61 protein-coding genes (2 of these 61 only partly in view) are annotated in these 53,997 nt (G+C 68.5%); 29 read left to right on the top strand and 32 right to left on the bottom strand.

What is annotated here, in order from left to right; genetic code table 11:
- The 3 genes from ASG72_RS10240 to ASG72_RS10230 all read left to right on the top strand — a co-directional run.
- A protein-coding gene (locus tag ASG72_RS10240) for a mitochondrial fission ELM1 family protein (RefSeq protein WP_056711720.1) crosses the window boundary here: on the top strand, positions 1-378 show its final stretch. Its footprint begins 612 nt before the window's first position; 378 of the gene's 990 nt are visible here — the last part of the coding sequence; its start codon lies beyond the left edge, outside the window; the stop codon is at positions 376-378.
- Positions 379-466: 88 nt separating this feature from the next.
- Positions 467-1,432: a thioredoxin-disulfide reductase gene (gene trxB / locus ASG72_RS10235; RefSeq protein ID WP_056711718.1), complete on the top strand. Its 966-nt coding sequence runs from the start codon at positions 467-469 to the stop codon at positions 1,430-1,432.
- Between the two features lie 153 nt (positions 1,433-1,585).
- Positions 1,586-2,476, top strand: a complete 891-nt coding sequence (locus ASG72_RS10230; protein WP_056711714.1) for a LysR family transcriptional regulator — start codon at positions 1,586-1,588, stop codon at positions 2,474-2,476.
- 335 nt (positions 2,477-2,811) lie between these two features.
- Here ASG72_RS10230 and ASG72_RS10225 read toward each other — a convergent pair whose 3' ends face one another.
- The 5 genes from ASG72_RS10225 to ASG72_RS10205 form a co-directional block, all read right to left on the bottom strand.
- Positions 2,812-3,381: a methylated-DNA--[protein]-cysteine S-methyltransferase gene (locus tag ASG72_RS10225; protein ID WP_056711712.1), complete on the bottom strand. Its 570-nt coding sequence runs from the start codon at positions 3,379-3,381 to the stop codon at positions 2,812-2,814.
- Positions 3,382-3,418: 37 nt separating this feature from the next.
- Entirely contained in the window at positions 3,419-4,375 is a 957-nt protein-coding gene (gene msrP / locus ASG72_RS10220; RefSeq protein ID WP_056711710.1) for a protein-methionine-sulfoxide reductase catalytic subunit MsrP, read from the bottom strand.
- A gap of 114 nt (positions 4,376-4,489) precedes the next feature.
- A complete protein-coding gene (gene leuB / locus ASG72_RS10215; protein WP_056711708.1) occupies positions 4,490-5,596 on the bottom strand; it encodes a 3-isopropylmalate dehydrogenase in 1,107 nt (368 codons plus the stop codon).
- An 83-nt stretch (positions 5,597-5,679) separates the two neighbouring features.
- Positions 5,680-6,069, bottom strand: a complete 390-nt coding sequence (locus ASG72_RS10210; RefSeq protein ID WP_056711705.1) for a RidA family protein — start codon at positions 6,067-6,069, stop codon at positions 5,680-5,682.
- A gap of 109 nt (positions 6,070-6,178) precedes the next feature.
- The gene (locus ASG72_RS10205) at positions 6,179-7,369 is read right to left on the bottom strand and encodes a lytic murein transglycosylase (protein ID WP_056711703.1); all 1,191 of its coding nucleotides are present in this window, start codon (positions 7,367-7,369) and stop codon (positions 6,179-6,181) included.
- Positions 7,370-7,651: 282 nt separating this feature from the next.
- Here ASG72_RS10205 and ASG72_RS21410 point away from each other — a divergent pair, with 282 nt between their 5' ends.
- Together ASG72_RS21410 and ASG72_RS10200 are read left to right on the top strand one after the other, a co-directional pair.
- Positions 7,652-7,786 (top strand): hypothetical protein, encoded by a 135-nt coding sequence (locus tag ASG72_RS21410; RefSeq protein ID WP_280137746.1) that lies wholly within the window; start codon positions 7,652-7,654, stop codon positions 7,784-7,786.
- Positions 7,783-8,019: a hypothetical protein gene (locus ASG72_RS10200; protein WP_056711701.1), complete on the top strand. Its 237-nt coding sequence runs from the start codon at positions 7,783-7,785 to the stop codon at positions 8,017-8,019. Before ASG72_RS21410 ends, ASG72_RS10200 begins: the two co-directional genes overlap by 4 nt.
- 42 nt (positions 8,020-8,061) lie before the next feature.
- Here the strand turns inward: ASG72_RS10200 and ASG72_RS10195 are convergent, their stop codons facing one another.
- Positions 8,062-8,877 carry a transglutaminase family protein gene (locus tag ASG72_RS10195; protein ID WP_056711700.1) on the bottom strand — a complete coding sequence of 272 codons (816 nt, stop codon included), beginning with the start codon at positions 8,875-8,877 and terminating at the stop codon, positions 8,062-8,064.
- A gap of 236 nt (positions 8,878-9,113) precedes the next feature.
- On the opposite strand from ASG72_RS10195, the gene ASG72_RS10190 reads away from it, so the two are divergent.
- Together ASG72_RS10190 and ASG72_RS10185 are read left to right on the top strand one after the other, a co-directional pair.
- Positions 9,114-10,316, top strand: a complete 1,203-nt coding sequence (locus ASG72_RS10190) for a pyridoxal phosphate-dependent aminotransferase (protein WP_056711698.1) — start codon at positions 9,114-9,116, stop codon at positions 10,314-10,316.
- Positions 10,317-10,324: 8 nt separating this feature from the next.
- Positions 10,325-10,729 (top strand): rhodanese-like domain-containing protein, encoded by a 405-nt coding sequence (locus tag ASG72_RS10185; protein WP_056711696.1) that lies wholly within the window; start codon positions 10,325-10,327, stop codon positions 10,727-10,729.
- A gap of 39 nt (positions 10,730-10,768) precedes the next feature.
- Here ASG72_RS10185 and ASG72_RS10180 read toward each other — a convergent pair whose 3' ends face one another.
- Genes ASG72_RS10180 through ASG72_RS10170 form a run of 3 tightly spaced genes read right to left on the bottom strand, consistent with a single transcriptional unit; the run spans position 10,769 to position 12,210 of the window.
- On the bottom strand, positions 10,769-11,530 hold the full coding sequence (locus ASG72_RS10180; protein ID WP_056711694.1) for a class I SAM-dependent methyltransferase: 762 nt from the start codon (positions 11,528-11,530) through the stop codon (positions 10,769-10,771).
- Between the two features lie 2 nt (positions 11,531-11,532).
- Positions 11,533-11,889, bottom strand: coding sequence for a DMT family protein (locus ASG72_RS10175; RefSeq protein ID WP_056711692.1), 357 nt, complete (start codon positions 11,887-11,889; stop codon positions 11,533-11,535).
- A gap of 60 nt (positions 11,890-11,949) precedes the next feature.
- A complete protein-coding gene (locus ASG72_RS10170) occupies positions 11,950-12,210 on the bottom strand; it encodes a SemiSWEET transporter (protein WP_056711690.1) in 261 nt (86 codons plus the stop codon).
- Positions 12,211-12,314: 104 nt separating this feature from the next.
- On the opposite strand from ASG72_RS10170, the gene ASG72_RS10165 reads away from it, so the two are divergent.
- The gene (locus ASG72_RS10165) at positions 12,315-12,785 is read left to right on the top strand and encodes a YaiI/YqxD family protein (protein WP_056711688.1); all 471 of its coding nucleotides are present in this window, start codon (positions 12,315-12,317) and stop codon (positions 12,783-12,785) included.
- Between the two features lie 3 nt (positions 12,786-12,788).
- Here ASG72_RS10165 and ASG72_RS10160 read toward each other — a convergent pair whose 3' ends face one another.
- The gene (locus ASG72_RS10160) at positions 12,789-13,601 is read right to left on the bottom strand and encodes a crotonase/enoyl-CoA hydratase family protein (RefSeq protein WP_056711686.1); all 813 of its coding nucleotides are present in this window, start codon (positions 13,599-13,601) and stop codon (positions 12,789-12,791) included.
- A gap of 148 nt (positions 13,602-13,749) precedes the next feature.
- Between ASG72_RS10160 and ASG72_RS10155 the strand changes: the two genes are divergently transcribed.
- The 3 genes from ASG72_RS10155 (at position 13,750) to ASG72_RS10145 (ending at position 16,561) form a co-directional block, all read left to right on the top strand.
- A complete protein-coding gene (locus ASG72_RS10155; protein ID WP_162246227.1) occupies positions 13,750-14,724 on the top strand; it encodes a tripartite tricarboxylate transporter substrate binding protein in 975 nt (324 codons plus the stop codon).
- A gap of 31 nt (positions 14,725-14,755) precedes the next feature.
- Positions 14,756-15,325, top strand: a complete 570-nt coding sequence (locus ASG72_RS10150) for a histidine phosphatase family protein (protein WP_056711682.1) — start codon at positions 14,756-14,758, stop codon at positions 15,323-15,325.
- 96 nt (positions 15,326-15,421) lie between these two features.
- Positions 15,422-16,561: a PQQ-dependent sugar dehydrogenase gene (locus ASG72_RS10145; RefSeq protein WP_156395889.1), complete on the top strand. Its 1,140-nt coding sequence runs from the start codon at positions 15,422-15,424 to the stop codon at positions 16,559-16,561.
- 1,186 nt (positions 16,562-17,747) lie between these two features.
- On the opposite strand, the gene trmD is transcribed toward ASG72_RS10145, so the two are convergent.
- The 6 genes from trmD to ffh all read right to left on the bottom strand — a co-directional run bounded on the left by trmD (position 17,748) and on the right by ffh (position 22,018).
- On the bottom strand, positions 17,748-18,440 hold the full coding sequence (trmD, locus tag ASG72_RS10140; protein WP_200939923.1) for a tRNA (guanosine(37)-N1)-methyltransferase TrmD: 693 nt from the start codon (positions 18,438-18,440) through the stop codon (positions 17,748-17,750).
- Positions 18,441-18,443: 3 nt separating this feature from the next.
- Positions 18,444-19,106 (bottom strand): HAD-IA family hydrolase, encoded by a 663-nt coding sequence (locus tag ASG72_RS10135; protein ID WP_056711680.1) that lies wholly within the window; start codon positions 19,104-19,106, stop codon positions 18,444-18,446.
- A complete protein-coding gene (gene rimM / locus ASG72_RS10130; protein WP_244488763.1) occupies positions 19,099-19,629 on the bottom strand; it encodes a ribosome maturation factor RimM in 531 nt (176 codons plus the stop codon). The genes ASG72_RS10135 and rimM overlap by 8 nt, the downstream gene beginning before the upstream one ends.
- Before the next feature lie 128 nt (positions 19,630-19,757).
- Positions 19,758-20,117: a 30S ribosomal protein S16 gene (gene rpsP / locus ASG72_RS10125; RefSeq protein WP_056711678.1), complete on the bottom strand. Its 360-nt coding sequence runs from the start codon at positions 20,115-20,117 to the stop codon at positions 19,758-19,760.
- A 60-nt stretch (positions 20,118-20,177) separates the two neighbouring features.
- Entirely contained in the window at positions 20,178-20,441 is a 264-nt protein-coding gene (locus tag ASG72_RS10120; RefSeq protein WP_156395888.1) for a hypothetical protein, read from the bottom strand.
- Positions 20,438-22,018 (bottom strand): signal recognition particle protein, encoded by a 1,581-nt coding sequence (ffh, locus tag ASG72_RS10115; RefSeq protein WP_056711674.1) that lies wholly within the window; start codon positions 22,016-22,018, stop codon positions 20,438-20,440. The genes ASG72_RS10120 and ffh overlap by 4 nt, the downstream gene beginning before the upstream one ends.
- 368 nt (positions 22,019-22,386) lie before the next feature.
- On the opposite strand from ffh, the gene ASG72_RS10110 reads away from it, so the two are divergent.
- From ASG72_RS10110 to ASG72_RS10100, 3 genes are all read left to right on the top strand, one after another.
- Positions 22,387-22,890: a CAP domain-containing protein gene (locus ASG72_RS10110; protein ID WP_162246226.1), complete on the top strand. Its 504-nt coding sequence runs from the start codon at positions 22,387-22,389 to the stop codon at positions 22,888-22,890.
- Between the two features lie 168 nt (positions 22,891-23,058).
- Complete coding sequence (locus ASG72_RS10105; protein ID WP_056711673.1) at positions 23,059-23,643, top strand: nitroreductase family protein; 585 nt, start codon at positions 23,059-23,061, stop codon at positions 23,641-23,643.
- Between the two features lie 22 nt (positions 23,644-23,665).
- Entirely contained in the window at positions 23,666-24,289 is a 624-nt protein-coding gene (locus ASG72_RS10100) for a LysE family translocator (RefSeq protein WP_056711671.1), read from the top strand.
- Positions 24,290-24,304: 15 nt separating this feature from the next.
- Here the strand turns inward: ASG72_RS10100 and ASG72_RS10095 are convergent, their stop codons facing one another.
- Positions 24,305-25,171, bottom strand: coding sequence for a dienelactone hydrolase family protein (locus ASG72_RS10095; RefSeq protein WP_200939922.1), 867 nt, complete (start codon positions 25,169-25,171; stop codon positions 24,305-24,307).
- 47 nt (positions 25,172-25,218) lie between these two features.
- On the opposite strand from ASG72_RS10095, the gene ASG72_RS10090 reads away from it, so the two are divergent.
- Positions 25,219-26,277 (top strand): MBL fold metallo-hydrolase, encoded by a 1,059-nt coding sequence (locus ASG72_RS10090; RefSeq protein ID WP_056711669.1) that lies wholly within the window; start codon positions 25,219-25,221, stop codon positions 26,275-26,277.
- Between the two features lie 12 nt (positions 26,278-26,289).
- Here the strand turns inward: ASG72_RS10090 and ASG72_RS10085 are convergent, their stop codons facing one another.
- A complete protein-coding gene (locus ASG72_RS10085) occupies positions 26,290-27,183 on the bottom strand; it encodes a GyrI-like domain-containing protein (RefSeq protein WP_056711667.1) in 894 nt (297 codons plus the stop codon).
- Between the two features lie 142 nt (positions 27,184-27,325).
- Between ASG72_RS10085 and dapF the strand changes: the two genes are divergently transcribed.
- Together dapF and mtaB are read left to right on the top strand one after the other, a co-directional pair.
- On the top strand, positions 27,326-28,210 hold the full coding sequence (dapF, locus tag ASG72_RS10080) for a diaminopimelate epimerase (protein WP_056711665.1): 885 nt from the start codon (positions 27,326-27,328) through the stop codon (positions 28,208-28,210).
- Positions 28,207-29,502 (top strand): tRNA (N(6)-L-threonylcarbamoyladenosine(37)-C(2))-methylthiotransferase MtaB, encoded by a 1,296-nt coding sequence (gene mtaB / locus ASG72_RS10075; protein WP_056711663.1) that lies wholly within the window; start codon positions 28,207-28,209, stop codon positions 29,500-29,502. The genes dapF and mtaB overlap by 4 nt, the downstream gene beginning before the upstream one ends.
- Positions 29,503-29,511: 9 nt before the next feature.
- Here mtaB and ASG72_RS10070 read toward each other — a convergent pair whose 3' ends face one another.
- The 3 genes from ASG72_RS10070 to ASG72_RS10060 all read right to left on the bottom strand — a co-directional run bounded on the left by ASG72_RS10070 (position 29,512) and on the right by ASG72_RS10060 (position 34,691).
- Entirely contained in the window at positions 29,512-30,621 is a 1,110-nt protein-coding gene (locus ASG72_RS10070) for a sulfite oxidase (RefSeq protein ID WP_056711662.1), read from the bottom strand.
- 97 nt (positions 30,622-30,718) lie between these two features.
- A complete protein-coding gene (locus ASG72_RS10065) occupies positions 30,719-32,443 on the bottom strand; it encodes an AMP-binding protein (protein ID WP_156395887.1) in 1,725 nt (574 codons plus the stop codon).
- Positions 32,444-32,615: 172 nt separating this feature from the next.
- Positions 32,616-34,691 carry an elongation factor G gene (locus tag ASG72_RS10060; RefSeq protein WP_056712556.1) on the bottom strand — a complete coding sequence of 692 codons (2,076 nt, stop codon included), beginning with the start codon at positions 34,689-34,691 and terminating at the stop codon, positions 32,616-32,618.
- A gap of 487 nt (positions 34,692-35,178) precedes the next feature.
- Between ASG72_RS10060 and ASG72_RS10055 the strand changes: the two genes are divergently transcribed.
- The gene (locus ASG72_RS10055) at positions 35,179-35,391 is read left to right on the top strand and encodes a hypothetical protein (RefSeq protein ID WP_056711657.1); all 213 of its coding nucleotides are present in this window, start codon (positions 35,179-35,181) and stop codon (positions 35,389-35,391) included.
- Between the two features lie 4 nt (positions 35,392-35,395).
- Positions 35,396-35,572: a hypothetical protein gene (locus ASG72_RS20695; RefSeq protein ID WP_156395886.1), complete on the top strand. Its 177-nt coding sequence runs from the start codon at positions 35,396-35,398 to the stop codon at positions 35,570-35,572.
- Between the two features lie 36 nt (positions 35,573-35,608).
- Here ASG72_RS20695 and ASG72_RS10045 read toward each other — a convergent pair whose 3' ends face one another.
- Positions 35,609-36,394 carry an SDR family oxidoreductase gene (locus tag ASG72_RS10045; protein ID WP_056711655.1) on the bottom strand — a complete coding sequence of 262 codons (786 nt, stop codon included), beginning with the start codon at positions 36,392-36,394 and terminating at the stop codon, positions 35,609-35,611.
- 190 nt (positions 36,395-36,584) lie between these two features.
- Between ASG72_RS10045 and rplS the strand changes: the two genes are divergently transcribed.
- The gene (rplS, locus tag ASG72_RS10040; RefSeq protein ID WP_056711653.1) at positions 36,585-36,980 is read left to right on the top strand and encodes a 50S ribosomal protein L19; all 396 of its coding nucleotides are present in this window, start codon (positions 36,585-36,587) and stop codon (positions 36,978-36,980) included.
- Positions 36,981-37,079: 99 nt separating this feature from the next.
- Here rplS and ASG72_RS10035 read toward each other — a convergent pair whose 3' ends face one another.
- Entirely contained in the window at positions 37,080-37,478 is a 399-nt protein-coding gene (locus ASG72_RS10035) for a hypothetical protein (RefSeq protein ID WP_056711651.1), read from the bottom strand.
- A 115-nt stretch (positions 37,479-37,593) separates the two neighbouring features.
- On the opposite strand from ASG72_RS10035, the gene ASG72_RS20690 reads away from it, so the two are divergent.
- The 7 genes from ASG72_RS20690 to leuD all read left to right on the top strand — a co-directional run bounded on the left by ASG72_RS20690 (position 37,594) and on the right by leuD (position 41,724).
- Complete coding sequence (locus ASG72_RS20690) at positions 37,594-37,770, top strand: hypothetical protein (RefSeq protein WP_156395885.1); 177 nt, start codon at positions 37,594-37,596, stop codon at positions 37,768-37,770.
- Between the two features lie 99 nt (positions 37,771-37,869).
- Entirely contained in the window at positions 37,870-39,288 is a 1,419-nt protein-coding gene (gene leuC / locus ASG72_RS10030; protein ID WP_056711649.1) for a 3-isopropylmalate dehydratase large subunit, read from the top strand.
- A 149-nt stretch (positions 39,289-39,437) separates the two neighbouring features.
- Positions 39,438-39,683, top strand: a complete 246-nt coding sequence (locus ASG72_RS10025) for a hypothetical protein (protein ID WP_056711648.1) — start codon at positions 39,438-39,440, stop codon at positions 39,681-39,683.
- Positions 39,683-40,141, top strand: a complete 459-nt coding sequence (locus tag ASG72_RS10020) for a metallopeptidase family protein (protein WP_056711645.1) — start codon at positions 39,683-39,685, stop codon at positions 40,139-40,141. The genes ASG72_RS10025 and ASG72_RS10020 overlap by 1 nt, the downstream gene beginning before the upstream one ends.
- Positions 40,142-40,214: 73 nt before the next feature.
- Positions 40,215-40,574 (top strand): DUF6152 family protein, encoded by a 360-nt coding sequence (locus tag ASG72_RS10015; RefSeq protein WP_056711644.1) that lies wholly within the window; start codon positions 40,215-40,217, stop codon positions 40,572-40,574.
- A gap of 4 nt (positions 40,575-40,578) precedes the next feature.
- On the top strand, positions 40,579-41,055 hold the full coding sequence (locus ASG72_RS10010) for a DUF6644 family protein (RefSeq protein ID WP_056711641.1): 477 nt from the start codon (positions 40,579-40,581) through the stop codon (positions 41,053-41,055).
- 66 nt (positions 41,056-41,121) lie between these two features.
- The gene (leuD, locus tag ASG72_RS10005; protein WP_056711640.1) at positions 41,122-41,724 is read left to right on the top strand and encodes a 3-isopropylmalate dehydratase small subunit; all 603 of its coding nucleotides are present in this window, start codon (positions 41,122-41,124) and stop codon (positions 41,722-41,724) included.
- A gap of 148 nt (positions 41,725-41,872) precedes the next feature.
- Here leuD and ASG72_RS10000 read toward each other — a convergent pair whose 3' ends face one another.
- The gene (locus ASG72_RS10000) at positions 41,873-42,667 is read right to left on the bottom strand and encodes a DUF4394 domain-containing protein (protein ID WP_082540247.1); all 795 of its coding nucleotides are present in this window, start codon (positions 42,665-42,667) and stop codon (positions 41,873-41,875) included.
- A gap of 192 nt (positions 42,668-42,859) precedes the next feature.
- Here ASG72_RS10000 and ASG72_RS09995 point away from each other — a divergent pair, with 192 nt between their 5' ends.
- Positions 42,860-43,423 carry a sigma-70 family RNA polymerase sigma factor gene (locus tag ASG72_RS09995; RefSeq protein ID WP_056711638.1) on the top strand — a complete coding sequence of 188 codons (564 nt, stop codon included), beginning with the start codon at positions 42,860-42,862 and terminating at the stop codon, positions 43,421-43,423.
- A complete protein-coding gene (locus ASG72_RS09990) occupies positions 43,420-44,166 on the top strand; it encodes an anti-sigma factor (protein ID WP_056711636.1) in 747 nt (248 codons plus the stop codon). Before ASG72_RS09995 ends, ASG72_RS09990 begins: the two co-directional genes overlap by 4 nt.
- 19 nt (positions 44,167-44,185) lie before the next feature.
- Here ASG72_RS09990 and ASG72_RS09985 read toward each other — a convergent pair whose 3' ends face one another.
- From ASG72_RS09985 to ASG72_RS09950, 8 genes are all read right to left on the bottom strand, one after another.
- Positions 44,186-45,277: an AAA family ATPase gene (locus ASG72_RS09985; protein WP_056711634.1), complete on the bottom strand. Its 1,092-nt coding sequence runs from the start codon at positions 45,275-45,277 to the stop codon at positions 44,186-44,188.
- A 115-nt stretch (positions 45,278-45,392) separates the two neighbouring features.
- Positions 45,393-47,069 carry a methyl-accepting chemotaxis protein gene (locus tag ASG72_RS09980; protein WP_156395884.1) on the bottom strand — a complete coding sequence of 559 codons (1,677 nt, stop codon included), beginning with the start codon at positions 47,067-47,069 and terminating at the stop codon, positions 45,393-45,395.
- Between the two features lie 258 nt (positions 47,070-47,327).
- Positions 47,328-48,131 carry a 4-hydroxy-tetrahydrodipicolinate reductase gene (gene dapB / locus ASG72_RS09975; protein WP_056711630.1) on the bottom strand — a complete coding sequence of 268 codons (804 nt, stop codon included), beginning with the start codon at positions 48,129-48,131 and terminating at the stop codon, positions 47,328-47,330.
- Positions 48,132-48,192: 61 nt separating this feature from the next.
- The gene (locus ASG72_RS09970) at positions 48,193-48,888 is read right to left on the bottom strand and encodes an SDR family oxidoreductase (RefSeq protein ID WP_056711628.1); all 696 of its coding nucleotides are present in this window, start codon (positions 48,886-48,888) and stop codon (positions 48,193-48,195) included.
- A gap of 98 nt (positions 48,889-48,986) precedes the next feature.
- The gene (locus ASG72_RS09965) at positions 48,987-49,808 is read right to left on the bottom strand and encodes a carbohydrate ABC transporter permease (RefSeq protein WP_056711626.1); all 822 of its coding nucleotides are present in this window, start codon (positions 49,806-49,808) and stop codon (positions 48,987-48,989) included.
- The gene (locus ASG72_RS09960) at positions 49,808-50,740 is read right to left on the bottom strand and encodes a sugar ABC transporter permease (protein WP_056711624.1); all 933 of its coding nucleotides are present in this window, start codon (positions 50,738-50,740) and stop codon (positions 49,808-49,810) included. The genes ASG72_RS09965 and ASG72_RS09960 overlap by 1 nt, the downstream gene beginning before the upstream one ends.
- A 119-nt stretch (positions 50,741-50,859) precedes the next feature.
- Positions 50,860-52,209, bottom strand: coding sequence for a sugar ABC transporter substrate-binding protein (locus tag ASG72_RS09955; RefSeq protein ID WP_056711622.1), 1,350 nt, complete (start codon positions 52,207-52,209; stop codon positions 50,860-50,862).
- A gap of 180 nt (positions 52,210-52,389) precedes the next feature.
- On the bottom strand, positions 52,390-53,997 hold the 3' portion of the coding sequence (locus ASG72_RS09950; protein ID WP_056711620.1) for a hydantoinase B/oxoprolinase family protein. It continues 2,028 nt past the right edge of the window; the window shows 1,608 of its 3,636 coding nt (coding positions 2,029-3,636); its start codon lies beyond the right edge, outside the window — the gene reads right to left on this strand; it ends in the stop codon at positions 52,390-52,392.

The following is a 53,997-nucleotide window of genomic DNA, read 5'->3' as shown; positions in this document are numbered from 1 at the left end:
ACGCCGCCGGCGCTGGATGCGGCGCTGAAGGCGGTCTTCGCCCGGCATGGCGGCTGGTGGTGGGACGGCATGGGCGAGAACCCCTATGTCGCTCTTCTCGCCAATGCCGACAGCATCGTCACCACCGCCGATTCCACCAATATGATCGGCGAGGCCACCGCCGCCGGCGTGCCGATCCTGGTGTTCGAGCCGCATGGCGGCCACGGCAAACTCGCGAAATTTCTGGAATCGCTGAAGCGGCAGGGCATGGTCCATCATTTCGAAGGCCGGCTCGCGGGCGAGCGTTACCCCCCTGTCGACGCGACGCAGGAGATCGCCGCCTTCGTGCGCGAGGGCTGGCTTATGCACAGGCAGCAGCTCGGCCTCGCCGGATCTTGAGCGATCCGCGGCTTGCATCCGCGGGCGGCCATCGTATGTCACGGTCAGGGGCGGGTTCAGGCCCGCCCCCAGCAACAGGAACAGCACCATGGCCCACACCCATGCCCGCGTGATGATCGTCGGCTCAGGCCCTGCCGGCTATACCGCCGCGATCTATGCCGCCCGCGCCATGCTCGAGCCCGTGATGATCTCCGGCATGCAGGCCGGCGGCCAATTGATGATCACCACCGATGTCGAGAACTATCCCGGCTTCGCCGATGTGGTGCAGGGCCCCTGGCTGATGGAGCAGATGCGGGCCCAGGCCGAGCATATGGGCACGCGGATGGTCTCCGACCACATCGCCCGGGTCGATCTTTCGCAGCGCCCCTTCCGGCTCTGGGGCGATGGCGGCGAGACCTATTCCTGCGACGCGCTGATCATCGCCACCGGTGCGCAGGCGAGATGGCTCGGCCTGCCCTCGGAACAGGCCTTCCAGGGCTTCGGCGTGTCGGCCTGCGCCACCTGCGACGGCTTCTTCTTCCGCAACAAGGAGGTCGCGGTGGTCGGCGGCGGCAATACCGCGGTCGAGGAGGCGCTCTACCTCGCCAATCTCGCCAGCAAGGTCACGCTGGTCCATCGCCGCGATTCGCTGCGGGCCGAGAAGGTGATGCAGGACCGGCTGTTCAAGCATCCCAAGGTCGAGATCGTCTGGGACAGTGAAGTCGCCGAGATCTGCGGCGGCACCCAGCCGCCCAACGTCACCCATCTGCGGCTGCGCAACCTCAAGACCGGGGCCGAGAGCGAGCTGAAGGCGGATGGCGTCTTCATCGCGATCGGCCACAAGCCGGCGACGGAGCTGTTCGTCGGCCAGCTCGCCATGCGCGACTCCGGCTATCTCCATGTCGAGCCGGGCACCGCCCGCACCAATATCCCCGGGGTCTTCGCCGCGGGCGACGTCACCGACGAGCATTACCGCCAGGCCGTGACCGCGGCCGGGCTGGGCTGCATGGCCGCGCTCGACGCCGAGCGCTGGCTCGCCGCCTCCGCGACGGAGCAATTGCAGGCGGCGGAGTGACCGCCCCTGCCGCCTGACGCTGCATCCATCACCGAACTTGATGGAGATCGTCACCAGATTCAGTGTGAAAAAGCGTACTGCCCGTTACGCAGACATTGACGCGACAGGATTTTATACCCCAACATGCGCCCAACGCATAACAGGGGGAACGCGGTGGATTGGGACCGCATCAGAATATTTTATACCGTCGCTGAATCTGGCAGCTTTACCAAGGCGGGAGACGTTCTCGGGCTCAGTCAATCGGCGGTCAGCCGGCAGATTGGCGCGCTGGAGCGCGAATTGCGGGCGCCGCTGTTCCACAGGCATACACGCGGCTTGATCCTCACCGAGCAGGGCGAGTTGCTCTGGCGTGCGGCTCGCGAGATGACGCAGCGCCTCGAGCGGACCCGCGCCCAGCTCTCCGAGACGCGCGAGCATCCCTCCGGCGAGCTGAAGGTCACCGCGACGCGTGGCCTCGGCGGCCATTGGCTGACGCCGCGGCTGGCGGAGTTCCTGGACCTCTACCCCGACATCAAGGTCGACCTCATCCTCACCGACGAGGAGCTCGACCTGTCGATGCGAGAGGCCGACATCGCCATCCGCCTGCGCCAGCCGCAGCAGCCGGACCTGATCCAGCGCAAGCTGTTCACCGTGCATTTCCACGTCTATGGCTCGCCCGCCTATGTGAAGCGCTTCGGCGAGCCGAAGACCTATGAGGATCTGGACAATCACCGGATCCTCTCCTTCGGCGGCACCTCGCCCTCCTATCTCACGGCCGTGCATTGGCTCGGCACGCTGGGGCGCGACCAGCGCAACCCGCGGCCGATCCATCTCACCGTCAACAACATCACCGCGATGAAGCGCGCCGTCGATTCCGGCGCCGGCATCGCTGTGCTGCCGGATTATCTGATCGAGACCGGGTCGCCCCTGGTGCAATTGATGCGCGAGACCGAAATGCCTCAGCTCGAGAGCTATCTGGTCTATCCCGAAGAGATGAAATCCGTGGCGCGGGTCCAGGTCTTCCGGGATTTCCTGATCCAGAAGGCCCAGCGCTGGACCTATTGAGCAAATAACGCGCAGGCCGCCTGTTCGGTGACCAACAGGCGGCGGACCGCGCCTCACGCATATTCCTCAATGACTTATGATGGATTCGGGCGGGATTGTGCCTCGCGCATGCGCCCGGCGCATGTCTGACCCAAGCAATGCTGCATTGCAAAAAGGCATGTGCTGCCCGATATGACAAACACGGTTGTTCGGAACGGGCTCCGCTACCTCCTCCCGGCGTTGAGTTCGTTCCAGCCGTTCCCCTCTGAGATGTTTGGCGCTCGCGCCGGATGTTTCAAACTTCAAAGGCCGGCCCTCACGGGTCGGCCTTTTTTTCTAACTCGATCGGTCGATCCTCAGCGCGGACGCGCGGCGAGCGGCAGCGCCTCGAACAGGCTCGGCTGGCTGCCGATGCGCGCCTGCTCGATCGTCAGCAGGCGCAGTTTCGTCTCGATGCCGCCTTCGGCCGAGAAGCCGCCGGTCCGGCCGCCCGCCGCCAGGATGCGATGGCAGGGCACGATGATCGGGAACGGGTTCTGCCCCAGCGCCACCCCGACGGCGCGCGCCGCCCCGGGCTCGCCGAGCCGCGCCGCCACCGCGCCATAGGTCAGGGTCTCGCCCGGAGGGATCGACAGCGCCACCTCATAGACCCGGCGGTGGAAGGGCGGCACGCGGTCGAGCGCGATGGGGAGATGCGAGAGGCTCGTCGGCCGCCCCTCCAGCAGCGCCCGGATCTCGGCGATGGCGGAGCCGATGAAGGCCGGCGGGTCGGCCTCGGCGGCCTGCGGAAACCGCTTCGCCAGCCGCTCGCGCGCCGTCGCCTCGTCCTGCTCCGGCAATTGCGCGCCGATGATCGCCGCTCCGCGCCAGACCAGCGCGCAGCGCCCGACCGCGCTATCGAACAGGGTGAAGCCTGTGCCGTCCATCGGACCTCCCGGGGAGCGCCCGCATGTTGCGCGCCGCCTAGACGTAGAGGCGCTCGCCCTCCAGCCCCTTGTACATCTCCGCCACCTGCTCGGCATAGCCGTTGAACAGCAGGGTCGGCCGGCGCTCGCGGGTGCCCAGCACCTGCTCGCTCGCCTGCGTCCAGCGCGGATGCGGCACGGCCGGGTTCACATTGGCCCAGAACCCGTATTCCGCCGGCTGCAGCCCTTCCCAGAAGGTTTTCGGCCGCTCGGCGACGAAGCTGATCTTGGTGATCGATTTCACCGATTTGAACCCGTACTTCCACGGCGTGATCAGCCGGATCGGCGCGCCGAACTGGTTGGCGAGCGGCTTGCCGTAGACGCCCGTCACCAGCAGCGTCAGATCATTGCCGGCCTCCGCCATGGTCAGCCCTTCCGTATAGGGCCAGGGATACCAGCGTTGCGCCTGCCCCGGCGCCACCTTCGGATTCATGAAGGTCTGCATCTGCACGTATTTGGCGCCAGACAGCGGCTTCGCCAGCGCGACCAGCGCCTTCAGCGGGAAGCCGGTCCAGGGCACGGCCATCGACCAGGATTCGACGCAGCGGAACCGGTACAGCCGCTCTTCCAGCGGCATCTTGCGGATCAGCTCGTCGACGCCGATCTCGAACGGCTTCTCGACGAGCCCGTCGATCGCGACGGTCCAGGGCCGGGTCGGCATGCGGCTGGCGGCGGCGACGACGTCCTTCGACGTGCCGAATTCGTAGAAGTTATTGTAGTTGGCGGCGAGGTCCTCGTCGGTGACGGGCCGGTCGAGGGTGAAGGCCTCGTTGCGCCTGGCGGGGTAGAGATCGGCCGTCGGATCCTTGGCCTGCGCGCTGGCGATGCGGGGCAGAGCCGCGCTGGCGATCAGCCCTGCGCCGGCGCCCAGCAGGGATCGCCGGTTCAGGAAAACGGATTCGGGCGTCGCCTCGCTCTCGCGGATCGCCCAGCCGGGACGGGTCTTGATCAGCATCGGCAACTCCTCTTGCTGCGCGAGCTTAGCGCATGGCTGGAGAGCGCGCGCAATTCACGAGAGGGAGAGGGGGCGAAGGCGCATGGCCTTGCGCCCCGCAGCCTCGTCGGCCGGTCAGCGGGCTTCCAGCGCCTTGACGATCGCCTGGCCCATCTCGCTGGTCGAGACGGCGTTGGCGCCCGGCGCCGCGATGTCCTTGGTGCGCGTGCCGGAGCCCAGCACAGCGGCGATCGCGCCTTCCAGCCGGTCCGCGGCCTCGATCGCGCCGAAGGAATAGCGCAGCGCCATGGCGAAGGAGCCGATCATCGCGATCGGATTGGCGAGGCCCTTGCCCGCGATATCGGGCGCCGAACCATGCACGGGCTCGTACAGCGCCTTGCGCTTGCCGGTCGCCGGATCCTCCGCGCCGAGCGAGGCCGAAGGCAGCATGCCGAGCGACCCCGTCAGCATCGCCGCCACATCCGAGAGGATGTCGCCGAAGAGATTATCGGTGACGATCACGTCATATTGCTTCGGCCAGCGCACCAGCTGCATCGCGCAATTATCGGCCAGCACATGCTCGAGCTCGACATCGGCATAGTCCTTGGCGTGCAGCGCCGTCACGGTCTGCTTCCAGAGCACGCCGGTCTTCATCACATTGTGCTTCTCGGCCGAGGAGACCTTGTTGCGCCGCGTCCGCGCCAGTTCGAAGGCGACGCGGCTGATCCGCTCGATCTCGGGCGTGGTGTAGAGCTGCGTGTCGACACCGCGCCGCGAGCCGTCCTCCAGCGTCACGATCTCCTTGGGCTCGCCGAAATAGACGCCGCCGGTGAGTTCGCGCACGATCAGGATGTCGAGCCCCTCGACCACCTCCGGCTTCAGCGAGGAGGCCGATGCCAGTGCGGGGTAGCAGATCGCCGGGCGCAGATTGGCGAACAGGCCGAGATCCTTGCGCAGCCGCAGCAACCCGGCCTCGGGCCGGTGCTCATAGGGGACATCGGCCCATTTCGGCCCGCCGACCGCGCCGAACAGCACCGCATCGGCCTGCTGCGCCAGCTTCATGTCGCCGTCGGAGATCGCCTGCCCATGCGCGTCATAGGCGGAGCCGCCGACCAGCCCCTTCTCGATCTCGAAGGCGCCGAGCCCCTGCCGGCCGAACCAGGAGACGATCGTCTCCACCTGCGCCATCACCTCGGGGCCGATCCCGTCGCCGGGGAGCATCAGGAGCTTATGGGTCGCCATCGGTCGTCGCCTCGCGCTTGTGTCGTTGCCGTGGCGGCTGATTAGGCCCCGCGCCGCAGCGGCGCAAGCGCAAGCGACCGGGATCAGCCCTGCGACAGCCGCGCCGTCACCTCGATCTCGACCTTCATCTCCGGCTTCAGCATGCCGGAGACGACATAGATCGCGGCTGCGGGCCTGATCGTGCCGAAGACCTCGCCGCAGACCTGCAGAACCGGCTCGCAATAGGCGCGGTCGGTGACGAAATACTGCGCCCGTGCCACCTGCTCCAGCGAGGAGCCGGCCTCGGCCAGCACGGATGCGATGGTCCGGAAGATGTTGCGCGCCTGTTCCGCCGGGTCCTCCGGCAGCGTCATCGTGGCGTAGTCATAGCCGGTGGTGCCGGAGACGAAGACGAGATCGCCGTCGACGACGGCGCGGGAATAGCCGAAGGCGGTCTCGAAGGGCGAGCCGGTGGTGATCAGGCGGCGGGTCATGCGTCACGGTCCTGCTTGGCGCTGCGAAGGCCGCAAGGGCTGGCAAAGAATGCGCGGCCGCGCCACCCGTTTTCTGCGCCGCTGTCTGGAGGCCTCATGGGAGCGGAGCCTAGACGCGCCCGCTCTTCAGGGCGCGCAACACCTTCTCGCCCGGCCGCCCGGTCTGCGGCAGGCCGAGCTTCGCCTCGATCTGCTTGATCGCCGCCCGGGTCAGCGAGCCCACGGCGCCATCGGGCTCGCCGACATCGAAGCCGCGGGCGATCAGCAGCCGCTGCAATTCCCGCCGCTGCTCGCGCGACAGCGGCAGATCGTCGGTCGGCCAGGCCGCCTGCACCCCGGGCCGCCCGCGCAGCCGGTCGGAGAGCAGCGAGATCGCCAGCGCATAGGAATCCGCACCATTATAGCTGTAGGCCGCGTCGTAATTCTTGAAGACCAGGAAGGCCGGACCGTTGCGCCCGGCCGGCATCAGCAGGCCCGCGGCGCCGCCGCCCGAAAGGGGCGAGCCGTCGATGCGGGTGATGCCGCGCGCCGCCCAGCTCGAGACAGGCTGCTTCGGATTGCGGCCGGTCGGGCCGGAATATCCGTCGGGGACCCGCACCTCGTAGCCCCAGCTCGCGCCGGTGACCCAGCCGGCCTTGTCCATGAAATTCGCGGTGGAATGCAGCGCGTCGGGGATGGAATCCACCAGGTCGCGGCGCCCGTCCCCGTCGCCGTCGACGGCGAGCCGCAGATAGGTCGAGGGGATGAACTGCGTATGGCCGAAGGCGCCGGCCCAGGACCCCATCAGCCGCTCCGGCCGGACGTCGCCGCGCTGGATGATCTGCAGCGTCGCGATCAGCTCGCCCTTGAAGAAGGCGTTGCGCCGCGGCGCCAGGCAGGCGCCGGTCGAGAGCGCCTGCACCAGCGGCATCCGGCCGCGCGCCTTGCCGAAATCGCTCTCCACGCCCCAGACCGCGACGATGGTGTGCCGGTCGACGCCGAAGCGCTGCTCCGCGGCGGCCAGAGTCGCAGCGTGCTGGCGCAGCATCGCGCGGCCCTCCGCGACCTTTTCGTCATCGACCAGCGTGCCGAGATAATCCCAGATCGGCGTCTTGAATTCGGGCTGATTGTTCATCAGCTCGATCACCTTCATGTCCGGCTCGATCCCCGCCATCGCGCGGTCGAAGGTCGCGGTCGACACGCCCTTGGCCGCGGCGGCCGAGCGCAGCCCCGCGAGGCAGGACTGGAAATCGGCGCGGGCGGGCAGCGACGCCAGCGAGGCGACGAGGGCGAGTGGCAGGGCCAGGTGTGACGCGCGCATGAGGTCCTCCGAATCGCGTGAAAGGGCAAAACTAGAGGCGAGCCGTTAAGGGAGGTTAACGCGCGGCTGCGGCCAAAGAAACCAGGTGCGCCGGCGCCGCGCCTGGCCTAGGCTGCGTCACTGCTTCGACACCGAGGGCCGCTGGCCCCGCCGCGGCAGGCGAAAGCCGCCGATGAAGCCCGACCCTCTGCATGACGATCGACCGGCCGGCGGCGCCTGAACCGCCGGCGTTTCCCCCCGAGGGCCGCATTCCGCGGGCCTCGCGCCCCAAGGAGCGAGATCATGGCCAAGGAACAACGCGGCAATCGCGAAGCCAAGAAGCCGAAGAAGGTGAAGCCCAAGGAGGCGGCGGCAGCCCCGTCGACATTCGCCGCCGTCGTCGCCAAGGCGGCCGCCGGGCAGCCGCGCAAGAAATGATCCGCTTCCGCACGATCGACCCGGCCGAGACGGAGAAGGCCGCGGCACCCGCCCCGCAGCCGCGGCCGGCACCGCCCGCCGCGACGCCGGAGCAGAATGTCGCTGAGGCCGCGCCCGAGGGCACCGCCCAGGCTTCGGCCGAGGAGCCGGTCAAGGCGCCCGCCAAGGGCCTGACGCGCAAGACGCCGCTGCGCGCCAGGAAGCCGGAGGCTCCCAAGCTCTTCGAAAGCTGATCGCAGCGTCCGTCGGCCAGGGCCGCGCGTTCGGCGCGGCCCTTACGCCTCGCCACGAATCTCGTCCGTCCAGACCTTGAAGCCGGTCAGCGTATTCGGGCCGAAGGTGGTGGCGATCGCCACATCCGCAGCGTCGCGCCCGCGCGCGATCAGCACCCGCCCGATCCGCGGGCTGTTGTTGCGCGGATCGAAGATCTGCCAGCCGCCTTCCAGATAGGCTTCGAAGGAGGCGGCGAAATCCCCCGGCGGATAGGGTTCGGGCGTGCCGATATCGCTGAGATAGCAGGTGCAGTAGCGCGCCGGGATGTTCATCGCCCGGCAGAAGGCGACGGCGAGATGGGCATAGTCGCGGCAGACCCCGCGCCCTTCGCGATAGGCGTCCGAGGCGGTGCGGCCGACGCTGGCATCGTTGTAGTTGAAGGCGATGCGCTGATGCACGAAGTCGCATATGGCCTGGACGCGCGCCCCGCCGGGCGGCGTATGGCCGAACAGCTGCCAGGCCAGATCGAGCAGCTGGTCGCTGTCGCAGAAGCGGCTGGGCAACAGGAAGACGATGCATTCCTCCGGCAGATTTTCCACCGCCACCTGGCCGACCGAGCGGTCGAACGCCTCGGGGAGGCCGCTATCTTCGATCACCGCATCGGCGGTGATGCGCATCCGGCCCTGCGGCGCCAGCAGCCTGGTGCACCAATTGCCGAAGCCGTCGCGATAGGCGCTGACCGGCACGGCCGGCGTGATGCGCATCTGGTCCGGCGCCGCCAGATCCGACACGCGGCTGAAATGCACGTGCAGCATCAGGATGACCGGGGTCGGCTGCGGAAAATCATAGTCCAGTTCGTAGCCGATCCTGAGTTTCACGCGGGATGCTTTCCGCACGCCCCTGGCGCGCTGTCGGTGGCCTCGCGGCCGGAGCCGCCACCATGCACCTTTTCAGCCGGCTTCACGACACATCTTCGGCGGGCCGCCGACCTCGTATCATTCCGTCCGCTACTGGCCGCGATCACGCAGTCGCGCTTGCGGTAGCCGGCTCCGGGCCCTAAACCACGCGCGCGCCTCGTCCTCGCGCATCATCGACCCGCCCGGAGAACAGTCCCATGGCCTTCCTTGCCGACGCCCTGAAGCGCGTGAAGCCGTCTGCGACCATCACCATCACGCAGAAGGCGCGGGATCTGAAGGCCCAGGGCAAGGATGTGATCTCGCTCTCCGTCGGCGAGCCGGATTTCGACACGCCGGACAATATCAAGGAAGCGGCGATCGCCGCCATCCGCCGCGGCGAGACGAAATACACCCCGGTCTCGGGCATCCCGCAGCTGCGCGAGGCGATCACCCGCAAGCTCAAGCGCGAGAACGGCCTCGACTACAAGCCGAGCCAGACCATCGTCTCCACCGGCGGCAAGCACGTCATCTACAACGCGCTGCTCGCCACGCTGAACCCGGGCGACGAGGTGATCTGCGTCTCGCCCTATTGGGTCAGCTATCCCGAGATGGTCGCGCTCTGCGGGGGCACCGCGACCTTCGCCGAGACGACGATCGAGAACGAGTTCAAGCTGCAGCCGGAGGAGCTGGAGCGCGCGATCACGCCGAAGACGAAATGGGTGATCCTGAATTCGCCTTCCAACCCGTCCGGTGCGGCCTACAGCCATGCCGAGATGAAGAAGCTCACCGACGTGCTGATGCGCCACCCCCATGTCTGGGTGCTGACGGACGACATGTACGAGCATCTCGTCTATGGCGATTTCCAGTTCGTCACGCCGGCGCAGGTCGAGCCCGGCCTGTATGAGCGCACGCTGACCATGAACGGCGTCTCGAAATCCTACGCCATGACCGGCTGGCGCATCGGCTACGCCGCCGGGCCGCAGCATCTGATGAACGCGATGGATCTGGTGCAGGGGCAGCAGACCTCCGGCACCTCGGCGATCTCGCAATGGGCGGCGGTCGAGGCGCTGGACGGTCCGCAGGACCACCTCCCCGTCTTCAAGAAGGCGTTCGAGCGCCGGCGCGATCTCGTCGTCTCCATGCTGAACCAGACCCGCGGCCTGGTCTGCCCCAAGCCGGAAGGCGCCTTCTACGTCTATCCCGACTGCTCGGCCCTGATCGGCAAGACCATGCCGAACGGCAAGACGATCGAGACCGACGAGGATCTGGTCATGGGCATTCTCGAGACCGAGGCCGTGGCCGCCGTGCATGGCTCGTCCTTCGGCCTCGGCCCGAATTTCCGCATCTCCTACGCCACCTCGGACGAGAAGCTGGAAGAGGCCTGCCGCCGCATCCAGCGCTTCTGCGCCGAGCTGCGCTGAGCGCGGCCTTGGGCGGCTTTGCGATCTGGGGCGCTGCCGTGATCGGCGGCGCCCTTCTGATTCAGCCCGCCGCCGGGCAATCGCTCCTCCCGGCCCGCGATGCCCATGAGCAGGTGCGTGCCGGGAGCCTGGTGCTGGTCGACATCCGCACCGCCCGGGAATGGGACGATGACGGGGTGCCGCTCGGGGCGGTGAAGCTCGATGCCGCCTCGCCGGGCTTCGAACTCCGGCTCGCCGGGCTGCGGCTCGACAATGCCGGCAAGCGGATCGCGCTCATCGACCGGACGGGCGGGCTGGCGGCGAGCGTGCAGCGCAAGCTCGCCCAGCGCGGCTGGCGCGACCTGCTGGTCATCCGCGGCGGCATGCTGGGCCCGGGCGGCTGGCAGGCGGAGAAGCTGCCGCTGGGGCGCTGACCGCCGGCGCAGCGGACGAGCCACGCCCCCGGCGGCCGGTCAGACGATCTCGGCGAGCCGCGTATCCTGCGACAGGACCAGGCACCAATGCGGTTCGAAATCCGCGCCGAGGGGCCAGATCTGTTCCTTGAAGATCACGAGCATCTTGGCCTGATAGCGCTCGAACCAGTCACGCTGGCACAGCACGAATTTCGTCGCGCCGACGATGGTTTCGCGGTCGATCACGCAGAGCGGCACGATCTCGGGATGCGCCTCGAGATAGGCCTGCACCGCTACCATCAGCGTGGGGTAGCCGGGGTGCAGCATGTCGTCGAGCACGATCAGCCCGCCCTCGCTCAGGCATTGCGTCGCCAGTTCGAGGTCCTTCGCCAGCGCCGCGCGGGAATGCTCGCCATCGATATGGATCAGCCGCAGGCGCTCGCCGCCGGCATGGGCCATCAGCTCCTCCGCGGTCATCGCGCCGCTGTCGCCTTGCACGGTGACGCGCCGCTCAGGCGCGATGCCGTGCCTCAGGCAATTCGCCTCGAACCGGTCCTTCACCTCGGGATTGGGCCAGGAGAAGATGTCGACGCCGATCGCCAGCTCGCCGGGCTCCAGCGCATGGGCGAGCGCGATGAAGAAGCGCCCCTCGAAACAGCCGATCTCGGCGATCGAACCGGCGATCCCCTCCTCCGATTGCAGCCGCAGCAGCCTGGCGCAGATCGCCGCGGCGAAGCGCGAGGACATGCCGACGACGCTGGCATAGCCGCCGTCGAGATAGGCCGAGACCGCCTCATGGCCCGGAGAGGGAAGATCGGTCATGCTCATGCCTTTGCCTGGAAGATGATGGCCGCGCCGGCCGCGATCAGCACGAAGCCCGCGCCATGGTGCCAGCTCAGCGGCTGCTTCAGCCAGAACACCGAGAACCCCGCGAAGATCACGAGCGTGATCACCTCCTGCATCGTCTTCAGCTCCGCCGCGGAATAGACGGATGAGCCGATGCGGTTGGCGGGCACGGCGAGCATGTATTCCGGCAGCGCGATCATCCAGCTCGCCAGGATGGCGAGCCAGATCGCGGTGCTCTTGTAGCTGAGATGCCCGTACCAGGCGAAGGTCATGAACAGGTTCGAGCCGAGCAGCATCAGGATCGGCAGGATATGGGCGGCGGTGATGGCTGGCATGATCGGTCCCGGACGGCACGGCGGAGGATAGGGCGCTGTCCCGTATGGGGACAGGGGCGCTCAGCCATAGCGGAGTTTCATGCCCAGGATGATCAGGATCAGGCAGAGCGTGATCGCATTGGCCAGGATCAGCGGCCAGGACATCAGCAGCAGCCCATAGACCAGCCACAGGATGATCCCGAGCGCGAAGAAGCCCTGGGCCGAGAGCGAGATCGCGCGCGTATCCCGTGTCCGGATGGTCTGCAGGGCCTGCGGCACCCAGCACAAAGTGGTCAGCGTCGCGGCGGCGAAGCCGAGGATCTCGATCAGGAGGGGGGACATGGGAAGGCTTCCGGAATCACGGGCGATGGCGCCGTTGCGATGACATTGCACCGGGCCGCGTGCAATCGCCATTGCGCACCCGCGCCATGCTATAGGCTCGCGGCATGACGAACCCGATTCAGATCTTCGTGGATGCCGATGCCTGCCCGGTGAAGCCGGAGATCTACCGGGTCGCCGAACGGCACGGGATCACGGTCTTCGTCGTCGCCAACAGCTTCATGGCGGTCCCGCGCGAGCCCTGGATCCAGCGCGTCATCGTCTCCGACGGGTTCGACGCCGCCGATGACTGGATCGCGGAACGCGCGGCCCGCGGCGCGATCGTCGTCACCGGCGACATCCCGCTCGCCGCGCGCTGCATCAGGGCGGGCGCCGACGTCATCGGCCACACCGGCAAGCCCTTCACCGATGCCTCCATCGGCATGGCGCTGGCGACGCGCGACATGATGGAGGATCTGCGCGCGATGGGCGCCGCCTCCGGCGGGCCGCGGCCCTTCGCGCCGAAGGACCGCTCGGCTTTCCTGCAGGCGCTCGACCTCGCGATCCAGCGGCTGAAACGCGCCGGCTTCGCGGCCTGACGCTCAGATATCCGAGAAATCGCCGCCCCGGCCCTTGCCGCTCGCGAAGCGGGCCGCGCCGGCGGCGCCCTCGGACCCGATCGTCGCGACGCCGCCCGCCCATTCCCGCGCCAGCGCCTCGCGCAGCGGCAGCCCATGGCCGGCGATGGTGCTGCGCCTGTCGGCCAGCATGGCGCCCGGCGGAAAGCGGGCGATCTGCTGCGCCATCGCCTCCGCCGCGGCCCGCGCCGCGCCATCGGCGACGACCTGCTCGCAGAGCCCGATCCGCAGCGCCTCCTGCGCCTCGACCTTGCGCCCGGTCAGGATGATCTCGAGTGCCCGCCCCTGCCCGACCAGGCGCGGCAGGCGCACCGTTCCGCCATCGATCAGCGGAATGCCCCAGCGGCGGCAAAACACCCCGAAGAACGCGCTCTCCGCCAGCACCCGGACATCGCACCACAGCGCCAGCTCCATGCCGCCGGCCACGGCCGGCCCCTCGACGGCGGCGATCACCGGCTTCGACATCTCCAGCCGCGACGGCCCCATCGGCCCGCGCGGCGCCGGCCCGTCGCCCGCGGGAAAGGCGAGCCCCTCGACGATCTCGCTCCGGAAGCGGTCGGGCTCGGTGAAGGCCTGAGCGTATTTCAGGTCCCAGCCCGCGCAGAAGGCCCCGCCCTCCCCCCAGAACACGATGGCGGAGACCTCGCTGTCGCGATCCAGGGTGAGGAAGGCCTGCGTCAGCGCCTCGGCGCTGTCGGGATCCATGGCGTTGCGCGCCTCGGGGCGGCTGTGGATCACGGTGGCGACCTTGCCGGATCGCTCGATGCGGATGGCCATGGCTGCGTTTCCCTGTGCTGGCGATGCCGGAGGACCCCAGCCTAGCGCCTCGCGGCTGCGGCACATCTGCGGCTGGACGCATGGCGCCTTTGCCCTTAACTCTGCCCGGCACGAGCCCGTGCCGAAAGCGGGCCAAAGGGAGAGATCGATGAGTTTGACCCGCCGTTCCACGCTCGGCCTGGTGGCCGGGGCCGTGTTCGCCCCGACGATCCTGCGGGCGCAGAGCTTCCCCTCGCAGGTCATCACGCTCGTCGTGCCCTATCCCGCCGGCGGTCCCACCGACGCGATCGCGCGGCTGGTGGCGCAGGAAATGGCAGGCTCGATCGGCCAGAACGTCATCGTCGAAAATCGGGCCGGCGCCTCCGGCGCGGTCGGGACCCGCGCCGTCGCCAGGGCCAATCCGGACGGGCACACCATTATTTTCGGCAACAACCAGACGCATGGCAACAACATGTTCCTGCTGAAGGAGCCGGGCTATGACGCAGTCAAGGATTTCGCGCCGCTGTGCGGCGTCGGCGCCTTCGAACATGCCTTCGTCGTCCGCAACGACCTGCCGGCCAAGTCGATCGCCGAGCTCGTGGCGCTGGCCAAGGCCGAGCCCGGCAAGCTGAACTACGGGTCGACGGGCGTCGGCTCCGGCTCGCATCTCGCCATGGAGCTGTTCATGCAGCGCACCGGCATCAAGATGACGCATGTGCCGTTCCGCGGCGCGGCGCCGCTGGTGCAGGAGCTGGTGGGCGGGCGCATCGACATCGCCAATTCCACGCTTCCCAGCGTGCTCTCGCAGATCCAGGCCGGCTCGATGCGCGCACTCGCGCTCGCCAGCCCGGAGCGCAACCCGCGCGCCAAGGACATCCCGACGCTGCGGGAGCAGGGTGTGAGCGATGCCGACGCCGATTCCTGGGCGGCCTTCTTCGCCCCGGCCGCGACGCCGGCGCCGGTGCTCGACACGCTGTCCCGCTCGGCGATCGCCGCCATCGCCAAGCCGGCCGTCACCGAGGCGATCCTGAAGCTCGGCTTCACGCTCAAGGTCCGCGATCCCGCCGCCTTCAAGCCCTATCACCAGCAGGAAATCGCGACCTGGAAGGGCATTATCGAAGCGGCCGGGGTGAAGCCGGAATAGCCGCATGGCCGGGCCGGCACGCTCTCATGGGATGCGGGGCGCGCTCGCTCTGCTGGTCGCGCTCGCCACCGGCCCCGCCCAGGCGGTCGAGACCGCGGCGGAAGCGGGCTGGCGCCTGCTGAAGCAGCAAGGCAGCGTCGCGCTGATGCGCCATGCCGACGCCCCCGGCACCGGGGACCCTGCCGGCTTCCGGCTCGAGGATTGCGCGACGCAGCGCAATCTCGGACCTACCGGGCGTGCGCAGGCGACCGCGCTCGGCGAGGCGTTCCGGCAGCGCGGCATCGCCGTGTCGCAGGTGCTCACCAGCCAATGGTGCCGCGCCCGCGAAACCGCGTCCCTGATGGCGCTCGGTCCCGTGGCCGACGCCCCCGAGGCGCTGAACTCCTTCTTCGAGCGGCGCGGCGAGCAGCAGAACGCCACGGCGGCGCTGAGGCGGCGGCTGCAAGCGCTTCCGGCCGATGCGGCGGCCGTGGTGATGGTGACGCATCAGGTCAACATCACGGCGCTGACCGGCATCTTTCCGCGCTCCGGCGAGATCGTGGTGCTGGCCCGGGACGGCGACGGGAACCATCGCCCCGTGGCGCGCATTGCCTCCCGCTGACGGGCTCACTTTGCCGTGAGTCCGCGGGCGCGTGCTTGGCTGCGGCCCATCCACCCGCCATCTCCTCCCCCAGGCATCAAGAAGCAGGAGTTCCGCATGGCCCGTCGTCTCGCTCCCCTGGCGCTCCTGGCCGCCCTCTTCGTCGCGCTCGCGAGCCCGGGGCAGGCACAGCAGCAGCCGCAGCGTTTCCCCTCCTCCGCCGGCGACCTCCTCGTCGAGACTGTGGCGAGCGGGCTCGAACATGCCTGGGGCCTCGCCTTCCTGCCCGATGGCGGCATGCTGGTCACGGAGCGGCCGGGGCGGCTGCGCCTGGTGACGCCGCAGGGCCAGCTGTCGCGCCCCCTCACCGGCCTGCCCAATGTCGCCGGCCGCGGGCAGGGCGGCCTGCTCGATATCGTGGTCGATCCCCGTTTCGCGGAGAACCGGCTGGTGTATTTCTCCTTTTCGGAGCCGCGCCAGGGTGGCAACGGCACCAGCGTCGGCCGCGGCCGGCTGAATGCGAACGCCACCGGTCTGGAGGATGTCCAGATCATCTTCCGGCAGATGCCGGCGATCAACAGCTCGATGCATTTCGGCTCGCGGCTCGTCTTCGACCGGAGCGGCGCGCTGTTCGTCACGCTGGGGGATCGCTTCGGGCATAAGGACGAGGCCCAGAACCCGCAGAACCACATCGGCAAGCTGGTTCGCATCGGCCCGGACGGCTCGGTTCCCGCCGATAATCCGAAGAAGCCGGGCTGGCAGCCGGAGATCTGGTCGATCGGCCATCGCAACGTGCAGGGCGCGGCGCTGCATCCCGGCAGCGGCCGGATCTGGACCGTGGAGCACGGCGCTCGCGGCGGTGACGAGGTCAACACGCCGCAGCCGGGGCTGAACTATGGCTGGCCGGTCATCACCTATGGGATCGACTATTCCGGTGCCAAGATCGGCGAGGGCACCGCGAAAGCCGGGATGGAGCAGCCGATCTTCTATTGGGATCCCTCGATCGCCCCTTCGGGCGCAGCCTTTTATACGGGCGAGCGCTGGCCCGCCTGGAAGAACTCCCTCTTCGTCGGCGCCCTCGCCGGCCAGATGCTGATCCGCCTCTCGACCAGCGGCGAAGCGGTGACGGGCGAGGAGCGGCTGCTGGCCGATCTGGGCGAGCGCATCCGCGACGTACGCCAGGGGCCGGACGGCTATCTCTATCTGCTGGCGGACGACGCGAAGGGCCGCCTGCTGCGGGTCAGACCGGCGCAGTAGCCAGCGTCGGCCTCGCGACGCTCCCGGCCCGTCATTGCGAGCGGAGCGAAGCAACCCAGGAGGGCGTCGAGCTCTGTCATCCTGGATTGCTTCGCTTCGCTCGCAATGACGGTTTCGAGAACCCCTCGCGACACTCCAGAACCGTCTTTGCGAGCGCAGCGAAGCAACCCAGGGGGGCGTCGGGCTCTGTCATCCTGGGTTGCTTCGCTTCGCTCGCAATGACGATTGGGCGAACCCACCATCACCCCTAGCAACACCCCCAACCCGTCATTGCGAGCGCAGCGAAGCAACCTAGGGGGCGTCGAGCTCCGTGCGCCTGGGTTGCTTCGCTTCGCTCGCAATGACGATTGGGCGAACCCACCATCACCCCTGGCAACACCCCCAACCCGTCTTTGCGAGCGCAGCGAAGCAACCTAGGGGGGCGTCGAGCTCTGCACTCTGGGTTGCTTCGCTGCGCTCGCAATGACGATGTTGAGAACCCGCCATCAACCCCTGGCGACACTCCCAACCCGTCATTGCGAGCGCAGCGAAGCAACCCAGGGGGGCGTCGAGCTCCTGCACTCTGGGTTGCTTCGCTGCGCTCGCAATGACAATTCGAACCCGCCATCACCCCTGGCAACACCCCCAATCCGTCTTTGCGAGCGAAGCGAAGCAATCCAGTGACGTCGGGCTCTGCGCTCTGGGTTGCTTCGCTGCGCTCGCAATGACGATGTCGAGAACCCCTCGCGACACTCCAGAACCGTCTTTGCGAGCGCAGCGAAGCAACCTAGGGGGCGTCGAGCTCTGTCATCCTGAGTTGCTTCGCTGCGCTCGCAATGACGATTTTGCGGCCCGCCATCACCCCTGGCAACACCCCCAACCCGTCTTTGCGAGCGCAGCGAAGCAGTCCAGTGGCGTCGAGCTCTGTACTCTGGGTTGCTTCGCTACGCTCGCAATGACGGTGTCGAGAACCCCTCGCGACACTCCAGAAACGTCATTGCGAGCGCAGCGAAGCAACCTAGGGGGGCGTCGAGCTCCTGCACTCTGGGTTGCTTCGCTGCGATCGCAATGACGATTTTGCGGCCCGCCATCACCCCTCGCGACACCCCCAATCCGTCTTTGCGAGCGAAGCGAAGCAATCCAATGACGTCGAGCTCTGCACTCTGGGTTGCTTCGCTACGCTCGCAATGACGATTCGAACCCGCCATCACCCCTTGTGCGCCGCCCAGAGATCGGGGCGGCGTTCGCGGGTTATGGCTTCGGCCTGCTCGCGCCGCCAGCGGGCGATGCGGGCGTGATCGCCGGAGAGCAGCGCCTCGGGCAGCCCACGCCCCTCCCATTCGCGCGGCCGCGTGTAATGCGGATATTCCAGAAGCCCGCTCTCGAAGCTCTCCTCGGTGCCGGAAGCTTCCTTGCCCATCACGCCGGGGATCAGCCGGACGCAGGCGTCGAGCACCACCATCGCCGCCATCTCGCCGCCCGAGAGGATGTAATCGCCGATCGAGACTTCGGTGAGCCCCCGCCCCTCGATCACCCGCTCATCGACGCCCTCGAAGCGGCCGCAGACGATCACCGCGCCGTCCCCGGCGACGAGATCGCGGACGAAGCTCTGGTCGAGCCGCCGCCCGCGCGGCGACATCAGGAGCCGCGGGCGCGCATCCCCGGCGGGCACGGCCGCATCGATCGCCGCCGCCAGCACGTCGCAGCGCAGCACCATCCCCGCCCCGCCACCGGCCGGATTATCGTCGACATTGCGGTGCCGGCCGATGCCGTGATCGCGGATCTGGTGGGTTTCCAGGCTCCACAGCCCCTTGCGCAGCCCCTCGCCGGCCAGCGACGCCCCGAGCGGCCCCGGGAACATCTCGGGATAGAGCGTCAGGACGGTGGCGCGGAAACCCATGGCTCAGCGCGCCCGCAGAGCGGGCAGCCCGTCGAGCCCGGCGAAATCCCGGGCGCAGGCGATGACATTGTCGAAGCCGGCGAAATCCGCCGCGTCCAGCATGGTCAGCAGCGCGACCGCGCGCATGCCGGCGCGCCGTGCAGCCTCGACGCCGAGCGGCGCGTCCTCATAGACCAGGCAGTTCACGGGCGGCACGCCCATCCGCTCTGCCGCGGCCAGGAACATGTCGGGATGCGGCTTGCCGCGAAAGCCCTGGCTCGGCGAGACGATGGTGGCGAAGCGCCGGCGGATCCCCAGCGTGTCCAGCACCACGTCGATATTGGCGGGTGGCGCGGCGGAGGCGACGGCCATCGGCAGGCCCTGCGCCTCGGCCCTCCCCATCAGATCGAGCAGCCCGGCGAGCGCGGCGACATGCGGCCGGTAATTGGCGCGGTAGAGCTCTTCCTTGGTTTCCGACAGGCGCAGGATCGTCTCGGCATCGGCATCCGGATAATAGCCGCCCAGGATCTCGGCATTGGCCTTGCCCGCCGTCGCCTTGAAGAAGCCGTCGCGCTGGAACGGCAGCCCCTGCTCCCGGTGCCAGATCTCCCAGGCGTCGTCATGGAAGCGCATATTGTCGACGATGGTGCCGTCCATGTCGAAGATCAGCGCGCCGACCTCACTCATCGGCCTCGACCTCGAACAAGCCGGCGGGCGGCAGCGCCTCGATGCGCTTTTCGGCGATCAGGATGCGCGGCGCGAAGGCCTTGGTGAAGGGCATCAGCACGGAGCGCCCATCCGGCGTCGCGATGTCGAGCAAATCGCCGGCGCCGTAATTCTCGACCGCCGTCACCGTGCCGAGCACCGCGCCATCGGGCCCGACGACGGCGCAGCCGATCAGATCGGCCTGCAGGAACTCGTCCTCGTCCTCGGGCGGCGGCAGCCTGTCCCGCGCGACATGCAGTCTGACGCCGTTCAGCGCCTCGGCCGCCTCGCGGCTCGACACGCCCTCGAGCCGCGCGACCACCACCTCCTTGGCGGGGCGCACGGCGATGATCTCGTGCAGCCGCCCGGTCTCGTCGGTCAGCGGCCCGTAATCGGCGATGGCGAGCGGATCGGCCGTGAAGGCCTTGATCCTGACCTCGCCCTTGACGCCATGCGCGGCGCCGATGACGCCGAGCAGGACGAGGCTGTCTGGCAGGCTCATCATGAAAGCTCCACAGCCAGAATCGGGGGCGACCATCCGCGGGAGCAGCCGCCCCTCACAATGGCCGCGCATGCCGGGGAAGCCGGGCGCGCGCCTGAAAGCGCGGCCCGGATCGCCCGGGGGGCGTCAGCTCACGCCTCGGCGTCGGCCGGCGCAGCGCTCTTGGCGGCGTTCTTCTCGGCGCGCTCCTTGGCCTTCTCGCCCGGGACGGCCTTGTTCGGGTTGTTGCGCGCCGGGCGCTTGGCGACGCCGGCGGCATCGAGGAAGCGCAGCACGCGGTCGGTCGGCTGGGCGCCCTTGGCCAGCCAATCCTTGGCCTTCTCCAGGTCGAGCACCACGCGCTCCGGCGAATCCTTGGCCTTCATCGGATCATAGGAGCCGATCTTCTCGATGAAGCGGCCGTCGCGCGGCGAGCGGGCATCGGCGACGACGATGCGGTAATAGGGGCGCTTCTTGGCGCCGCCACGGGTCAGGCGGATCTTGAGGGACATGCTCGTCTTCCTTGCTTGCTCGGTCTGGACCGGCCGCTGGCCGGTACCGGTTGGGGGAAATCAGGCTTTGTTGTCTTCGACCAATTGATCGATCGCGGCCCATGGATCGTCCTTCATGCCGGTCGACGTGAAGATTTCGAGATCGATGGACCCGTCCTCGAGAACGTCGATTTCCCAGTATTCCCCCGGCGCATGCACGAGGAAGGAGAAAGCGTCGTCCCGGTAGGATGAGGTTTCATAGGAGAGGTTGGCGTCGTCGAGACGGGCCTTGACCTGCTTGAACACGTCGAACATGCCGACGCGCATTTCGGTGGGTTTTGTCACTTTTTCTTGCCTCCGAAGGGGGTGGAGCCCCCGAGCCCCGGCAAACCACCCAGTCCCGGCAGTTTCGGCATCATCCCGGCCGGCGGCGTCACGCCCTTGGGCAGGCCCGGAAACCCGCCCGACGGCAGGCCCGGCATGCCGCCGGCGCCGAGCTGCTTCTGCAGGGCCTCGAGCTGGGCCGGATCCATCTTCGACGGGTCGAGCCCGCCGGGCAGCCCGCCCATGCCGCCGCCGCCGAGCCCGAACATCGAGCCGAGCTTGCCGAGCATGCCGCCCTTCTGCCGCGCCATCTGCTTCATCATGTCGGCCATCTGCCGGTGCATCTTGAGTAGCTTGTTGATCGCCTCGGGCGTGGTCCCGGAGCCGGCGGCGATGCGCTTTTTGCGGCTGTTCTTGAGCAGATCCGGGTTCTTGCGCTCGGCGGCCGTCATCGAATTGATGATCGCGATCTGACGCGCGATCATCTTGTCGTCGACCTTGGCGTTGGCGAGCTGCTGCTTCATCTGGCCCATGCCGGGCAGCATGCCCATCACGCCGCCGAAGCCGCCCATCTTCTCCATCTGCTGCAATTGCGTCTTCAGATCCGACAGGTCGAAATTGCCCTTGGCCAGCCGCTGGGCCAGCGCCTGCGCCTTGTCGGCATCGACCGTCTCCGCCGCCCGCTCGACCAGGCTGACGATGTCGCCCATGCCGAGAATGCGGTTGGCGACGCGCGAGGGATGGAAATCCTCGAGCGCGTCGGTCTTCTCGCCCGTTCCGACGAGCTTGATCGGCTTGCCGGTGACGGCGCGCATCGACAGCGCCGCACCGCCGCGGGAATCGCCGTCCATGCGGGTCAGCACGATGCCGGTCAGCCCGACGCGGGCGTCGAAGGCGCGCGCGGTGTTGACGGCGTCCTGTCCGGTCAGCGCATCGGCGACGAGCAGCACCTCATGCGGCTGCGTCGCCGCCTTCACCTCGGCGACCTCGGCCATCAGCGTGTCGTCGAGGGTGACGCGGCCGGCGGTATCGAGCATCACAACGTCATAGCCGCCGAGCCTGGCGGCCTCGATCGCCCGCCGTGCGATCTGCACGGCCGTCTGCCCGGCGACGATCGGCAGCGTCGAGACGCCGACCTGCTGGCCGAGCACGGCGAGCTGCTCCATCGCGGCCGGGCGGCGCGTATCCAGCGAGGCCATCAGCACCCGCTTCTTGTTGCGGTCGGTCAGGCGCTTGGCGATCTTGGCGGTCGAGGTCGTCTTGCCCGAGCCCTGCAGGCCGACCATCAGGATCGGCACCGGGGGCACGGCATCGAGCGTGATGCCCTCGCCCTCGCCGCCCAGCGTGTCGATCAGCACGTCGTTGACGATCTTGATGACCTGCTGGCCGGGCGTGACCGATTTCAGCACCTCGGCGCCGACGGCGCGCTCGCGCACCTTGTCGGTGAAGCTGCGCACCACTTCGAGCGCGACATCGGCCTCGAGCAGCGCCTTGCGCACCTCGCGCAGCGCGGCGTTGACGTCCTCCTCGGTCAGCGAACCCCTGCGGGTCAGCCCCGAAAGGATGCCGGATAGCCTGTCGCTGAGAGTGCCGAACATGCGGACCTGCTTGCTTGCCCCGGGAAACCTCGACCCCCGCGACCACCCCGCCAAACGGTTTCGCGCCCGAGGGCGCGGACGCGCTGTCGGGCGTTGACCTCCAGGCTCGGAAGGCTCTCGCGAGCGGCCCGGTCGGCGGATGCGGTCTCGACGATGTCGGCGAAACGAATGCCGGGGTTAAAGCGGAAGATTGTGGCGAAAGTCAAGGTTGCGCCCGCGGCCGCCCGCCTCGTCGCCGGCGATGCGCGCGCCGCGAGACGGGATTCAGCCGCCCGCGACAAAACCGGGCCGGGTCTTAACGGCGCAGGAACTTAAGCAGATTCATGCTGTTGCTCCATCATGTCCCCGCCCCGATCCCGGAACCGTTCATGACAAAGCCTCTCCTCGCGGCCGCGCTGCTCGCCGCCTCGGTCGCCCTCTCCGCCTGTGCCGTCGCGCCGTCCGGCCCGATGAGCGCCTCCTCCGCCCAGCGCCTCGCCTCGGTGCGGGTCGATCCCGTCCAGGCCGGCCGGCTGATCAACAGCTACCGCGCCAGCCAGGGCCTGCCGCCGCTCAGGCTGGACCCGAAGCTGACGGCGATGGCGCAGTACCAGTCCAACGCCATGGCGGCGGCCAACAGCCTGTCGCATGATGTCGGCGGAAGCTTCACCAGCCGCATCCAGCAGGCGAGGCTCAACACCGGCCGCGCCGCCGAGAATCTCGGCGCCGGCTATTTCTCCACCGAGGAAGCGGTGGCGGGCTGGCGCGCCTCCTCCGGCCATGACGCCAATCTGCGCCTGCCCGACGTCACCCGCTACGGCATCGCGCTGACCAAATCGCCGAATTCGAGCTATGGCGCCTGGTGGACGTTGGTCGTGGCCGCCGGCTCCTAGCCGAATCGCGTCGGCCGCGTCGCAAGCCTCATCATCCCGTCGCATGACGCCGGCTCGGCGCCATGGGCGCGTCGCAGCCATGACGCAGCGTCAATACTCTTTACAACCCCGGTCGTCTCGGGCTTGCTGAAGGCCCGACCGGACGAGCCGGCCGAAAGCAGCAGGCAAATGACCTCCAAGACCGCGACCACCGAGCATCCGATCCTCCCCCTCCTCGCCGAACGCTGGTCTCCGCGCGCCTTCACCGGCGGGGCGATCGACGACGCCACCCTGGGCTCGCTGTTCGAGGCGGCGCGCTGGGCGCCCTCGGCCAGCAATCTCCAGCCCTGGGGCTTCGTCCATGCCAGCCATGGCAGCGCCGGCTTCGCGCGGATCGTCGAGAGCCTGGCGCAGGGCAACGTGATCTGGGCCCAGCACGCCCCGCATCTGATCGTCGGCATCGCCGAGCGCAGCAAGGCGGATGGCAGCCCCAATCTCTATGGCCGCTACGATCTCGGCCAATCCGTCGCGCATCTCTCGATCCAGGCGATGGCGCTCGGCCTGCATCTGCATCAGATGGCGGGCTTCTCGGCCGACAAGCTGCGCGCGGCGATCGCGCTGCCCGAGAGCCACGAGCCCGTCGTCGTCATCGCGCTGGGGCAGATCGGCGAGGCCTCGCAGTTGCCCCCGCCGCTCGACGAACGCGAGCGCGCCGCGCGCAGCCGCAAGCCGGTGGAGCGCTTCGTCTTCACCGAGAGCTGGCCGCCGGCCTGATCCGGCCAGGGGGAAATCTGCGATGAGCTTCGAGAGCTGGGCCGCCTTCGCCGCCGCGACCGCCATCCTCCTGGTGATCCCGGGACCGACCATCCTGCTGGTCATCTCCTATGCGCTCGGCCAGGGCTGGCGCACCGCCTTCCCCATGGCTGTCGGGGTGGCGCTCGGCGATTTCACGGCGATGACGCTGTCGATGCTCGGCGTCGGCGCGCTGCTGGCGACCTCGGCGACGGTGTTCACGGCGCTGAAATGGGTCGGCGCCGCCTATCTCGTCTATCTCGGCGTCAAGCTCTTCCGGGCCGGCGGCACGCTGGACGCGAAGCCGCGGCAGGACGAGACCCCGCCCTGGCGCATGCTCGGCCATGCCTGGCTGGTGACGGCGCTCAACCCCAAGGGCATCACCTTCTTCGTGGCCTTCCTGCCGCAATTCCTCGATGCGAACCGCGATTTCTGGACGCAGATGCTGATCTTCGAGGCGACTTTCGTGACGCTCGCCTTCGCCAACGCCTTCGGCTACGCGCTGATCGCCTCGCGCGCCCGTTCGGTCATCGCCAATCCCCGCGCCATCGGCGTGTTCAACAAGGCGGGCGGCACCTTGCTGATCGGCGCCGGCATCGCCACCGTCGCCATGCGCTCCGGCCAGTGAAGGCCGTGGCGCGGCTCAGGGGCCCGCGCGCGCGGCCAAGCGCTGCTCGAACCAGCGCCGCGCCATCTCCGCCCATCCCGCCGGGATCTCGTCATGATCGCCCGGATGCAGCGCCAGCACGATCTCGTGCCCGGACTCGCAGGCCTTCCAGCTCCGCAGCCAGAACACCGCTCCCGTCTCGAAACCGTCGGGCCGGATGTTGCGGCAGCCATTGACCTGCCGCCAGAGCTGCAGCCCCTCGAAGACGTCGCCCTGCACCAGCTCGCCGCCACGCAGCGGGCGCCCCTCCAGCGGCACCGTCCGGTCCCGCCAGCCATGGCCGTGCAGCAGATCCACCGGCCCCGCGCAGCTTTGCGGATGCGGCCGCCAGAACCCGCCGGCGACCGGCGCATAGGCCGCTCCCAGCCGCGGCTCGCGACAGGCGAGATACCAGGTCAGCGACGCGCCGATCGAGAAGCCGGTGACGAGGATACGCTGCCGATCGATGCCGAAGCGCCGCACCGCATCGGCGATGACCTCCTGCGCGAAGCCGAGCTCGTCGCGCTGCTGCGGCCCCTCCGGCCTGAAGGACCAGCCCGTGCCGAAGGCGTAATCCGGCCGCATCAACCCATCCGCCCCGATGACCACATAGCCGGCCTCGACGAAGGCGCGCAGATGGGAGGCCGGCTCCAGCACGCTGCGGCCGAGCCCGCCCGCGCCATGGAAGAACAGCACCGCCGGGCGGGGGCCGGGTCCGGCCGGCGCGGGCAAGGCGACGTGATAGCTGCCGCTCGCCACGCGGCAGGGATCGTCAGCCCCGCCACAGCTCGCAGGATCGGCCTGCACCGGCGCGGCGGCCAGCGCCAGCATCCAGCCGGCGGCGAGCAGCCGCGCGCAACTCACGCGCACACCCTCTTGACGAGCGGCCGCCCACGCCCACCTCTCCTGCCATGAACCGTCGCAGATTGCTGTCCCTCATCGGCCTTCCCGCCCTCCTGGCCAGTACGGGCCTGGCCTGGGCCTCCTATACGCGCTCCCGCAACCCCTATTACCAAGGGCCGGTCACCGAGAATTTCGACGGGTTGCGCTTCACCGACGGGCGGCCGGTCACCAAGGGGCTGATGGATGTGCTGCGCTGGCAGATGGGCGAGCGCCAGCGCGAGGTGTTTCCGCCGCAATACCCGACCCCGCCGCAGGACACGCCGCCGGCGCGGCATCAGGGCTTCCGCATCGTCCATCTCGGCCACGCATCCTTCCTCTACCAGGTCGCGGGGCTGAATATCCTGATCGACCCCGTCTATTCCGAGCGCGCGAGCCCGCTCTCCTTCTTCGGGCCCAAGCGCGTCAATCCGCCCGGCGTCGCCTTCGAGGCGCTGCCGCCGATCGATGTCGTGCTGGTCACGCATAATCATTACGACCATCTCGACGTCGAGACGTTGGCCCGGCTGCATGATCGCGACAAGCCGCGCATGATCATGCCCCTGGGCAATGACACGATCGTGAGGGCCCGCATTCCCGATGCCCGGGCGGAGGCCCATGATTGGCGGGCGCAACTACCTCTGAGCGACGCGGTGCGGCTGACGCTCGCCCCCACCTATCACTGGTCGGCGCGCGGCGCGCTCGATCGCCGCATGGCGCTGTGGTGCTCCTTCATCGTCGAAACCGAGCAGACCAAGGTCTTCCACATCGGCGACACCGGCTATCATGACGGCTCGCTCTATGATCGGCTGGGGCTGGAATTCGGTCCCTTCGCGCTGGCGGTGCTGCCGATCGGCGCCTATGAGCCGCGCTGGTTCATGGGCGACAACCACATGAACCCGGAAGAGGCGGTGCGCGTGATGCAGGCGCTGCGCGCCGAGCGCGCCATCGGCCACCATTGGGGCACGTTCCAGCTCACCGACGAGGGCATCGAGCGCCCGCTCGAGGCGCTGAAGGCGGCGCTGGCGCAGTTCGGCGTCGCCGAGGAGCGCTTTCAGCCGATGCGGCCAGGCCAGAGCTGGAGCGCCTGAGCCGCGGCCCGCTCAGCGCGGCTGCACATAGACGTTGATCTCGAGGTTCGGATCGCCCGCATCCTTGAGATCACCGACATATTCCTCGAGGAAAGCGTCCTTCACCACGATGCTCTTGGCCTCGAGATAGGCGGTGATCGTCTCATAGGTCGAATCGATGTCGTCATAGGGCGCGACATGGACGAAACGCAGGGACGGCCCGCCCGGCGTCATCCCCGGCTTGACGCCCCGGCCGAATTCCGAGCGGCGCGCGCCTTCGGGGCCGGGCCCGACCGGCAGCATCGCCTCGAAGCGGAAGCCGTTATCGTCGGTCTCGACGAACAGGGTCAGCGGGCGCCCGGCGATCGGCAGATTGGCGCTGGCCGCCTCCTCCCGCAGGATGCGGAAGCTCTCCGACAGGGACCGGAAGCCCTCGTCCCAGCTCGACCGGCCGGCCAAAGCGAGCACCGGCTTGGAGACGAGCTGGACCTCGTCGACATCGCTGACATCGCCCTTCCGGCCCGCCAGCGTCGCGTTGGGGTCGATCGTGCCGGTCTGCTGCGGCGGTGCGACGGGGGCCGGCTGGCCGCCGGGGGTCGGCAGACTCGGCGGCGGCTGCACCGGCTGCGGCTCGACCGGGACCTGAGGCGTCGGCGCGGGCTGTACCGGCTGCGGCACCACGGGACCCTGCAGGGAGGGCGGCGGCTGCACGGGCTGCGGCTCGGCCGGTGCCGTCGGTGCGGGCGGGACGGGGGCGGGAGCCTGGGCAGGCGCGGCGCCGGGCGGCGGCGCCAGCGGCGCGGAATCGACCGGCGATGGCGGCGCCACACGCTGCTGCGCCAGCGCCCCGGTCAGCCCTAGACCGGCGACAGCGAGGCTGCCGGCCAGGACTCCGCCCGCGAGTATGGTGAACCTGAGATACCGCATGCACATGGTCCTGACCCGCATAAGACGATTCGCGCGCTGGAGCGCAGCATAGGCTGTCACGTGACGCTCCGGAACGGCCGGAGGGTGGCTTTTTCGCGTCGGCTCCGCCATATCACCGGCAGACCATCGGACATGTGACGTGATGAACGCCCTGACGCAGCGCCGGTTCCTCAAGATGAACGGTCTCGGCAATGCCATTACCGTGCTGGACCTGCGCGGCACCAAGCTGCGCGTCTCGGAGGAAGATGCCCGCGCGATCGCCGCCCAGCCGCTTGCGGCGTTCGACCAACTGATGGTCCTGCACGACCCGCGCACCCCGGGCACCGACGCCTTCATCCGCATCTACAACAGCGATGGGTCGGAGGCCGGCGCCTGCGGCAACGGCACGCGCTGCGTCGCCTGGGCGATGATGGCGGATCCGCAGATGGGCGACGCCGCGCTGAGCGAACTAGCGCTGGAAACCCGGGCCGGGCTGCTGGAGGCCCGTCGCGACGGCGACTGGCTGTTCACCGTCGACATGGGCGCGCCGCGTCTCGGCTGGGAGGAGATCCCGCTGGCCGAGCCCTTCCACGATACCGCCCGCTTCGAGCTGCAGATCGGGCCGATCGACGATCCGATCCTGCACACGCCCTGCGCCGTCAATATGGGCAATCCGCACGCGGTGTTCTTCGTCGACGATCCCTACCGCTTCAACCTGCAGCAGATCGGCCCGCTCTTGGAGAACCACCCCGTCTTCCCCGACCGCGCCAATATCGAGCTCGCGGCCGTGACGGCGCCGGACCATATCGTGCTGCGCGTCTGGGAACGCGGCGCCGGCATCACCCAGGCCTGCGGCTCTGGCGCCTGCGCCGCCCTGGTCGCCGCCGTCCGGCGCGAATTATCCGCGCGCAAGGCGACGGTGAGCCTGCCCGGCGGCGATCTCGTCATCGAGTGGCGCGAGCGCGACGGCCATGTGCTGATGACCGGGCCGGTCGCGCTGGAATGGGAAGGGCTGATCGAGCCCGCCTGGTTCGAGACGGCCGCGTGAGCGACGCGGGCATCGGCCGCCGGCCCGCCGAGATCCTGACCTTCGGCTGCCGGCTCAACATCGTCGAGAGCGAGGCGATCCGCCGGCAGGCGGACAGCGCCGGCCTCGGCGATGTCGCTATCGTCAACACCTGTGCCGTCACCAGCGAGGCGACCCGGCAGGCGCGCCAGGCGATCCGGCGGCTGAAGCGCGAGCACCCGGAGCGACCCGTCATCGTGACCGGCTGCGCCGCCCAGATCGAGCCCGATTCCTTCGCCCGCATGCCGGAGACGGACCTCGTCCTCGGCAATGCCGAGAAGATGCAGCCCGAGAGCTGGACGCGGCTGGCCCGCTCCAACAGCCTGAAGGCCGCCTCCCTCGCGCCGCAGGACAAGCTCGCCGTCGGCGACATCATGGCGCCCGCCACCCTCTCCCTCCCCCGGATCGGCGTTCCGCAGGACCGCACCCGCGGCTTCGTGCAGGTGCAGAATGGCTGCGACCATCGCTGCACCTTCTGCGTCATCCCCTTCGGCCGCGGCCGGTCGCGCTCGGTGCCCGTGCCGGAGGCGGTGACGCAGTGCCGGCAGCTGGTCGAGGCCGGCACCGCCGAGATCGTGCTGACCGGCGTCGACCTGACCAGCTATGGCCACGACCTGCCGGGCACGCCCAGCCTCGGCGCGCTGGTGACGGCGATCTTACGGGCTCTGCCGGAGCTGCCGCGGCTGCGCCTGTCCTCGCTCGACGCCGTGGAGGTCGACGCGGAGCTGCGCGAGGCCATCGCGAACCAGCCCCGGCTGATGCCGCATCTCCACCTCTCGCTGCAATCCGGCGACGATCTCGTCCTGAAGCGGATGAAGCGGCGCCACAGCCGCGCCGACGCCATCCGTTTCTGCGCCGAGATGCGGGCGCTGCGGCCGGAAATCGCCTTCGGAGCCGACATCATCGCCGGCTTCCCGACCGAGAACGAGGCGATGTTCGCGCGCTCGCTCGAGCTGATCGCCGCCTGCGACCTGTCCTATGTCCATGTCTTCCCGTTCTCCGCCAGGCCCGGCACGCCGGCGGCCCGCATGCCGCAAGCGCCGGGAGCCATGGTGGCGGAGCGTGCGGCGAGGCTGCGGGAGGCCGGCCGCGCCGCCCAGGCGGCCCATCTCGGCCGGCGCATCGGCCAGCCGCTGAACGTGCTGACCGAGCGCGGCGGCACCGGGCGGGCCGAGGATTTCACGCCGGTGCGGTTCCTGGGCGGTGTCGAACCGGGGCAGCTGCGCCTGGTGACGGCGCAGCGCGCCGACGAGAAGGCGCTGATCATCGCCTGACCGGCAGGCTCAGCGCACCTCGCCCGCGACCCGCTGCGCCTGGTTGTTGCAATAGCCGCGCGGGTTCCAGGGCGCCGCCTCCAGCGGCTGGACCCGTCCGGCGACGTCCCGCGCCTGCGCCACGATCTCGATCGGGCCGGGCCGCGGCGTCGGCAGCGTGGCGCCGAAGGCCCGCCAGGCGAAGGCACCTTCCGCCTCGCCCAGATCCGCCTCGACCCAGCTCTCCCCGCCATCGCCCGAGACGCGGACCGAGGCCAGCGCCACCGCGCCGCTCCAGGCGAAGCCGCGCACCGCGACGCCCGCGCCGATCGCGGCCGTGAAGCCCGGCGCGGGCGTGGTGATCAGCGATTTCACCCGGATGTCGGTGATCACGGCGAATTCGCTCGGATCGACCGGCTCGCCCGGCGCCACCGGCCGGATCGGCAGCCGGTAATTCGTCCCCTGCATCTTCTCGCCATCATGTTCATGCGGACGCAGCGAGACGCGATCCAGCCATTTCTGCCAGGCCGAACCGGGATAACCCGGCGCCACGATGCGCAGCGGCCCGCCATGCAGCAGCGGCAGCGTCTCGCCATTCATCCCGAAGGCGAGCAGCGTCTCCGGCGCCAGGGCCTTGGCCAGCGGCAGCCCCCGCGACAGCGCCGGTCGGCCCGGATCCTGGATCTGCCGGTCCGGCGCGTAATGGCCGGTATAGACCGCGCTCGGCTTGACGCCGGAAGCCTGCAGCACGTCGCGCAGCCGCACCCCGGTCCAGCGCGCGCAGCCGACCGCACCCAGCCGCCAGGGCACCCCGTCCGTCGCCGGCTGGAACAGCGAGCGCCCATTGCCGGCGCATTCGAGCACGGCCGTCTCGGTCACCGTCTCGAAGTGGCTCTGCAATTCGGCGATCGACCAGCTGCGCGGCTCCTCGACCTCGCCGTCGATCGCCAGCCGCCATTGCGCGGCATCCCCGATCTCGGGCAGCGTGCCGTTGTTGCGGATGAAGAACACGCTGAACGGCGTGATCGGCTCGCCCAGCATGGCGGGCTCCGGCTCGCCATTGAGCGCCGCATCCGCATGGAGCGTCAGCCCCGGCTTCACCTGCGCGAGAGCGGCGCGGTCGATCGGATCACCCTGCAAACCTCGAGCCTTCCAGAAGCCCGGCGATGACGCGCCGCGCCGATCAGGCTAGCGCATCGCACCCGAAAGGGGAATCCGCTTTCGCCCCGCGCCGGGATCAGCGCTCCGGCGCCGCCACCTCTTCGCGCAGCGCCCGGCGCAGCACCTTGCCGACATTGGTCTTGGGCAGCGCCTCGCGGAAGACGATCTGCTTGGGCACCTTGTAGCCGGTCAGGCTCTCCTTGCAGAAGGCGCGCAGATCATCCGCCGTCAGCGCCTCGTCCTTCTTCACCACGAAAGCCGTCACCGCCTCGCCCGAATGCTCGTCCGGCAGGCCGATCACCGCCGCCTCCAGCACGCCCGGATGCGCCGCCAGCACGTCCTCCACCTCGTTGGGATAGACGTTGAAGCCGGAGACCAGCACCATGTCTTTCATCCGGTCGACGATCTTGATCTGCCCGTCCGGCAGCATCACCCCGACATCGCCGGTGCGGAAGAAACCGTCGCTCGTCATCACCTTGGCGGTCTCGTCGGGACGGTTCCAATAGCCCGCCATCACCTGCGGCCCCCTGATGCAGATCTCGCCGGGCTCGCCGACGGCCATGTCGTTGTTCTCGGCGTCGCGAATGCTCATATCGGTCGAGGGCAAGGGGAAGCCGATCGTCCCGGTGAATTCGGTGATGTCCGGCCGGTTGATCGAGGCGACCGGCGAGGTTTCGGAGAGGCCATAGCCCTCGACGATCGGCCGGCCGGTGACGTCCTTCCAGCGCTTGGCGACGGCGGCCTGCGTCGCCATGCCGCCGGCGACCGCGAAACGCAGCTCGGAAAAATCGACGTCCCGGATCTCGGGGTGCTGCGCCAGCGCGTTGTAGAGCGTGTTCACCCCGGAAAACAGGGTGATGCGGCTCGTCTTCAGGATCTTGATGAAGCCGGGAATATCGCGCGGATTGGCGATCAGCAGGCCCTTGGCGCCGATGCGCAGCATGAACATGCAGCAGCAGGTCAGCGCGAAGATGTGGTAGAGCGGTAGCGCCGTCACCATCACATGCTGGTAGTCGCTGCGCCCCAGCGGCGGCTCCAGCGCCCAGCCGAGCCAGAGCACGCATTGCTCGACATTGGAGGCGACGTTGCGATGGGTCAGGGTCGCGCCCTTGGCCACGCCCGTCGTCCCGCCGGTATATTGCAGGAAGGCGATGTCATCGAGGCCGACGGTCACCGGCGCCATCGCCTGCTGGCCGGCCAAGATCGTCTTCAGCGAGAACGAGCCCGGCAGCGCGAAGGGCTTGACCACCTTCTTGATCTTGCGCGCGACGAAATTGACGATGCTGCCCTTGAAGCCCATCAGATCGCCGGCGGTCGCGACGACGATGGCGTCGAGCTTCAGATGCGGCTTCGCCTCCTCGACGACATGGGCGAAATTCTCGATCACCACCAGCGCGCGGGCGCCGGAATCATTGAGCTGATGCGTCAGCTCGCGGGCCGTGTAGAGCGGGTTGATGTTGACGACGGTGTAGCCGCCGAGCAGCGCGCCGAAGATCGTCGCGGGATAGGCCAGGATGTTCGGCATCATCAGGGCGATCCGGTCGCCCTTCCGGAAACCCTGGCCCTGCAGCCAGGCGGCGAAGGCCTGTGCCGCGCGCCCCGTCTCCGCGAAGCTGATCGTCTTGCCGAAGCTTTCGAAGGCCGGGCGGTTGGGGAAGCTGGCGCAGGCCTCGCGAACCAGATCCGCCAGCGTGCCGAGCTTGGCCTCGTCGATCTCGCCCGGCACGGCGGCCGGATAATGAGCCAGCCAGGGGCGCATCGGTGCCGCGCCCGGCGCTGTGTGAAGCACAGTCATCGTCATCCCTCCCATATGCCGGATTCGGTGCGCCTGCGCCCGTTCCGCTTATTTTATCTGGGCATACAGTGAGGAAGCCCGCGTTTCGACGCAAGCGCCGAAACGCGAAGCCCGGCGAAAAAGGTTCATATGTGAACTTTTTCGCCACAGTCCCTGCGACGGCGCGTCCGCCGGAGCGTCAGCGTCCGCCATGCGCGTGGCTGGCGACGATGGCCTCCGCCGATTTGCCCGCGAGCTCCGCCAGATGGTCGAAACGCGCGCTGTAGGAGCCGACGCCGGCCGTCGCCGAGCGCAGCTCGACGATCAGCCCCGCCATCTCCTGCTCCGGAATCAGCGCCTCGATCCGGTCCCAGCCGCGCCAGCCGGGCCTGGAATCATAGCCCAGGATCTGCCCCCTGCGGCTCGAGACCAGCGCCGAGGCCCGCGACATCGCGTCTGAAGGAATGACGATGTCGACGGCCAGGATCGGCTCGAGCAGCACCGGCCGGGCCTGCGCCGTAGCCTCCGCCATGGCGAGCCGCGCCGCCTGACGGAAGGCCATGTCGGAGGAATCGACGGTATGATAGGAGCCGTCGGTCAGGGTCACCGCGATGTCGAGCAGCGGAAAGCCGAGCGGGCCGCTCTGGCAGTAATCCCGCACGCCCGCCTCGACCGACGCGATATATTGCCGGGGCACGACGCCGCCGCTGATCCGGTCGATGAAGCGGATGCCCTCCCCGCGCGGCAGCGGTGCGATCTCGAGGACGACGTCGCCATATTGGCCATGCCCGCCGCTCTGCTTGCGATGGCGGCCGCGGGCACTGGCGGCGGAGCGGATCGTCTCGCGATAGCCCACCTGCGGCGGACGGCTCGTCACCGCCACGCCGAAACGCCCGGCCAGCCGCTCCAGCGTCACCCTGAGATGCATCTCGCCCTGGCCGGAAAGCCGCGTCTCGTTGAGCTCCGCCAGCTGCGAGACGGCGAGCGCCGGATCCTCCTCGGTCAGCCGCGCCAGGGCCGAGGCGAGGCGGACATCGTCCTTGCGGTCGCGGATCGAGACGGCGACGGCGTGCACCGGCTCCGGCGGGGCGATCGCGCTGATGATCTCCGCCCTTGTCCTGCCGAGCGCGATCGCCTCCCCGGTCAGCACTCCCTCCAGCCGCGCCAGCGCGGCGACGTCGCCCTCCACCACCGCGGGCCTGCGGCTCTGCTCGGCGCCTTTCAGCGCCAGGATCCCGGCGATCCGTGCCTCGACGCCGCGGCTGGAGGTCACCACATCGCCTTCGGCGAGCGTGCCGCGCAGCACCCGCGCCAGCGAGATCTTGCCGCCATGGCTGGAATGCCAGGTCTTCATGATCTGGGCGAGCGGCGGCCCCTCGTTCAGCACGCCGATGCGCCCGCGCGTCTCCGCCAGCCCGGGCGCCTCATGGCGCAGCGCCTTCAGCAGCCGCGTGACGCCATTGCCCCGCTCGGCGGCGCCGATCAGCACCGGAACGACGTGCCGGTCGCGCAGATCGCGCGCGAGATCGTCGAAGATCCGGTCGCGCGGCGGCTCCATGTCGCCGAGCAGATCCTCCATCAGCGCGTCGTCATGGTCGGCGAGCGTCTCCAGCATCGAGAAGCGCGCCTCCTTCTCCCGCCCGGCCTCCTCGGCCGCCAGCGGCACGATCTCGCTCGGCGCGTGCTCGCGATAGATGAAGGCCCGCTCCAGCGCGAGATCGATGAAGCCCACGGCGATACCGCGCTGCCAGAGCGGGATCTGGCGCAGCAGGAGCGGCGTGCGCGAGGCCCGCTGCAGCAGGCCGAGCGTCTCGCGCACCCGGCGCGTCGCGGTGTCGATCTTGTTGAGGAAGAGGAAACGCGGGATATCCGCCTCCTCGAGCTCGCGCAGCACCAGTTCCAGCGCCGGCATCTTGCGTTCGTCGGCTTCGCAGACCACCACGGCCGCATCGACCGCCGGCAGCACATGGCGCATCTCGTGCAGGAACTCGACCGAGCCTGGGCAGTCGATGAAGTGGAAGCGCTGGCCCAGGAACTCCACGGTCGCGACATTGGGCTCGGTGCTCATCTGATGGGCGCGCGCTTCGGGCGCGGCATCGCCGACGCTGTTGCCGCCCTTGACGGAGCCCGGGCGGGAGAGCCCGCCGCAGCGCGCCAGAATGCTTTCGAGAAGCGTCGTCTTGCCGCTCTGGAACGGGCCGACGATGGCGATGCATCGCGGCCCGCCGGCTCTGAGGCCGGTGCTGCTGTCGTCTCCGGTTGAAAATGCCGACATCACGGTCTCCTTCGTTGGAGCCGCGGGGGCGTGGCCGGGGCCGACTGCGCCCGCGCGGCGGAAGGCCGGCATGGCGCCCATGCCGGTCGGGCGGCGGTCGCTCGGGCCCGACGGGGTCGGGCGGCCGTCGAAGAGCTGGTCAGTGCCACTGAGGTTCGCGCCGTTCGCCGCGCGATGCAAGGGTCATGCGCGGCGGCCCTTACATTCCGCCCCCGACCATCCCATCTGCGGGGGATGGCGCGCCGGCAGCCGACCTCGTGGTCGCGCTGCCCTCCGGCGCGGCGGATAGCGGGACAATTGGCCAGGATGACGCCTCGGATGGGCGACGGCGCTGCTGCGATCGAGGCAGCGCGCGACGCGTCGCCGCGCTCGGCCGCGCCGCCGATCCGCCCTCGCGCGCCGTCCTGCTGCATCCCGGGCCTCTCCGCCGCAGGGCCGACCGACACCGCACCACCGCGGCGGATCTCAGCGGGACAGGATGAAACCCATGGCACAAGCCCCCTATAAACCCGGCGATCTCGTCAATCTCACGCCCGATTTCGCCAATCAGCCGCGTGTCGGCCCGTTCGAGGTCATCCGCATGATGCCCTCGCGCGACAATGCCGAAGAGCAGTATCGCGTACGCGGGCCGAGCGGTCAGGAGCGCGCGGTCGGCGATCATGAGATCGTCGTCGAGAGCGCCTCGGTCGCGAAGGGCTGAGCCGGTGTCGAAGCAATCCAGGCTACGCACCGATGCCGACAACGCCTTCCTGCGCATCCAGAACCGCAGCGCGGTTGCGGCACGCATCCTCTCGGAGACCGAGCTGGTCGAGCAGGCGCGCGACGCCAAGACCGCGCGCTTGCGGGCAGAGCGCCTGGAGCGCGACGCCCGCAAGGACTGAGCGACCGGTACCCCGGCAGGCTTAAGGCCGGAGCGGTCAGCGGTTGCGTCGCGCGCCCCGCAACGTGGTCAGGCCGATTCCCACCGCGTCGAAGCCGCCATCCACGGCGAGCGTCTGGCCGGTGATGTAGCTCGCCTTGTCGCTGCACAGGAAATGGATGGCCTGCGCCAGCTCCTCCTCGAGCCCGTAGCGGTTCAGCGGGATCGCATCGTGGTAATCGGCGCGGATCTCCGGACTATGCACGGCTTTCGCCATGGCCGTGTCGACCGGGCCCGGAGCCACGGAATTGACGCGGATGTTGAGCGAGGCTAGCTCGGCCGCCTGCTGCTTGGTGAGATGGGCCAGAGCGGCCTTGCTGGTGCCGTAGGCGACGCGCAGCGTCGAAGCGCGCAGCCCCGAGATCGAGGTGATGTTGACGATCGCGCCGCCGCCGGCTTCGCTCATCAGAGGCGCGGCGAGCTGCGTCGCCAGGAACGGCCCGGTCAGGTTCACCGCCATGACCCGCTGCCAATCCTCCAGCGTCGTCTCCAGCAGGGGCTTGAAGACGGCGGTGCCGGCATTGTTGACCAGCGCGTCGAGGCGGCCGAACCGCGCCGCCAGGCGTTCGAAAGCCTGGGTCAGGGCCGCCGCGTCGGAGACGTCGCAGGGCAGCGCCAGCGTCCGCTCCGGCTCGCCGATCGCCGCCATCGCCTGGTCGAGTGTCACGGCATCGATGTCGAGCAACGCGACCTGCCAGCCCTCCTGCAAGAAGAGCCGCGCGGTGGCGAGGCCGATGCCGCGGGCGGCGCCGGTGACGAGGGCGGTTCTGGTGGTCTCGGCCATGATTCTGCGACGCTCCCTTCGCAATCTGAGGCCCGCTTTATGCACATCGCCGCGCGGGCCGCGAAAGCCCTGATTTTCCCGGGCGGTCGCTCGACAAACCGGGCCCGCTGCTGTATGGCCCGGACCTCAACTGAAAACAGCGTGCCGAACGCCCGCGTGATCACACGCGACAACGGCCATGGAGAGACCCATGAACATCATCGAACAGCTCGACAAAGAGCAGATCGCCAGGCTCAGCGAAGGTCGCGAGATCCCGCATTTCCAGCCCGGCGACACCGTCCAGGTCAACGTCAAGGTCAAGGAAGGCGAGCGCAGCCGCGTCCAGGCCTATGAAGGCGTCTGCATCGCCCGCAATGGCGGCGGCCTGAACGAGGCCTTCACCGTCCGCAAGATTTCCTATGGCGAGGGTGTCGAGCGCGTCTTCCCGCTCTACTCGCCGAACATCGACAGCATCAAGGTCGTCCGCAAGGGCAAGGTGCGTCGTGCCAAGCTCTATTACCTGCGCGATCGTCGCGGCAAGTCCGCCCGCATCGCCGAGCGCGTCGAGGCCCGCCCCGCCAAGGGCGACAAGGCCGCCGCCAAGTAAGACGACTTTCGCGAGACGTTCGAAACGCGGTCCTTCGGGGCCGCGTTTTTGTTTGCGCGAAGGCCCGCGGCCGGGCGCTGGACGACTGCGCCGCCAGCGCTACTCCTGCCCGCCGAAGGTCATGTCGCGCCGGGCGGTGAGGATGCTGATGGAATAGCCGGCGATCACGTCGACCAGCGTCATCAGCGTGATGATCAGGAAGGTGCCGGTGCCGAAGCCGGGGATCATCAGGAAGGCGATCAGGCTCGCGACGAAGACCACCATCGAGAGCCCGTGATTGAGGATGGAGCTCGAGCGCGCGCTGGTCGCGTTCATGATCTCGAAGAACAGCACGATGGTGGCGATGGCGAGCACGACCTCGCTGACGGTCAGCGAGAATTGCGTGCCCGACGGCAGGCCGAAGGCGACGATCTCCCGCGAGAGCGGCATGCCTAACGCCCAGACGACGATGGCATAGGCCAGCACGGCCAGAACCATGAACGGGAAGAATCGCAGCATCGCATCACCTGTCTCGATCCGGGCCGGCACCGTGCGCGCTCGTCGCGGCGATGGCAACGGTCGCCGCGCCATCGGCTTCGTTGCCGGCTCACCCTGGAACTGTTAGAAGCGCGCCATGACGAGAGCCCGACAGAGCAGGGATGGCAGGGTGCATGCCGTGCGCCGGGAGGCGAAGCTGCGCCGCCTGCCGACGACGCGCGGTTTCGCGGCGCTGGACGACCATGCCCGCCTGCCCTGGCGCTTCTTCGGCCGCTTCACCGCCTCTGCCATCGCAGCGCTTACGAGCGCCTGAAGCCGGCCGCCGCGCCGGCGACAGGCCGAGGCGGACCGCCCGACGGCGCCGCCCCCCGCGAGCTTTCTCACGACGACACCCCGACAGAGGCCTCACGCCATGACGTCCGCATCCGCCCCGACCACGCTCTACGACAAGATCTTCGACGACCACATCGTCGACCGGCAGGAAGACGGCACCTGCCTGCTCTATATCGACCGCCACCTCGTCCACGAGGTCACCAGCCCCCAGGCCTTCGAGGGGCTGCGCATGACCGGGCGCAAGGTCCGCTCGCCCGAAAAGACGCTGGCCGTCGTCGACCACAACATCCCCACCACCGACCGCTCCAAGGGCATCGTCGAGGAGGAGAGCCGCATCCAGGTCGAGGCGCTGGCGAAGAACGCCGCGGATTTCGGCGTGGAATATTTCCATGAGCGCGACAAGCGCCAGGGCATCGTCCACATCGTCGGCCCTGAGCAGGGCTTCACCCTGCCCGGCACCACCATCGTCTGCGGCGACAGCCACACCTCCACCCATGGCGCCTTCGGCGCGTTGGCTCATGGCATCGGCACCTCCGAGGTGGAGCATGTCCTCGCCACCCAGACGCTGATCCAGAAGAAGGCCAGGAACATGCTGGTCCAGGTCGACGGCACCCTGGCCAAGGGCGTCACCGCCAAGGACATCACCCTGGCGATCATCGGCGAGATCGGCACGGCCGGCGGCACCGGCTCGGTCATCGAATATGCCGGCGAGGCGATCCGCGCCCTCTCCATGGAAGGGCGGATGACCGTCTGCAACATGTCGATCGAGGGCGGCGCCCGCGCCGGCATGATCGCGCCCGACGAGAAGGCCTATGCCTATCTGAAGGACCGGCCCAAGGCTCCGAAGGGCGCCGCCTGGGACGCCGCGCTGCGCTATTGGGAGACGCTGCGCAGCGACGAGGGCGCGCATTTCGACCGGATCGTCAAGCTCGACGCCAACAACCTGCCGCCGATCGTCTCCTGGGGCACGAGCCCCGAGGACGTCGTCTCGGTCGCCGGCGCGGTGCCGGATCCGGCCCTGATCGAGGACGAGACCAAGCGCATGTCGAAGCAGCGCGCGCTCGACTATATGGGCCTGACCCCCGGCACCAAGATGACCGACATCCCGCTCGACGTGATCTGGATCGGCTCCTGCACCAATGGCCGCATCGAGGATCTGCGCGCCGTCGCCAAGATCGTCGAAGGCCACAGGATCGCCGGCTCGCTCGATTACGCGATGATCGTCCCGGGCTCCGGGCTGGTGAAGGAACAGGCCGAGGCCGAGGGGCTCGACAAGATCTTCCTCGCCGCCGGCTTCGAATGGCGCGAGCCCGGCTGCTCGATGTGCCTGGGTATGAATCCGGACCAGCTCAAGCCCGGCCAGCGCGCCGCCTCGACCTCCAACCGCAATTTCGAGGGTCGACAGGGCTTCAAGGGCCGCACCCATCTGGTCTCGCCGCAGATGGCGGCCGCCGCCGCTTTGGCCGGCCGCTTCGTCGATGTGAGAACGCTGGCCTGAGACAGGCTCGCCCATGGCGCCGGGCCCTGCGCCATGGCTATCCCCGCGGCCTCGCTCCGGCCGTCTGGAAAAACCGGCGGGTGCGGCCATATCTGTGAGGACTGGAACGGCCGCTACGTCGCGGCGAACAGCGAGCTGGGCGCGATCCAATGACCGGAGATCCTCGGGAAGCCGCGCGCGCAGCCGAAGCCAGGGCGACGCTGGAACGGCTGAAGCGCGACAATGAAAGCCTGCTCGGCTCCTCCATGGGCCGCGCGGCCGATCATTTCGCCGCCAAGGACGCGCCGGAGGGCGACAAGGTCGAGCTCTGGGGCCGCCGCATCGGCCGTTCGCTCTCGCTGCTCGGCGTGCTGCTGCTCGTGTTCTGGCTCGGCCACCAGCTGAAGATCTGGTGATGGACAGCGTCACCGACATCGCGCCGGGTGCCGGTGCCCTCCCCGTCGAGGAGCCGGCCTGGAGCGACGCCAAGGCCCCGAGCGCCGAGGCCTTCGAGATTCTGGCGCAGGCGGCCTTCGACCGGCTGCCCGACGCGTTCCGCGCGCTGTGCAGCGACGTGCTGTTCAACGTCACCGAATTTCCCGATGACGAGGTCTGCAGGGAGCTGGAGGCCGAGAGCCCCTTCGATATCCTCGGCCTGTTCACGGGGGTCGGCCTGCCGCAGCAGGGCTATGCGCCCCAGACCGGCCAGATGCCCAACACCATCCACCTCTACCGCCGGCCGATCCTGGATTACTGGGCCGAGCATGACGAGACGCTGGGCGCCATCGTCTCGCATGTGCTCATCCACGAAATCGGCCATCATTTCGGATTTTCCGACGAGGACATGGAAGCAATCGAGGCCGCCGTGCGTTGAGCGATCTGCGGCCACAGGAAGGTCGCGATCCCCGGTTCAACTGCCCATCCCCCCGCCGAACAGGAGACCGACCATGCGCCGCCCCGCCCCCGCCAGCCTGGCCCTCGCCGCTCTCGCTCTGGCGATCCCCGCCGCCGCGCTCGCCCATCACGGCTGGGGCTCCTATGACGCGCAGAACCCGGTGACCTTGACCGGCGCGGTGAAGACGCTGGAATTCGCCAATCCGCATGTGCATGTCGACATCACCGCCGAGGGCAAGGATTGGGAGCTGACCTTCGCCCCGCCCTCGCGCATGCAGTCCCGCGGCGCGGTCGAGACGCTGATCAAACCGGGCACCACCCTGACCGCCTATGGCTATCCCAGCCGCGTCAAGCCGGGCGAGATGCGGGCCGAGTGGATCGAGGTCGCCGGCAAGCGCTACGAGCTGCGCTGACGGCATGCAGCAGAGCTTCGAAACCCTGTTCACCGCGCTGGAACGCTCCTCCTTCGGGATGCTGATCCGCGATGCGGTGCTGATCTATCCGATCGCCAACGTCCTGCACGTGCTGGCCGTGCTGGTCTTCTTCGCCAGCGTCGCGGTGATGGACCTGCGCGTCCTCGGCGCGCTCAGGCAGGAGGCCACGGAGACGGTGATCAGGCGCTACCGTCCCGTGGCCTTCGCCGCTTTCGCGGTGATCCTCGCCTCCGGCATCGTCCTGTTCACGCCCGAGGCCTGGGCGATCATCCGCAACCCCTCCTTCCAGATCAAGCTGGTGCTGATCGCCATCGGCCTGCTCAATCTGCTCTGGCTGCAGCGCTCGCTCGGCGGTGGCTATCCCGGGATGACCGCCAGGCGGGCGCGCCTGCCGGCCGCGCTCTCCTTGCTGCTCTGGCTCGGCGTCGCCGCGGCCGGGCGCTACATCGCCTATATCTGATGAAACGCCGGACTTTGCGCCGCTGCGCGCTTCGGCTAAAGACAGCCGTAGCAGGAGTTTGACCGCATGCAGCCCTTCACCACGCTCACCTCCACCCCGGCACCGCTGAAGGTGATCAATGTCGACACGGACATGATCATCCCGAAGCAGTACCTGAAGACGATCAAGCGCACCGGCCTCGGCAGCGCGCTGTTTTCGGAGATGCGCTATCGCGATGACGGCTCCGAAAACCCGGATTTCGTGCTGAACCAGCCGGCCTACCGCAAATCCGAGATTTTGGTGGCCGGCGATAATTTCGGCTGCGGCTCCTCGCGCGAGCACGCGCCCTGGGCCTTGCTGGATTTCGGCATTCGCTGCGTGATCTCGACCAGCTTCGCCGACATCTTCTACAATAACTGCTTCAAGAACGGCATTCTGCCGATCGTCGTCAGCCATGAAGACCTGGAAAAGCTCTTCGACGACGCCGATCGTGGCTCCAACGCGACGCTGACCGTCGATCTCGGCAGCCAGACGATCAAGGGGCCCGATGGCGGCGAGATCCGCTTCGAGATCGATCCGTTCCGCAAGCACTGCCTGATGAACGGCCTCGACGATATCGGCCTGACCATGGAGAAGGCGCCGAAGATCGAGGCCTATGAGGCGAAGCTGGCCCAGCGCGAATGGGCCTGAGCGCCTGAGCGTCGGGAGCGGCCGCGGCCGCTTTCGACGCGAGCCGGAACGCTTCCGACGGCCCCGGCCCTGCCGGGGCGAGATCAGCCAGCCGCGCAGGACGAGCCGTGGCCGCACGGGTTGCGCGCGGCCACGGGGTAGCTTCCGGTCAGGAGGCCGGCATCGCCGCGATGTCGCGCACCATGCCCTTCACACCCTCGACCTTGCCGACCATCGTCGCCTTGCCGGTCGCGAGATCGACCTTGTGCAGCGCGCCATCGGCCAGGAGCCAGCCGGTATTGGCGCCGTTGGCACCCGGCTCGATGTCGAAGGCCACGCTCTTGGGCATGACGCCGAGCTTGCCGACCGCGCCGAGAACGCCGTCATTCGGCGGCGCCTGCTTGATCAGAGCGCCGATCTTGCCGTCGATGTCGTAGAGCGCCGTCTCCTTGGTGCCCTTGACCGAATTGGTATAGGCGCCGGCGACGATCATCGGCGTCTCGCCCTTGTGCATATCGCCATCGGCGTATTTCAGCTTGCCGTCGACGGTGGTCTTGCCGTCATCGACGTTGACGCGGAGATTGGTGCCGTCCGAGCCGATGACCCGCAGGCGGTCCGCAGCCGGGTTGAAATCGACGGTCGGCATGGCGCTGGCGGCGAGAACCGTGTCCATCTTCGCCTTCATCGTGGCCTTGCCCGCCATGTCGATGGTGTAGATCGTGCCGTCGACGGCCAGGGCGTAGAGCATGCCGTCGGCCGGGCGGACATCGATGCCGGCGATCTTGCCGTTGATGCCGGTGACGGTCATCGACTTGCCGGCCTTCAGCGTCGCCGTGTCGATCATGGTCAGCGTGTTGTCGCCTTCCAGCGCGGCTAGCATGGCGGCCTCGGCCGACAGCGGCGCGGCGAGGGCGGCGCCCGCGATGGTCGAGGCGACGAGGGCGAAACGAGCGGTGCGGTTCATGGATATCCTCCGTGTCTGAGCTTGGCCGCGGCGCCGGGAAGCGCGCGCCGTTCGGCTGACAAGGCGGATAGAGGCGGCGGACGATGGCGGATGCGGCCTCAAAAATAAAAAATCCTGCTGCATCCACAGGGCGTAAAGCGGAGTATGCAACAGCTGGCCTGCTCCCGCCGGGAGACGGCAGGGGAGACGGGAATGGCGAGCGAGGCCGGAGCGGCTGGCGAGAGAACCGAGATCGAGCAGGCCCTGCTCGCCTGTGCCGCCGGAGATAAATTAGCGCTTCGCCGCATCTATGACGCGCAGTCGCCGCGTATGGTCGGAGTGGCACAGCGTCTGCTGAAGCGCCGCGCCTTGGCCGAGGAGGCCGTGCAGGATGCGTTCGTGCTGATCTGGCGTCATGCCGCCCGCTTCGACCCCGAGCGGGGCAGCGGCCTGACCTGGATCTACGCCATCCTGCGCAACCGCTCGCTGTCGATCCTGCGCGACGAGAAGCGGACGGACACGCGCGAAGACCCTGTCGCCGAGGAGCTGGCGAGCGAAGAGGACGACCCCGAGACGGTGATGTCGAAACTGTCGGATGCCAAGGCGCTGCGCGCCTGCCTCGAGACGCTGACCCCGCAGCGGCGCGGGATCGTGCTGCTCGCCTTCGTGCAGGGCCTGACCCATGGCGAGATCGCAGGCCGGCTCGGCATGCCGATCGGCACCGTCAAATCCTGGATCCGGCGCTCGCTGATCTCGCTCAAGGAGTGTCTCGGATGACGCCCTCTCCCGATTCACCGGACGACAGACAGGAGCGCGACGCGCAGGCCGGCGAATATGTGCTGGGCCTGGTCGAGGGCGCCGAGCGCATCGCGCTCGAACGGCGCATCGAGCAGGAGCCCGCGCTCGCCCGCTCGGTCGAGAGCTGGCGCTCCCATCTCGCGGCGATCGATGCCACCGCGCGCCCGATCCCGCCATCGCCGGGGCTGTGGCAGCGGATCGAATCGGAGATCGCGGCCATCCTGCCCGCCGCCGAGCGCGGCCGGGCCAAGGCGATGAAGGCCGGCCGGACGCTCGGGGATTGGTGGGACAATCTCGCCATCTGGCGCGGCGCCGCCATGGCGGGGGCGCTCGCCGCGCTGCTGCTGGGCATCGGCCTGATCGGCGCGCTCGACCGCGCCGGCCGTCAGCCGGTCATGGTCGCGGTCCTGCTGACCGAGGCCAGCGTCGCCGCCGCGGTGGTCCATACCTTCGCCGATGGGCGGGTGGAGATGCTGCCCTTGCAGGCGATCGACGTGCCGCCGGGCAAGGCGCTGGAAATCTGGACACTGTGGGACCGCAGCGTCGGCCCGCGCTCGGTCGGGCTGATCGACCGCGCCCGCACCACGCCGCTGCGGCTCGACCAGCTCCCGCTCGGGCAGAACCAGCTCTTCGAGATCACGCTGGAGCCCGCCACCGGCTCGCCGACCGGCCGTCCCACCGGCCCGATCATCGCGAAGGGGACGACCTCGCAGAGGCTGTGACGGGTCTAGCGGCCGGCCGTCACACCACCACGGTGACGGTCTCGGCCGCCCGGGTCAGCCCGGTATAGAGCCAGCGCGCCCTGTGCTCGCGGAAGGCGAAGCCCTCGTCGAAGAGCACGACGTCGTCCCATTGCGAGCCCTGCGCCTTATGCACCGTGAGCGCATAGCCGAAGGTGAACTCGTCGGTGTGCTTGCGCAGCTCCCAGGGCACCTCCTCCTCCGTCCCGTCGAAGAAATTCGGCAGCACCGAGACCTTGACCGGTTTGGCGGTGCTGTCGTCCTCCGGCGTCACCCGCATGGTGACCAGCCCCTTCTTCGAGGTCTTCAGCTCCTGCACGATCCAGGCGCCGCCATTCAGCAGCCCCTTGCTCTTGTCGTTGCGCAGGCAGACCAGCTTTTCGCCCGCGACCGGCACGGTTTCCGTGCGCCCCATCAGCTGGCGCATGCGGGCATTATATTGCCGCCGGGTCTTGTTCATGCCGACCAGGACCTGATCCGCGCCCAGGACGATCTCGGGACTGATCTCCGCGCGCCTGATGACGCGGCTGCGGCCATGATCGCCGAAGTCGAGCCTGCCGCCCTCGCGCACGATCATCGACATCCGCACGATCGGGTTATCGGCCGCCTGGCGGTGCACCTCGGTCAGCATGACATCCGGCTCGGCCTCGGTGAAATAGCCGCCGCCCTTGACCGGGGGCAGCTGCGCCGGGTCGCCCAGCACCAGCACCGGCGTGCCGAAGGAGAGCAGATCCTTGCCCAGATCCTCATCGACCATCGAGCATTCGTCGATGATGATCAGCTTGGCCTTGGCCGCATTGCTCTCGCGGTTCAGGACGAAGGTCGGGCTTTCCTCCTCGACGCCGCGCGAGCGGTAGATCAGCGAATGGATGGTCTGCGCGCCGGCGCAGCCCTTGTTCCGCAGCACCAGCGCCGCCTTCCCCGTGAAAGCGGCGAAGACCACGTCCCCGTCCACGGCCTCGGCGATATGGCGGGCGAGCGTCGTCTTGCCGGTGCCGGCATAGCCGAACAGCCGAAACACCTGGGGCTCCCCCGCCTGCAGCCAGCGGGCGACGGCGGTGAGAGCGGAATCCTGTTGCGGGGACCAGTTCATCGGCGGGTACGTAGCATGAACATCGAACGGACTCAGCCAGAATCGTCACGGGCGGGCAAGCCAATGTGCTTCGCGCGGGAGCATGGCAAGCCGCCCCGCGGTGTCGCCGCCCGCCTCAGGCCGCGCGCAGACGCTGCACGAACACCTCCGCCTCCGCCTGCAGCGAGGCGATGCGGCGGTCCAGCCGCCGCGCCTCGGCGGCACCGAGATCGGCCTCCTGCACCGACTGGACGTTCACCGCCGCCATCTCCTTGATCGACGCCGCCGCATCGGTGGTCACCGCCGAGAGGCGGCCGACCGTCTCGGAGACCGAATTCAGCAGATCGGCATGGGAATTGACCATCGTCGCGACCTCGGCAGCGGTGCTCTCCACCGCCTCGACCCGCTCGGCCACGCCCGACACGGCCTGCAGCGCCAGCGCCAGGGCGGCGTCCATCACCGCCATGCGCTCCTCGATCTGGGCCGTGGCGTCCGCCGTCTGCTTCGCCAGCTCCTTGACCTCGTTGGCGACCACCGCGAAGCCGCGGCCATGCGCCCCGGCGCGTGCCGCCTCGATCGTGGCGTTGAGCGCCAGGAGATTGGTCTGCCTGGCGATGGTCTCGATCAACCCCACCGCCTCGCCGATGCGCGTGACGTTTTCGGAGAGACGCCGGCAATGATCCGCCGCGCCGTCGGCGTCGCGAGCCGCGTCGAAGGCCGCTTGCGAGGCGCGGTGGATCTCCTTGCCGATCTGGCTCACCACATCGTCGAGCTGGTAGGCGGTGTCGCTGATGCCCTTGGCGTCGTCGCCGCTGGCCTCGATCGCCGCGGCCGTCAGATCCGAGGATTGCGCCACCTGCTGCGCCCGCACCGCATTGTCCTGCAGGGCCTGGTGCAGGACCTGGCTGAGCTTCGCGATCTCGAGCAGCGTCACCCCGATCCGGCTTTCGAACTCGCCGGCGATGCGCTCGAGCTCCTCCGTGCGCTCCGCCGCCAGCCGCCGCGCCAGATCGGCCTCGGCCTCGCGCGTCACCAGCGTCGCGCGCACTTCGCTGAAGACGCGGATGGTGCGGGCCAGCTGCCCGATCTCGTCCGCGCGGCCCTGATGCGGCACCTCGACGATGCTGTCGGACGCGGTCGCCGTCGCGATCGTCGCCATCAGATCGCGCAGCGGCTTGATCAGATGGGTCTGCATCAGCAGCATGGCCAGCAGGACGCCGCTGACCGGCAGCAGCACGGCCAGCGACAAGGTGTGCTGGCGGATGTCCGAGGCGCGCGCCGAGGCATGCGCGCCGGTGGTGCCGGCGGCCTCCTCCAGTTGCCGCTGCATCTTGGAGGTCGTGGCGATGATCTGGCGGACGTTGATGCGCGCCGCATCGGCCGCGGCCTCGACCATCGCCGCCTTGATCGAGACTCGCTTGCCGATGTCGACGATGTCGCGCTGGAAGGCGATGAAGGTCTGGATGCTCTGGTCGAGCGTCGGATTGGCCGCGCGCATCGCCTCCGGCAGCGACTGGATCAGCGATTTGCGGGCCTGGTCGACCTGCGCCACCACCGCTTCCAGCTCCTGCAGAGCCGCCTCCACCTCTTCCACTTTGGCGTCGGTATCGAAGCGGCTGAGCAGCGAGGCATGCGCGACATGGTTCGCGAGCAGGGTCGCGCGATTGGCCAGGGCGAGGCTGGCGATGGCCTTCATGTCGAGCCGCTGCACCTCGTCCGAGCCGCGAATGCTGCTGAACAGGCCGATACCGGCCGCCAAGCAGACGATCGCGATCAGAATGACGATCTTCCAGGTCAATCCAATATGACGCATCGGCAATCCCTCGGTCGCAGCCATAAAGCAGCCAAGACCAGAAGATTCGGTTAAAGCGCGATACGCTGAGATCGCTGGATATATTTAGCCGAGACTATAGTTTCGATGGCTCACAGAGTTTTATTGTTACAACTGCAAATTACCACGAATGAAACCGGACATGCGCGCCTGAGCAGGCGGACCGCCGAGACGCGACGCATGCATCTCGGCTCGCCACGGAGCAAACCTCAATCCTGAAAGCGCAGACCTGACTCCTGCTCAGCCCATCAGGCTGTCGAGCCCGCGCCGCAGGCCTGGCAGTTCCGCCACACGGCGCGCGGCCAGCAGGGTCCCGCCGACATAGGGAGCGGCCGAGGTGCCGGCGTCGTGGCGGATCACCAACCGCTCGTCGGGCAGCCCGAACACCGCCTCGCAGGAGAGGACGAAGCCCGGCATCCGCAGCGAATGCACTTGCACGGGGTGAGGCGCCCCGATCGCGCCGCCGCGGGTCTCGCGGACGCCGCCGAGCTCAGCGACCGGCTTCGAGGTCGCCGCCATGCGCTCCGCCCCGAGCGTCTCCGCCAATTCGCGCCCGGTGCCCGAGGGCGTATCCGGCTTGGAGGGCGAGGCGTAGTCGATGATCTCGACATCCGGCACATATTTGACCGCCTCGCGCGCGAAGCGACGCAGCAGCGTGGCGGTGACCGAGAAATTGCCGGCGGCGATCACACCGACCCTGGCGGCGAGCGCGGCGCGCTCGATCTCGGCATAATCGTCGGCCGTCATGCCGGAGGCGCCGACCACGACATGGCGCCCGGCCACGACGGAGGCGAGCACATTGGCCTTGACGCTGTCGGGCTTGGTGTAGTCGATCACCACGTCGGAGGGCACCGCCAGCGCCTCCGCGATCGAGCCGAAGACCGGCACGCCATTGGTGGCCAGCCCGGCCGCCTCGCCCATGTCCCGCCCCGCCGCCTTGCGCGACAGCCCGGCCACGAGTTGCAGATCGGGCGCGGCGGCGATGGCGGCGACCAGCGCCTTGCCGACCCAGCCGGTGCAGCCGGCGAGCGTGATGCGGATCATCCGAAAGATCTCCTGGGCGTCGGGATGGTCTGGTGAGGAAGGGACGGGATCGGCAGGAGCGTCACCACGGGATCGCCTCGCCCTGCCAGGTCCGGAAGCTGTTGGTCTGCGCCATGCCGGAGGAGTCGATCGTGGCGATTAGCCCGAGCGCGCTCTCATCGGGCGCGATATCGGCGCCGCCGCCGCCCATATCGGTGCGCACCCAGCCGGGGTGGAAGAGCAGCACGCTGATATCCCGCTCGCGCACCGCATTGCCGAACACCACCATCGTCATGTTCACCGCCGCCTTCGAGGAGCGATAGGGCAGCGAGCCCGAGGGGTTGAGCCCGATCGAGCCCATTCGGCTGGTGATGGTGGCGATCTTGCGTCCGGCCCCGGCCTCGACATTGGGCAGGAAGGCCTGCGCCACGCGCAGCGGCCCATAGACATTCACCTCGAATACCTCGCGCCAGCCGTCGAAATCCATGCTCAGCGCCGATTGCGTGCCGCGCGGCCCATGGATCCCCGCATTGTTGACCAGCACGTCGAGCGGGCGCCCGGCCAGCACCTGCTTCGCCGCGGCGACGCTGTTGTCCGAGGTCACGTCGAGTTCGAGCAGCGTCAGCGCGGCCATGTGCTCGCTGGCGAGTTCGGCCAGCGCGCCGCCCCAGGGATTGCGCGCCGCCGCCACGACATGGTCGCCCCGGCGCAGCAGCGCCATGGTCAGGGCCAGCCCGATGCCGCGATTGGCGCCGGTGATCATCCAGGTCTGCGTCATGCTGCGTCTCCTCTGTCGCTCCGCAAGCTAGGGCAGCGGGCGAGCGACGGGAATGGCATGCCGCGCAAGGCGACCGTGCTTCGTGCCGGCGGCGGGGTTCAGCCGTCCTTGAGCCCGCCGGCCGAAAGCCCGGCCACGATCTGCCGCTGCGCGACCACCGTCACCAGCAGCACCGGCAGCGTCACCAGCAGCGCTGCCGCCGCGAGCGGACCCCAGGAGATCTGCTCGAAGGTCAGGGAATTATAGACGGCGGAGGGCAGCGTACGGCTGTTCTTGCCGCCGAGCACCACCGAGAAGATGAAGTTGTTCCAGGAGAAGATGAAGGCCAGGATGCCGCCGATCACGATCCCCGGCTTGGCCAGCGGCAGGGCGACATAGCGGAAGGCCTGCCAGGTCGTCGCGCCGTCGATCCGCGCCGCCTGCTCCAGCTCCAGCGGCACATTCTCGAAATAGCCGATCATGATCCAGACGATGATCGGGATGGTGATGACGAGATGAGTGATGACGAGCGCCGTGATCGACCCGACCAGCCCGATCATCTGGAACAGCAGAAATAGCGGGATCAGATAGGACAGCGCCGGCGTCATCCGCGCGATCAGGATCAGGATGGCGAATTTTGCCGCCTTGCCCCGGGCGATGCCATAGCCGGCCGGAACGCCGACCAGGAGCCCGATCAGCACCGCCCCGCCCGTGACCAGCACCGAATTCCAGAGATAGAGGGCAAAATTGTTCTTGGCGAAGACGTCGAGATAATTGCTCAGCACCGGCGGGTTCGGGATGAAGACCGGCGGGAAGGCGGTGTTGTCGAGCTCGTTCTTGAAGGAGAGCGACAGCATCCACAGGAAGACGAGGATCGCCGGCGAGACCAGCACCAGCACCGAGAGGTAGAAGCCGGCCTTCTTGAGCAGACGCCGCATCATCACGCGTTCCATTTCGACTTCTGCCGCGCATAGAGCAGCAGCAGGGACAGAAGGATGACGATGGCGAAGAAGATCACCACGACGGCCGAGGCATAGCCGATCTTGTAGAACTGGAACGCCTGCAGATAGAGAAAGATGTTCAGCGTCTCCGAGGCCGTGCCGGGGCCACCCTGGGTGATCACGAAGATCGTGTCGAAGGCCTTCAGCGCGTCGATGGTCCGGATCACCACCGCGACCATGATGAAGGGCCAGACCAGCGGCAAGGTGATGTGCCGGAACATCTGCCAGTCGCTGGCGCCGTCGATCCGCGCCGATTCATAGGGTTCGCTCGGCAGCCCGGCGAGCCCGCCCAGCACAATCAGCATGACCAGGGGCGTCCAGTGCCAGACCTCGACCATCACCAGGGTCGGGATCACGGTGCCGGGCGCATAGACCCATTCCTGCGGGCCGATGCCGACCAGCGACAGCAGATAATTGAGCACGCCGAGCTGGGGATGGAACATCATCGTCCAGACCAGCGCGATGGCCACCGGCGTCGCCATCATCGGCATCACGAAGATCGTCCGCAGCAGGCCGCGGAGCGGAAAATCGCGGTGGAACACCAGCGCGGCCGCCGTGCCGAACAGGATCGGCAGCACCACCGCCAGCACGGTGAAATACAGCGTGTGCCCCATGGATTCGAGGAAGCGGCTGTCGCGGAACAGCTCCGCGTAATTCTGCAGCCCGACGAATTCCGGCCCGCCGCCGATCTTCCAATCATGCCCCGACATGTAGAGTGTGAAGATCCAGGGGAAGACGATCACGGCGGCGATCACCACCACGGCCGGGGCGGCGAAGAGCCAGTAGCGGGGGGTGAAATCGACGGAGTGGCGCGCGCTGGCCGGCGGGGCCGGTTCGGCCCCTACCACTGGAGGCAATGTCGTGGCTGTCATGGCTTCTGCTCGAAAAAACAGTCATGCCCGTCCTGGCGGCGGGCATCCACGTCCCGGACACGCTCCAAGGCGAGCGAGGCGGATGGCCGGCGCGAGGCCGACCATCCGGAGGGAAAGTCTCAGCCCTGCTCGCTCTTCGCCAGCACCGGCGCGAAGGTCTCCGTCGCCTTCTTCAGCTCGGCAGCGACATCGGCGCCGCCGATCGCATTGGTCAAAGCGACGCCGAAGACGTCGCGGAATTCGGTGACCGGGATGATCTGCGGCAGAGCGGCGCGCGCCACCTTGGCCGAACCCAGCAGGCAGTCGAAATACTGCTTGCCGAATTTCGACTGCGAGATCGTCTGCGTGTCGAGATAGGCCGAGGCCCGTCCCGGTGCGCCGGCCCCGGCCTTGAGCATGGCGATCTGCTGCGCCTTGCTGGTCATGAACTGGACATAGAGCCAGGCGGCCTGCTTCTTCTGCGAGCCGCGCGAGATGCCGATCCCATCGGCGAACATCCCGGCATGATGCGCCTTCGGGCCCGGCGGGGTCACGCCATAGCCGACCTTGCCGACGATGCGCGACTTGGAGGGGTCCTCGAGCGGGGTGGCGAAGCCGATACCGTCGAGCCACATCGCGGCGCGGCCCTGCATGAAGGTGGTCTGGCATTCGTTCCAGTTGAAGCCGACCTGCCCGGCCGGCCCAGTCTCCTTGTTGAGCTTCTTGTAAAGCTCGCCCGCCCAGATCGCCTCCGGCGTATCGGTCAGCAGCTTGCCGTCGGGCGAGGTGGTCTCGATGCCCTGGCCGAGCAGGAGGCTGGCCCAGACCGGGACATTGGCGTTCTTCAGCCCGCGCGAGACGAAGCCGGCGATGCCCTTGGCCGGGTCGTGCAGCCTGGCCGCGACGGTGGCGATCTCGTCCATCGTCTTGGGAAAGGCGACGCCCTTCGCCTCGAACAGCTCCTTGTTGTAGTAGATCATCCAGTAATCGACGAAGAACGGGATCGTATCGAGCGACCCGTCGGCCTGCCTCGCATAGGCGACCGGCCCGGCGCCGAAATCGGCGAAATCGAATTCCGGCGCGGTCAGCGACGCGTCCTTGATGTAGGGCGTCAGATCCTCGAACCATTTGCCCTTCGCCGCCATGCGCTTCTGCACATGCAGCGAGATGCCGCTGACGTCGAAGCTCGGCTTGCCGGAGGCGAATTCGATCACCGCCTTCTGGCGCTGCTGCTGCTCGGGCACCTGCTCGGCCGAGACCTTGATGCCGGTCAGCTCGGTGAATTCCTTCTCCGCCGCCTGCATCAGATCGGAGCGCGGGTTCTTGACCAGCAGCACGTCGATCGAGGTGCCGGCGAAACGCTTCCAGTTGAACGGCGCCTGGGCCCGGGCCTCGCGCAGCACCAGCGGCGAGACGATGGCGGCGGCGCCGGCGGCGGCCGCACCGCGCATCAGGCTGCGGCGCGACGGCCTGTCGAGATCGATGGTCATGGCGTTCCCCTCCCTGGGATCGAATTGCGTCGGGCGGCGCCGTCATTCGCGCGGGCCGCTTTCCGGGACAGGAAGCTAGATCGGTTCAGTAGTCGTTGCAAGCTAACATGTTGGAGTGTGCCGAGGGTGGCGGGCGCGGCGCCGGACGCTTTTCGGGTGGCCGGCGCCGCCCTCGACGGCTCAGGACTTCGGCTTTCCGAAACCGCCGGCCGTGGGGGTGATCACCGTGACCGCCTCGCCCGCCTCGAGCAGCACCTGGTCGCAGGGCTTGAGCTCCTCGACGCTGCCGGAGAGCCGCCTGACCAGCGTGCGGCCGAGCTGCCCCGCTTCGCCGCCCTGCATGCCGAAGGGGCGGATCCTGCGGTGCGAGGCCAGGATGGCGCAGTCCATCCGCTTCAGGAAGCGGATGGTGCGGCTGGTGCCGTCCCCGGCGTTCCAGGCGCCCCGGCCGCCCGAACCCGGACGGATGTGGAAATCCTCCAGCACGACGGGGAAACGCGTCTCCAGGATCTCGGGATCGGTCAGGCGCGAATTGGTCATGTGGACATGCACGCCCGAGGTGCCGTGGAAGCCCGGCCCCGCCGGCGAGCCCGAGCAGATCGTCTCGTAATACTGGTATTCGTCATTGCCGAAGGTCAGGTTGTTCATCGTGCCCTGCGAGGAGGACATCGCCTCGAGCGCGCCGAACAGCGTGTTCGTCACCGCCTGCGAGACCTCGACATTGCCGGCCACCACCGCGGCCGGATAGCGCGGGCTGAGCATCGAGCCCTCGGGGATGATGATCCGGATCGGCCGCAGGCAGCCGGCATTCATCGGGATGGCGTCGTCCACCATCACCCGGAAGACATAGAGCACGGCCGCGCGGGTCACCGGTGCCGGCGCGTTGAAATTATCCTCGCGCTGCGGCGAGGTCCCGGTGAAATCGACGGTCGCCTCGCGCCTGTCGCGGTCGATCGTGATCTTCACCTTGATCGCGCAGCCCTGATCCATCGGATAGGTGAACTCGCAATCGTGCAGCCGCGTCAGAAGCCGCGCCACGCTTTCCGCCGCATTGTCCTGGACATGGCCCATATAGGCCTGGACGACGTCGAGGCCGAAGGAGCGGATCATCTTGCGCAGCTCCGCCACGCCCTTCTCGTTGGCGGCGATCTGCGCCTTCAGATCGTTGACGTTCTGCACGACGTTGCGGACGGGGTAGCGGGCGCCGGTCAGCAGCGCCACCAGCTCCTCCTCGCAGAAGCGGCCCTGATCGACGATCTTGAAATTGTCGATATAGACCCCCTCCTCCTCGATATGCGTCGCCAGCGGCGACATCGAGCCCGGCGCCACCCCGCCGACATCGGCGTGATGGCCGCGGCTCGCCGCCCAGAACAGGATCTCCCGCTCCTCATCGTCGAAGACCGGGGTGCAGACGGTGATGTCCGGCAGATGCGTGCCGCCATTATAGGGGGCGTTGAGGCAGTAGACGTCGCCCGGCCGGATGACCGGGTTGTTGGCGATCACCGTCTCGACGGATTTGTCCATCGAGCCGAGATGCACCGGCATATGCGGGGCATTGGCCACCAGCGCGCCGGTCGCGTCGAAGACCGCGCAGGAGAAGTCGAGCCGCTCCTTGATGTTGACGGAATAGGCGGTGTTCTGCAGCGTCACGCCCATCTGCTCGGCGATCGACATGAACAGGTTGTTGAAGATCTCGAGCATCACCGGATCGGCCTTGGTGCCGATCGCCGCGCTCTGCACCAGCGCCTCGCTGCGCACCAGCACGAGATGATCCTTGCCGGTCAGCCT

It is taken from the genome of Allobosea sp. Leaf344 (assembly GCF_001426225.1).
Taxonomy (GTDB): domain Bacteria; phylum Pseudomonadota; class Alphaproteobacteria; order Rhizobiales; family Beijerinckiaceae; genus Allobosea.
This window is presented reverse-complemented; position numbering and strand designations above follow the sequence as displayed.

Coding starts and splice junctions, on each gene's coding strand:
- ASG72_RS09980 (WP_156395884.1), bottom strand. CDS start 47,069: ATGCGTCATATTGGATTGACCTGGAAGATCGTCATTCTGATCGCGATC.
- leuD (WP_056711640.1), top strand. CDS start 41,122: ATGCAGCCCTTCACCACGCTCACCTCCACCCCGGCACCGCTGAAGGTG.
- ASG72_RS10060 (WP_056712556.1), bottom strand. CDS start 34,691: ATGTCGGCATTTTCAACCGGAGACGACAGCAGCACCGGCCTCAGAGCC.
- ASG72_RS10015 (WP_056711644.1), top strand. CDS start 40,215: ATGCGCCGCCCCGCCCCCGCCAGCCTGGCCCTCGCCGCTCTCGCTCTG.
- dapF (WP_056711665.1), top strand. CDS start 27,326: ATGAACGCCCTGACGCAGCGCCGGTTCCTCAAGATGAACGGTCTCGGC.
- ASG72_RS10065 (WP_156395887.1), bottom strand. CDS start 32,443: ATGACGATGACTGTGCTTCACACAGCGCCGGGCGCGGCACCGATGCGC.
- leuB (WP_056711708.1), bottom strand. CDS start 5,596: ATGGCGACCCATAAGCTCCTGATGCTCCCCGGCGACGGGATCGGCCCC.
- ASG72_RS10160 (WP_056711686.1), bottom strand. CDS start 13,601: ATGGCCATCCGCATCGAGCGATCCGGCAAGGTCGCCACCGTGATCCAC.
- ASG72_RS10145 (WP_156395889.1), top strand. CDS start 15,422: ATGGCCCGTCGTCTCGCTCCCCTGGCGCTCCTGGCCGCCCTCTTCGTC.
- ASG72_RS10010 (WP_056711641.1), top strand. CDS start 40,579: ATGCAGCAGAGCTTCGAAACCCTGTTCACCGCGCTGGAACGCTCCTCC.
- ASG72_RS10105 (WP_056711673.1), top strand. CDS start 23,059: ATGACCTCCAAGACCGCGACCACCGAGCATCCGATCCTCCCCCTCCTC.
- ASG72_RS10200 (WP_056711701.1), top strand. CDS start 7,783: ATGATCCGCTTCCGCACGATCGACCCGGCCGAGACGGAGAAGGCCGCG.
- ASG72_RS10045 (WP_056711655.1), bottom strand. CDS start 36,394: ATGGCCGAGACCACCAGAACCGCCCTCGTCACCGGCGCCGCCCGCGGC.
- rpsP (WP_056711678.1), bottom strand. CDS start 20,117: ATGTCCCTCAAGATCCGCCTGACCCGTGGCGGCGCCAAGAAGCGCCCC.
- ASG72_RS10020 (WP_056711645.1), top strand. CDS start 39,683: ATGGACAGCGTCACCGACATCGCGCCGGGTGCCGGTGCCCTCCCCGTC.
- trmD (WP_200939923.1), bottom strand. CDS start 18,440: ATGGGTTTCCGCGCCACCGTCCTGACGCTCTATCCCGAGATGTTCCCG.
- ASG72_RS10110 (WP_162246226.1), top strand. CDS start 22,387: ATGACAAAGCCTCTCCTCGCGGCCGCGCTGCTCGCCGCCTCGGTCGCC.
- ASG72_RS10000 (WP_082540247.1), bottom strand. CDS start 42,667: ATGAACCGCACCGCTCGTTTCGCCCTCGTCGCCTCGACCATCGCGGGC.
- ASG72_RS10035 (WP_056711651.1), bottom strand. CDS start 37,478: ATGCTGCGATTCTTCCCGTTCATGGTTCTGGCCGTGCTGGCCTATGCC.
- ASG72_RS10210 (WP_056711705.1), bottom strand. CDS start 6,069: ATGACCCGCCGCCTGATCACCACCGGCTCGCCCTTCGAGACCGCCTTC.
- ASG72_RS09955 (WP_056711622.1), bottom strand. CDS start 52,209: ATGACCATCGATCTCGACAGGCCGTCGCGCCGCAGCCTGATGCGCGGT.
- rplS (WP_056711653.1), top strand. CDS start 36,585: ATGAACATCATCGAACAGCTCGACAAAGAGCAGATCGCCAGGCTCAGC.
- rimM (WP_244488763.1), bottom strand. CDS start 19,629: ATGATGAGCCTGCCAGACAGCCTCGTCCTGCTCGGCGTCATCGGCGCC.
- ASG72_RS10205 (WP_056711703.1), bottom strand. CDS start 7,369: ATGCGCGCGTCACACCTGGCCCTGCCACTCGCCCTCGTCGCCTCGCTG.
- leuC (WP_056711649.1), top strand. CDS start 37,870: ATGACGTCCGCATCCGCCCCGACCACGCTCTACGACAAGATCTTCGAC.
- ASG72_RS10180 (WP_056711694.1), bottom strand. CDS start 11,530: ATGACCGATCTTCCCTCTCCGGGCCATGAGGCGGTCTCGGCCTATCTC.
- ASG72_RS10100 (WP_056711671.1), top strand. CDS start 23,666: ATGAGCTTCGAGAGCTGGGCCGCCTTCGCCGCCGCGACCGCCATCCTC.
- trxB (WP_056711718.1), top strand. CDS start 467: ATGGCCCACACCCATGCCCGCGTGATGATCGTCGGCTCAGGCCCTGCC.
- ffh (WP_056711674.1), bottom strand. CDS start 22,018: ATGTTCGGCACTCTCAGCGACAGGCTATCCGGCATCCTTTCGGGGCTG.
- ASG72_RS09970 (WP_056711628.1), bottom strand. CDS start 48,888: ATGACGCAGACCTGGATGATCACCGGCGCCAATCGCGGCATCGGGCTG.
- ASG72_RS10170 (WP_056711690.1), bottom strand. CDS start 12,210: ATGTCCCCCCTCCTGATCGAGATCCTCGGCTTCGCCGCCGCGACGCTG.
- ASG72_RS09995 (WP_056711638.1), top strand. CDS start 42,860: ATGGCGAGCGAGGCCGGAGCGGCTGGCGAGAGAACCGAGATCGAGCAG.
- ASG72_RS09965 (WP_056711626.1), bottom strand. CDS start 49,808: ATGATGCGGCGTCTGCTCAAGAAGGCCGGCTTCTACCTCTCGGTGCTG.
- ASG72_RS10165 (WP_056711688.1), top strand. CDS start 12,315: ATGACGAACCCGATTCAGATCTTCGTGGATGCCGATGCCTGCCCGGTG.
- ASG72_RS10225 (WP_056711712.1), bottom strand. CDS start 3,381: ATGGACGGCACAGGCTTCACCCTGTTCGATAGCGCGGTCGGGCGCTGC.
- msrP (WP_056711710.1), bottom strand. CDS start 4,375: ATGCTGATCAAGACCCGTCCCGGCTGGGCGATCCGCGAGAGCGAGGCG.
- ASG72_RS10090 (WP_056711669.1), top strand. CDS start 25,219: ATGAACCGTCGCAGATTGCTGTCCCTCATCGGCCTTCCCGCCCTCCTG.
- ASG72_RS09960 (WP_056711624.1), bottom strand. CDS start 50,740: ATGACAGCCACGACATTGCCTCCAGTGGTAGGGGCCGAACCGGCCCCG.
- ASG72_RS10175 (WP_056711692.1), bottom strand. CDS start 11,889: ATGCCAGCCATCACCGCCGCCCATATCCTGCCGATCCTGATGCTGCTC.
- ASG72_RS20690 (WP_156395885.1), top strand. CDS start 37,594: ATGACGAGAGCCCGACAGAGCAGGGATGGCAGGGTGCATGCCGTGCGC.
- dapB (WP_056711630.1), bottom strand. CDS start 48,131: ATGATCCGCATCACGCTCGCCGGCTGCACCGGCTGGGTCGGCAAGGCG.
- ASG72_RS10155 (WP_162246227.1), top strand. CDS start 13,750: ATGAGTTTGACCCGCCGTTCCACGCTCGGCCTGGTGGCCGGGGCCGTG.
- ASG72_RS21410 (WP_280137746.1), top strand. CDS start 7,652: ATGGCCAAGGAACAACGCGGCAATCGCGAAGCCAAGAAGCCGAAGAAG.
- ASG72_RS10135 (WP_056711680.1), bottom strand. CDS start 19,106: ATGAGTGAGGTCGGCGCGCTGATCTTCGACATGGACGGCACCATCGTC.
- ASG72_RS09990 (WP_056711636.1), top strand. CDS start 43,420: ATGACGCCCTCTCCCGATTCACCGGACGACAGACAGGAGCGCGACGCG.
- ASG72_RS09985 (WP_056711634.1), bottom strand. CDS start 45,277: ATGAACTGGTCCCCGCAACAGGATTCCGCTCTCACCGCCGTCGCCCGC.
- ASG72_RS10055 (WP_056711657.1), top strand. CDS start 35,179: ATGGCACAAGCCCCCTATAAACCCGGCGATCTCGTCAATCTCACGCCC.
- ASG72_RS10085 (WP_056711667.1), bottom strand. CDS start 27,183: ATGCGGTATCTCAGGTTCACCATACTCGCGGGCGGAGTCCTGGCCGGC.
- ASG72_RS10150 (WP_056711682.1), top strand. CDS start 14,756: ATGCGGGGCGCGCTCGCTCTGCTGGTCGCGCTCGCCACCGGCCCCGCC.
- ASG72_RS10025 (WP_056711648.1), top strand. CDS start 39,438: ATGACCGGAGATCCTCGGGAAGCCGCGCGCGCAGCCGAAGCCAGGGCG.
- ASG72_RS10190 (WP_056711698.1), top strand. CDS start 9,114: ATGGCCTTCCTTGCCGACGCCCTGAAGCGCGTGAAGCCGTCTGCGACC.